The following is a 57,671-nucleotide window of genomic DNA, read 5'->3' as shown; positions in this document are numbered from 1 at the left end:
AACTTCATTGGTAGCGATTGGTACATCCATTATTGATATGGGATTGTCTTCCTTGAATGCAGTTTCCCTCTAAAAATTACTCAAATACAAGTAATCTCTATCCCTGATTCAAAATTAATAGCGCACTAATCATAATCGCAATATGCATGCCAAATTGAATTACAATAAAAATTTAGCTAATTTTCAACGTTTTTAAATGCATCTATTCTTTTTTTTCAAAATCTCTATAAAATTTTTATAAAAACATTTCATTATCAATTCAATTTTGAATTAATAATGAATAAATTTTAAAAAAAAAGAAGCATAGGACAACATTTTGTAGCAATTCATAAACGAATTAACCAATTCACTTATGAATTGCTTGCGTTTTATTTTGCATACAAAGCGATGCCTTTTGTGATAAAAACGTTCTTTTAACAGTAGGGTTTAATTGGATATTTTTCCACTGGAACAGCCTCCGTACCCATTACCATCTCGCCCATTTGATTTTTAATCGTAATCCACTTCAACCCGTTTTTATGATCTCGACCTGGATAATCTTCACGTCTAAACCAACCTCTTGTCTCCTTACGCATCAAAGCTGCTTTAAAGAACATTTCCGCAGATAAAACCATCGCTTCTGCTTCATGACATGATAATAACGCATGATAATCATCTGCTTTTAACTGGTCTACTTTTGCTTTGATTGCTTCTATTTTTCTTAAGCATATACCTAGCCTTTGATCTGTCATGTAAATGCTATTTTCAACAGGTGCAATAATGCGCTGTACCTCTTGAATCAGCTCTTTAGCAGTGATGCCTGAACTTCTTTCAAGCGGTGCAAAAGTGCGTTCCCTCTGTGCTTTCACCTGATTTTCATCCAATTCTTGATAAACGCACGTTGGAAGCGCTTCAACCGTTTTCTCAGCAGCCACAATACCTGCAAAGACTGCATTTAAGATTCCAGAGCCCCTGTTTCTTCCCGGAGGCGCTGGGACCGCACCGGCTATACACGAACCGGCATAGCTCATATCACCAATTGCATACAAATGGTTTACGGTTGTTTCCATGTTGCGACCCACTTTTACAGGTGATTGCTCTCCCAAAAATCCAGGTGCAACTTCATTGTTCACATCAACTTCATGACACTTTCTGTAAATCGTTTGCCAGAATTTAAGACCATAGGGTCTTTCCCAAATATTGCTCGTCGTGAATAAAACTTCATCATCTTTAGTCATTGGGCAGGTTTCAGGCTTCATTGAAATTGGTCCTTTGCCTGCAGACATTTGGTTGTACCATTCTGCAAGCGCATCTGAATTGATATCTGCTTCTGGAAACAATCTGAAATTTTTAGTGATATTTTCATCCTGTACATTGTACAAACAGTTTTCATTAAAGACGAGTTCATGATGACTTGCCACCTTGAAGAGTTGAGCGAAGTTTCCAAACTCAGCATTTCGCATTTCAACACCTGCCCTATAAGCTGCTGCAATACCATCACCTCTACCATTTGCCCACATGTTAACGATCCTATAGTTTTGGCTACCCGTTGCCAGTATCACGGATTTGGCTTGAATGGTATAAAATGTGCCCTCTAAAATACTGTATGCGGTTGCACCAATAGCCTGATTGTTTTTAACCAAAAGATCCGAAAGGGTCACTTTATCTATGATTTTAACGCCTTTTTTTTCAGCAGTTCTTCTCACTTGAATCGTGATATCTAAATCCACACCGACCATACCCGTCATTGGGCCCGTTGGTACTATTTTTAAACTACCCTCTTCATTTCTTGGTATTTTAACGCCCCATTCTTCGAGTTTATGGATCATTGTATTGTTAAGGCTCACATACTTGAGCATTTGCTCTTGATCTCCTAAGAAACAGCCCACTGAATTGGCATGATAGGCAACAAATTCTATCGGTTTTATGCGATTGAGATCGAAATATTGCAGGACACCACCACCGCGGTTTGCTTTTCCACTATAACCACATGTCTGTTTTTCTATGATCAAAACTTCACACTCTGGATTTTTTTCCTTCGCTATAACAGCTGCTGTTAGGCCAGCAATTCCGCCACCAGCAATCAGTATATCCGTCTTAAGATTAATGTTATTACTCATCTAAATGCTCCCTTCTTTCTTTGTGAAAACTGATTATTTATATTGCTCAAAACTTTGATGGAAAAGTTCCCCTTTAAAATCTGGTATAATTTCTATACAATGCTTTGGACATACAATCTCGCAATAATTGCAATGTACGCAATCCTCGAGATATTTGAATTCTGGTTTCTTCTCATTTTCATTCCATCTGATGACATCAATAAAACACGACTTGTAGCATAGTTTACAGCCAATACAAGTATCCGCGTTGAATTTCACTTGATTATTCATATTCATGGTATAAAGCTCCTTTTCTAGAAATTGTCTTTTTCTTCACTATAGATTTTGGGTAACAATGCCGCTAAATTTGTAAACTCTTTGATATTATGAAGACAGAGCGCTTTGGGTCCAAAAATCGGAACGCTCACACAATCTGGAATTGCTTTAATATCTTTACCATCTTGCACTGTCCAACCCATCCAAAATCTTGACCTGAGTTCAATGCCACCTTCTACTGGTCTGACAAAGTGTGTCATAATCGTTGGCACTGACGCAAATGGCGGTAGACCTTCTCCATAACCTCTTGCGCAAACAATTGTGCCGCAAGCTTCGGTGCCAATTTTGCTCACGTCAAATCCCAAATCACCTGGATATTTAAAATTGATGAATAAACCTTCTGGACCCATGCCTATATCTTCAACGACATGATGTGTTGTATTCCAATAACGTTCTTTATAAGAAAGGCTTGAATCCATTGCTTGTGCTCTTTGCATCGTTTCTGCTTTATAGTGATCTTCTGGATCCCAAATTGTATATCTTAAATGATCTAAGCCATGCCATGCAAACCACCAGTCAAACATATCCGTCGTCACACCTGGCATAAATGTCAGATTAGCCACAAATCCTGTGCCATCTTCAAAAACAGTGTAGCCAATTTCATCTTCAAGATATCCTGGCTCAAACAATTTATTTCGATCTTTAAACGGTGTTGCTTTTCTAGGATCTAACGGGCCTCTCAAAACACTTTCATATTTTTCTTTTGGTGCTGGTACCATTTCTTGATCATAATACTTGAAATAACTTTTTGTTTTGTCCAGTTCTGTAACAGGAACTCTCTTTGACATCGAATTATCCATACTTACGCCTCCAGTTAATTGTTAAATTATTGACTATCTATAATTAACGCAATCTTTATGCCAATAAAAATACACCCCCTATATTCAATAGAACGTGCTCCCTAAGGCTTCAATTTCAATGATGTCCTATATCTTAGCGTACAGTTCGAAAAAAATGAGGCCATAAGAACGATTCAAATTTGAATCATTCTTATGGCCTCATTTGATTTATTGCGTCTACTTCATCTGATAAAATTCATAATTTCATACACTTTAAAACCTTTGAGTACCTACTCTTTATGAAGTTTTGTTTCCAAATCATTGCCCTTTTTTTTGCCGGACCCGTTCTCGTCTAACCGATTAGAGCAGGCTGAACATTCCTGCCTCTAAGCTGGACGAAAACTAATGATATATAATCAAAACAACGATTCGATATTGAATCACTCAAGATGCAATCTTGCATCACCAGTCCGTTATTCCCAGTGCTTTTGCTTTTCTTGAAATTGTGGATTGAGTCACCCCTAATGCTTCTGCTGCTTTATAAGTACTCTTATAGGTCTGTAATGCACTTTCAATCATCTTTTTTTGAAATTGCGCTGTTGCAACATTTAAATCCGTAGCCGTATTCATAGGCATCTCAATAGATTTCTGTTCCCCACCAAGTAGAGCTAAGACTTGCTGAGATTCAACGATGCCATCCCCATTCACAATCACCATTCGCTCTAATATATTCTTAAGTTCTCTTACATTCCCAGGCCAAAAATAAGTTTCTAATACCGCCATAGCTTCTTGACTAAGCACTGGCGATCGATTGTATTTTTTACCAAACTGTTCTAACATATATTGTGTTAACACCGCAATATCCATTTTGCGTTCTCTTAAAGGGGGAACGATGATCGGCATTATATTTAAGCGATAATACAAATCTTCCCTAAAAAGGCCTTCTTTAATCCCCTGAATTAAATCTTTACTTGTTGAGGCAATGATTCTCACATCAAGTGCAATACGTCTTACACCACCAACTCTAATAATCACTTGATCTTGAAGCACTCTCAATAATTTCGCCTGCATTGAAAAAGACATATCTCCTATTTCATCAAGTAATAACGTCCCCTGGTTCGCCATTTCAAAATACCCTATTTTAATCTTTTTGGATGCACCACTAAAAGCTCCTGGCTCATACCCAAATAACTCTGTCTCTAATAAATTCTCGGGAATTGCTGAACAATTTATTTTGATGTAAGGTTTATCTTTGCGCTGACTTAACCTATAAATCTCATGTGCCACAATCTCTTTACCAACACCTGTTTCACCCTGAATTAAAACACTCACATCCGTATTTGAAATGTTCGCAATGACCTTTTTTATGGCCTTTATAGCCTCGGAGTTACCCATAAAACCCTTTTGATCAATTTGAGCCTCTCTATGGTATATAATCTCACTCAAATACTGATTTGTCTTATCTTCAATTCTTGTGAGTTCATCCTTAAGAGTGCTATTCTGAGTCATATCTTGCAATAAAACGATGACATTCTGGATAGTCCCCTGTTCATCTAAAATAGGATGTCCTAAAAAAAGCACTACTTTTTTTAACCCTTCATTGACGAGAAAAGACGCATAGGACACTTCTGTTTTTTTTTTCATTACCATTGCCCAAAGCGACTCCGGTTTATCGCCAACAGATGCCTTATTTTGCTCCAAATGCGACTTGACATCAATATCTAATCGCTTATAAGTGCCTTTAGCATACTGTTCATCAAGGTAATCTTGAATGTTTTTGCCAACGACTTCGTTCTTTTTAATGCCTGTAATCTCTGTAAATGCTCTGTTTACAAATAAAACAAGACCATTCTTATCCGTGAGATATATGCCCTCAGACATGACACTTGTAAGTTCATTAAACCAGTATGCTTCTTGTTTTAAATTTATTTCACTCACGATAACAACTCCTTCTACGAACTTGTTACAACTCTCCATCAGAGTCCTTCGGTAAGATTATAATACTTGGCTTTTCTAAAAAGCGTTGGCTGACTTGTTCCCAACGCTTTTGCAGCTTTATAGGTACTTCCATAAGTTTTTAAAGCGTTTTCAATCATCTTTTTTTCCACTTTTTCAACGGCTTCCTTTAGGGGCATTGAATCCAATAAGCCCTCTTCTAAATGTGACTTTTTGCCCAATACACTAATGATGCCTTCATAAGTAATTCTGTTTGCAGTATCTGATACAATCAATCTTTCAATCACATTGGCAAGCTCTCTGACATTGCCTGGCCAGCTATATTGCTCAAATGCAGCAATTCCTGTTTGATCGATCACTTTTTTCTGCTTATACTTCTCATTTAAGGCCTCCAAAAGATGCATTGCAAGAAGTGGGATATCTTCTTTTCTCTCACGAAGTGGTGCAATATGAATGGGAACAACATTCAATCGGTAATAAAGATCCCCTCTAAAGCGCTTCTCTGCAATCAGTTCCATTAAATTCTGATTTGTAGAGGCAATCACTCTTGCGTCTAGCTTTATACTTGTCGTCCCACCTATGCGTCTCAACTCTTTTTCCTGTAAAACACGCAGTAACTTGGATTGAAGATTTAAGGGCATTTCACCAATCTCATCCAAGAGAATTGTGCCACCATTTGCAAGTTCAAACATTCCGGGTTTATTTTTATTGAGTGCACCGGTAAAAGCACCTTTTTCATAACCAAAAAGCTCCGATTCTAAAAGTGAATCCGGAATTGCAGCACAGTTTACCTTAATATAAGGGGCGCCATTCTTACCGTTATTTTGATGAATTTCTCTCGCTATAACTTCTTTTCCAGAACCAGTTTCTCCTGTTATCAAAACCGTTGCCTCTGTCTTTGCAACATGACGAATCAGCTCTCTAATTTTCTGAATTGAATTACTTTCACCGATCAAACTGGATTTATAATTTTGTTCTTTCCGCAAATAATCCAATTCAGTTCGATAGATTTCACTCTCGCGTTCTACGGCTTCAAGTCTTTCTTTTACCTCAATGATCTCCGTTAAATCTCTAATGACCGTTAAAACACTGGTCACATTCCCATTTTCATCAAAATAGGGATATCCTGTGATAAGCGCTTTTTTATTGTTAGAACCGATCGTCGTAAACGTTGATATTTTCTTTTTCTGCTCTATTGCCATAAGGGCAGCTATTTTTTCCGTCTGTATCCTTTCTTTGAGAATCTCAATGCTCTTGCCAATAATAAAAGATTCTGGAACGCCTGTTATTTCAGAATAGCTCTTGTTAATGGCCATTACAATCCCTTTGCTATCCGCTAAACAAATTCCATCTGAAATGGCATCTCCAAGTGAAAACGCATCAATTTCACGGTCTTTATAGCGCAGTAAATCTTCAATTTTATTTTTAAATCCAACCATTTGTCTCTGATAAACTTCAATAATGTCAACAGCAAGTGCTTCAAGTACAATGCTTTCAGTCCCTGCAAGTGAGGGAATTGCTTCAATTAAAACATCTTCAATCAATAATTCTTTTTTCAATGTTTGCCCTCCTTTTTCATTATGAATCAAAATGCATACTCAGTCCGCTTCGCTACCTTCATAACCCACTAAGGGATCAAATAGAATCCTTAATCGAAATTGCATAGACCTCGGATTTTTTAATTTGCTTTTCTTTAGCAACCTTCTTAATCGCTTCTTTTTTATCTATGCCTTGTTCCATATAGTGATTTAGTAATGCTTCAACAGATAAAAGCGCTATCATGCTCTCACCCTTGGGTGCTTCTTCAATACTGCCCTCAATCAATAAAACAATTTCACCTTTCACTTCTTGTTCTTCTAGAAGATCCATCAGGGTTAGCAAAGGCCCTCTTTTATATTCCTCATATCTCTTCGTCAATTCTCTTGCAATAACTGCATTTCGATTGCCAAATACATCATAGATCGCTCTAAGAGTGGCTTTGATGCGATGTGGTGACTCATAAAAGATTAAAGTGCCTTTCTCATATTGGATGCCCTCAAGATACGTCTTTCGCGTCTTCTTGTCTCGGTCCAAAAAGCCTTCGAAGATAAACCTTGAAGTATCAAGCCCCGAACCTACAAGCGCAGTTGTAAATGCAGTGACACCTGGTATAATCTCAAATTCATATCCCTGTTCAATACACAATTTTATCACATCATGGCCTGGATCTGAAATGCCTGGCATACCAGCATCAGTCACAAGTGCCACCATATCTCCCGCATCCAATTTGCCTAAAATTTCAGGACCCTTTAACTGCTTGTTATGTTCGTGATAACTGTAAAGTGGCTTTTTGATTTCAAAATGATTGAGCAATCTCAAACTATGACGTGTATCTTCTGCAAAAACCACATCACACGTTTGCAAAATTCTTAGAGCTCTATAGGTAATATCCTCTAAATTGCCGATTGGAGTCCCACATATATATAGTTTACCTCTCATAATCCATCTCCTCAGTTTAACGCATTAAATCTATTTAAAAATCTATTCAAAAACAGTGATGTTTTCCATGCCATAAATATCGTAAATTTCCTTTGTATAATCCCCTTGATCTGTCCTCACAATTAAAGGATCATGAAATTTGAGATCTGGCCTTCCCCCTTTTGTACACCTTATTAAAAATATGTTGGGTTTTTTATGTGCATACGGTTGAATCATTCGAATTTCTTTAGGCTCCAATTTGTTTTGTTTGCAAAGATAGATAAGATCAGCTAACCGATTGGGTCTGTGTATCATGTACAGATTACCACTCGGTTTTAAAAGAACGCTAGCATTGACGATGACATCCTCCAGTGTACAAAGCACTTCATGTCTTGATATTGCTTTCTTGTCAGAAGGATTTTTGATACCGCCATCTGTGCTCATATAGGGTGGATTACTTACAACGGTGTCGATAGTCCCCTTATCCAAATAGGAAAGCGCCGCTTTTAAGTTCGCTCGAATGATTTCAATTTTATCTTCCAAATGGTTTAATTTTACACTTCTACTGGCCATATCAGCAACCTCTTCCTGCACTTCAAATGCATAGAGATGTTCAAATTGTGTTTTGCCTGCCAGCAGTATGGGAATAATTCCAGTCCCTGTTCCGAATTCAACAATTCGATGTGTCCGCTTCACCTTTACAAAGTGACTTAACAACACCGCATCTATCCCAAAGCAAAATCCTTTTGGATCCTGAATAATTTTAAGGCCCTCCAATTGTAAATCATCCACCCGTTCATGTGGCATAACCAGTTTTGGATCTAGATTATTCATATTTTTATCGCTCCTAATCTCATTTTCAAATCGAATATTCTGTTCGCATATTCCGTCCTCATACTCGGTCCACATACCAAGTCCGCTGTGCTACCTTCTCAACCCGCTAAAGGACTTGCAATCAGTGAAAGTTCAGACTGACAGAAGAAAACCCTCCACTATAGAGAAGTGGGGGGGTTCTTCTTCCCTCGGGTTAAATGTACAAAAGAGCTTTGAGGAAATTGCCACAAAGCTCTCTTAAAATTCTAGTCTTCTAATTTTTTTAGTGCAACAAAATCCACAGGTTCAGCAGTCGGTATGGGTGCAACATGTGAATGTGCATGACTTCTGCTCACTTCAATCACTTTAATATCCGATTTGCCATAAGCGACTATATCTTCACTCAATTCTTCATGAGGACTTGTTTTCACAATATGTCTGACTTTTACTTGCTCAAGCAAGATATTGGTATCTACAACATAGGCATTACCCTCTGGTGTTTTCACTTTGTCGCCTCTATTGGGCATACCAACTCGAATTTGCACATAAGTGTCATATTCATATTTTAAACAACACATCAATCGACCACAAAGCCCTGAAATCTTAACCGGATTAAGTGATAAATTTTGATCTTTTGCCATCTTTATCGAAACAGGTGCAAAATCGCCTAGCCAGCTCCCACAGCAGATCTCTCTACCACAAGGCCCAAGTCCCTTCACCATTTTGGACTCATCGCGCACACCAATTTGTCTCAGTTCAATACGTGTTCTGAATATAGCGGCTAGATCTTTTACCAGTTCTCTAAAATCAATTCGACCATCTGCTGTAAAATAGAAAATGACTTTATTGTTATCAAAAGTATACTCAACATCAATTAATTTCATATCCAATTGATGCAAATGGATTTTTTCAAGACAAACCTCTAATGCTTCTTTGGCTTTTTTCTTATTATTTATATGAATTTCATCATCTTCAGATGTTGAGGTTCTGAGAACAGGTTTTAAAGGGCTTATGATCTGATCTTCAGTAATATCTCTTCTTCCAATGACACATTCTCCATATTCTACGCCTCTGGCAGTTTCAACAATCACGTGATCGTCTTTATTGACGTCTACATCACCTGGATCGAAATAATAAATTTTGCCAGCTTTTTTAAATCTCACGCCTACGACAGTGATCATTTAGGCCTCCTATTTTATACATTTAAACAACAATTGATCAATTGTAAGTTCAAAGTTCATATTATTCTTCAGTTTTGATTCTACATCATCTATAACAAAGATCAGCTCAACCAATTTCTCCGTGGTAAAACTCCTGGTCAATTTTTCAAGATGATCTCTATAGTCCAGTATAGTGAAATTTTCAGAATTTATCAATTGAAGATTTTCAGTTTCTCGGAAGATCATGACATCTCTTAATATTTTGGCAACTCTATTGATGACAATCTGAAACCTTAATTTATCTCCTTTTGCATAAAGTGCAAATTCAAAAACACGATTTACATCTTTAAACTCTATACTTTTAACAAACTCAATTGCCTTTTCTAAAATTTCTTGTTCAATCGCTTCCCCTTTTGATTCGAGATCAGGATAAAATTGAACCACTTGGCATCTTGAAACAACCGTTTCGAGAACAGCCTCCAGATTATTTGTCATGAAAATAAAAAAAGCATACTCGGGAGGTTCCTCAAGTGTCTTTAGAATTCTATTTTGTGCCCTTGGTGTCATTAAATCCAAATCTTTAAAAATGACAATTTTAAACTGACTTTCAAAAGGCTTAATGAAGATATATTCCTGAAAAGCTTCGACTTGTGCATTTTTTATCGAACTGCCGTCTGGCATGATAATCATAAGATCTGGATGATTACTCGAATTTATTTTTAAACATGACGAACAGGAATCACAACCACTGTGTTCCTGTTTGCATAAAACCAATTTTGCAATTTCTGTTGAAAAATGAATATCATCCATGCCTGAAAAAATGTAGCTATGTGACAACTTTCCACTTGAAATGGCTTTTTCTAAAAAAAGTCTCTGTGTTTGATATGACATGCCTTAACCCTTTACATTTTAATATATTTTTCCACGTCCACTACGAAGACTGTGGCACCTCCAACAGTAATCTCCAGTGGCATTCCCATAACAGAGTTATCTCCTAAAAGAGATGTTGTCGTTGTGATTTCTTTTCTCGTCTGACTCGTTTCTTCAATAATAGCAAGTGCCGCTTCAACACGCTCTTTTGGTGTTCCTATAATCAAGGTTGTATTACCAGATTTTAAGAATCCGCCTGTGGATGCCAGCTTTGTCACACCAAAATCCGCTTGCGTCAATTGTTTGACAAGTGCATGTGCATCCTCGTCATGAACGATTGCGATAATTAATTTCATAAATATGCCTCCTCTCAAAAACAACTTCTATTCCTTATTATACCACAATTCTGAGATTTAATTCACTTTACCCACTTTACTTAACGGCATAAATCTAAAAATAACTTTACCAATCATATCATCTCCCGAAATCAGTCCCAGCTCTCTACTATCCAAACTCACATTTCGATTATCACCCATACAGAAGTACATGCCCTCCGGAACTTTTTCATAATAAGCTGCTTTATTGGTCACTGTATTGATATAAGGTTCATCCAAAATAGTGCCATTAACTGTAACAATCCCATCTTTAACTTCAATACTATCGCCAGGTACTGCAATAACTCTTTTTATGAGATTTTTGCGCTCGCCTTCACGATGTAGTAATTTTTGAATAAAATTAAGACTCTCAATATCTCGTGCTGTTAAAGTCAACTCCGATTTAAAAGAGATGATATCCCCCGTCTTAAGCTCTGAATGTTTAACCATAAAAAGCATATCTTTTTCAACTAAAGTGGGAAACATAGATGTATTGTAAACTGTTGTCGTAGCAAAAAAGAAATTATAAATCATAAAAATGACCAGTGTAACCAGTATTGCTTGTCCCCATTCTAGTAGTTCTTTTTTTATCTTATTCATAATATCAATCTTGAGGGTTACTCAAGGCTCCTTTCGAGAATCTTAATTTTTGTCAGTTCTGTTCCTAAAAGTGCTTTTAATAAATCAATTGCCTCATGAGTAATGCGCTCACCTGGAACACAAATTGGAATTCCGGGTGGATAAGGTGTTATAAAATCAGCACTAATCTCGCCAATTGCAGCTTCTGGTGTGACCTCACTAAAAGCTCTGCGTTTTACTTCATGAGGTAGATAAACTTGATTTTCAGATTGAACTAGACTTTTATATTGTTTTGCAAAATTGAACTTTGCACGTTGCTTTTCTTGCCCTTTAAAATTAAAGTGGCCATTTGAAACCTCATCCATTCTCAATTGATCTAATGCCTTTAATGCCTCTGCCAGCACTTCAAAATCAGATGGATCATTGCAAATACTCGTCATAAACAAGAGCATTGTCTGCGTTTCATATTCCACTTGAATATGATATATTGCTCTCATTTTTTTTGAAATCGTCTCTCCATCCCAAATGCCTTCCTCATAGAAATCTGGATGAATTTGAAGCATTAATTTACTGGGATCCTTTGTGCGTTTTGTATGATAAAAAGAGATTGTCTTTAATGATTTTGTCTCTTCGTATAACCTTTCTATTTGTAAGGCAAGCACCTCACACCATCGTTTCCCCTCTTCTTGTATTAAATCAAGCATAGCATCCACGGATGCCATCAACACATAGGATGGGCTACTGGTTTGAAACGTCTTTAAGCAATCATCCACTTGATGCACAATGCGATTGCCCTCAATGGTTTTTGTCATGTGTCTTCCATAGTGCAAACAAGCTGTTTGTGTCAAGGCAGGCAAGGTTTTGTGGAAACTTTGAACGACAATGTCTGCGCCTAAGTCAAGTGCTGAAAGCGGCCCATCTGAATTCAGTTTTAGATGGGCGCCATGTGCTTCATCTACCAATACCCAAATATGGCGTTCATGACAGAACTCTATGATACACTTGATATCCATACAGATCCCTTCATAAGTGGGATACGTTAATATAACCGCTTTTATTGCCCTATTATCATTTAAAATAGCTTTAATATCGTCCATGTCATAACCGATAACAATTCCCATATAATCATCGTATTCTGGCAAGTAATAATGGGGTTTTAACTTGGCGATGGAAACCGCATTATAAACAGATTTGTGCGCATTTCGGTTCAAAAGCACTTGATCACCTTCATCTAAACTGCCGATAATCATACTCAATATGCCCACAGTACTGCCATTGATCAAAAGTCTAGAAGTGCCCGATTCATACATTGAAGCTATTAGCTTCTGCGTTTCGAGTATACAACTCTTTGGCGCGTGAAGATGATCCGCTTTGGGAATTTCAGTGATATCTAACTTAATTATATTTTCAAGTTTCTCTATGAACTTTGGATGTCTTTTATGACCAGGCATATAAAACGAATGCAATTGCTCTTCTTCGATAGAACGCAAGGATTCCAATAATCTCATCGTTTAGCCTTTCCAGAAGTCACATCCGTCTTTCTTGACTTCTTCTGTTTATAATCAGACATATTTTGAATATTTTTAAGCTTGTCCTTATAATATTTTCGGTCTCTAAAGAGATCCCCTAGCGCAAAAAAAGCCACTCCAGTGAAAAAAAGAATGATTGCGCCAATTAAAACCCAGTCTAAAACAGACATTTTTAACCTCAGTGTTTGTGTTTTTGCAATAAATTGCTATAATAATTCTAACACATTAGAATGCTTGTTTCATCAAACAAATGTAAATTTTTAAAAATTACACTGAAAGGCAGGTGAATAATCACCTGAAGGTGATCTTATTATGAACTTATCTCAAAAAATCAAAACCATTACCCCCTCTTATACCATTGGCATAAGTACTAAAGTAAAAGCACTAAAATCTGAAGGTAAATCCATCATTGATTTAAGTATTGGTGAACCCGATTTTTTTACACCCGAAAAAGCAAAACTTGAAGGTATCGATGCAATAGCGCGTAATGAATCCAAATATGATATGGTGCCTGGATTAATGGCACTCAGAAAAGCCATCGTCCAAAAATTAAAAACTGAAAATAACGTTTCATACGACGTGGCTGATATTGTCGTTTCATCAGGTGCAAAACATGCGATCACAAACACACTTCTTGCGACTTTAGATCCTGGCGATGAAGTCATTGTGCCAAAGCCTTATTGGACGAGCTATCCAGAAATGATTAAACTCTGTGGCGGCGTGCCCGTACTTGTGGATACACAAATCGAAAATCAGTTTAAACTCACCATTGATGAACTTAAAAGCGCAATCACACCCAAAACCAAAATGTTGCTCATTAACAATCCTTCCAACCCAACAGGCGCCGTATACACCATGGCGGAACTTGAACCGCTAGTCAATCTTTGCATTGAAAAAGAGCTTTTTATTTTAGCGGATGAAATTTATGAACGCATTTGCTACACCGATACGTTTACCTCAATTCCCACCCTTTCTCCTGAAGCAAAAGCCATCACAATCTTGGTCAATGGCCTTTCAAAATCAGTTGCAATGACTGGATGGCGAATCGGCTATACAGCGTCTTCACCTGAAATTGCCAAAGCAATTTCTACGATACAAGGCCATTTGGTTTCTCACCCAAGCATTGTCTCACAATGGGCCGGCGCTGTGGCGCTTACAGATTGTCTTGACGATATGTCCGCCATGGTCTCTGAATATAAATTGAGAAGAGACTTGCTCGTTGAACGCCTTCAAAAAATTAAAAATGTCACTTTTATTCAACCAGACGGTGCTTTTTATCTCTTTATTGATCTTTCTTACTTTAAAGATAAATTTGAAGCGGAGCGTAGCGTTTCTTTAAAAATAGGGGATGATCTTTTGCTTCAATACAATCTTGCTGTTGTACCAGGAATCGCATTTGGTAACGATCATTGTATTCGTCTCTCCTATGCAACTGAACTCAGCCTAGTTCAAGAAGGTTTAAATAGAATTGAAACCTATCTAAACCAATTATAGTCAGAAAGGACTTCCCATGTTGTACTTTACTGCGAGGCAATCTCCTGTAACCTCTACTAAAAAGAAGGCGCCCATTAAGTTTTTTATTGCACTTTTTATCTATTTAATAGGCCTATTGTTCATCCAAAATACTGTGATTAAACTTTTAATGGTCATATTGATGCCTTTTGAACTCTATTTTATTCAAAATCAAGCTTTAAAATTATATCCTAAGCTTATTTCGTATAAAACAGATTGTCTTGAAACGGCAAAATCCATTTATAAAAGCAATCTCATAATCACTGACTTGAATCATTTGATGGACTCTAAAAATTCAAAAATAACGCATTTTGAAACCTTAGATTTAGAAATTGCGCTTTCAGAAAACAAGGCTGAAAATGATAAGAGTATTCAGAGCCGTAAAAATATAACGAAATTGCTACAAACAGCGCTTTTATGTGATCATGAAGACGAACGCCTTATACCTGTTAAAGCCCAATTGCAATCTTATTTTCCAATTGATATGACTGTTTTATCCGCTCAATGGCCTAAAATGAGAGCATGGGAAACCGAATCTCTTTGGATAACTCAACATCAAGAAATCAAAACCAATATGACGCAACTCATGTGTATGGGCGATATAGATCGATTGCTTTCCAGATGTACTCATGTTTTAACGCAAAACGGCATAGACATTCTGAAAAAAGAACACGTTGCCAAAATTATAGCTTCCGAGCATAAACATGGCCATGCACTTGAACGCGTTTGGGGATATGCCTTTAAGATAGATTCTGCGGACAATCGCTCTAATGATATTCCCTCAGATTTTATTTATATAGGTGCTATAAGTGTTTTCGCACCTCTTGTAGAAACGCCTATAGCGGTCACACCAAACATTCAAAATGAACCTTTAACAAAAGCGCCCTCAGAAAAGGCGCCCTCAGAAATTTTTTTCAAAGTGATTACGTTTTCTCAAGAGTCACCAGTTTATGTGAATGCTGTTGCAAAATCTCTAAATTTATTAGATGAGACCTGTAGGATACTAGATCAGAACAAGCTTATGACCTTTTCCAATAAAACACTATTCCCCATTCTACATCGTTACGCCTTTTTGACACGTTTTAATGAAGATCAAATTCATAGAATTTTGTCTTTATATCGAAAAGGAAACGCTGTTATTTTAAAAACAGCCTGTACGGAACACGCTTTAAAGTCATTAGACCACGCTCTTTTTGATTACTTTGTGGATCAAATCTATGAAAAAAAAGCATTTTCAAATGCCTTTGAAGAAAGTAAAACGCTAGTTGCACGGTTCGATAAATTAAAAGCCTTTGTTTTGTCTGTACATTTAGTTGAACTGATTGCACTTACAACACTTTTGACCACATCTCCACTTGGGGTACTGATATTGAATCTGATGAGCACAAGTTTACTCGGTCTAGCGCTCTTTGTGGAAAATATGGATTCTTCTAAGTCTTTTCAAAGGGTACTAAAGGCGAGTCTCATCCGAAAAATAATACCGGTAAGCCTCTGTGTCGGGCTTTATTGTCTTATGATTTCACATAGCCATTACCATTCCACGCCGTTAATTTTTATGGGACTCCTCTTTGTGGGGCTGGCTTTTATCTTTCAATATCCCTCTGCGCTTTCTTTGAGGAAAATTGCTTTTACGCATACCGCACTAAATGCAACATCCGGTATTTTAATTCTCATTTTTATGATCGGTGCTTCTTGGAAAATGAGATCTAACTTTGAGCTCGTGCTTTTGACCCAACTGGTTATGTACGCCATGACACCAATGATTTTACATGACCTGATCAAATTAAGCCGCTTATACTTATCTCAGTTATCAAAGCGCTTAAAAGCATAATGTGTTAGAGTGTTAAAAAGCACGCTGATTCTAAGCTTTATCCTCTTAGAATTAACGTGCTTTTTTTAATTTTGTGTTTTTATTGGTTAAATTTGCTCAAACAAATCATGTTTCTTTAAGATATTAAATATTTTATTATCGATTCGATGCATTTCTAAATGTAATTTCTTCATAGGCACTTTAAGCGTCTTCGATATGTGTTTAGGCACTTGAATTTGACAATCAACACCATAGCGCATTCTAAAAATTTGTTCTGCCTTTTCATCAAAAATAGCTTCCTCTAAAATCAATTGTAATTTTTCATTCACCAATGTCATCATTTTAACATCAACAGATAAAGGTTCACTTACTGCCATCTTGCGCTCTCTTTCTTAAATATTGATACATGTCTTTTGATTTTTCAACAAAGTGATTGTCTTTTGAATTCAATAGGCTTATTGCCCCTTCAAAAGTTTCATCATTCAAAAGAGCTAATGTGTGAAGTACATTTTTAAGCTGACTCGCTGTTCCAAAGTTGCCATCGAAGATCTCAACTTTATGATCATAATATTCATCGATAAAATCTTTTAAAAAGATAAAATGCGTACATCCCAAAACAATGCCTTCGACATGCGCCTCTATTTGATCTAAATAACTTGAAATAGATTGTTTCACATACTCGACATCATCCATATGATTTTCAACAATATCCACTAAATTAGGAGCAGGCAACTTAATAATACGATGTGCTTCTTCGAACGAATAAAGCAGCTTGTTAAACTTTTCTTCCTTAAGCGTCATCTCTGTGGCCAAAACCACAATAACACCTTCTGTCCCTACAATTGCTGGCTTAATTGCCGGTTCCATTCCGATGATTGGTATACTATATTGACTTCTTAAAATATCCACTGCAGCACTTGTCGCCGTATTACAAGCAATGACAATCGCTTTTACATCTTCTGCTTCAATTAGATGGTCACAAATGCGCCTTGAAAGCTCAACAACCTCATCTTTCGTTTTTACCCCGTAAGGGGCATTCCCAGAGTCACCAAAATAGACAATGGATTCATTTGGCATTACTTTGTGAATTTCATAAAGTACAGAAATGCCACCAAGCCCAGAATCAAATACACCAATTTTACTTTTATTATTCACTCTATACACCACCATGTTTTAAATCACTCCAATTATATCATATCTTCTATAAAATATCATCTTGAGGTCTCAATTTTAGATTTTTTTGAATTTTCTGAATTTATTAAAGTTTTAATGATTTCAAATGTTATAATGGCAATACGGCATTAGACCAAAAAATCACTACCAATTTTAATGTTCTGATTGATCACGTCAGAAAGTTTATTTCTGAAATGGACGCAAATGGTGAAAAAATAGATCAAAAGGTCACTGAAATAAGCAATATACTTGCATTAAATGCTTCAGTTGAAGCTGCTAGAGCCGGTGATGCCGGTGCTGGATTTGCAGTTGTCGCACAGGAAGTGAAAAAACTTGCTGATGAATCTGCCATACATGCAACTGAAATTGAAAATCTAATCAATACAATTCGAGCAGAAGTTAAGCAAATTTCAAATAGTGTTAGTGTCAGTACCGACAGTATGGAAAAAACACAGAAAACATCTCAAACTGCCAAAAATGAATTTTTGAAAACGGTTGATCAGACTAAGAAGTCCGTAGAATACATTGACTCAATCTTTACTCATCTACAAAAATTAACCGATATGACTTCTAGTATTCAAAAATTAACTTCTGATTTCTCAAAGGGTTTTAGCTTTAATTCTGAAATAAAAAATTATGTAAACAATAGTATAACGCTGCTTGAATCTATTTCTAAATCAATCGAAATACAGTCTTTGTCACGCACAAAATGTGATGATGCCCTTTACACAAATTTTGCACATCGTCCTTACTTTATAGAAGCTATCAAAGGCGAAGCATACACTTCTACGCCTTATATCTCTTCAGATACCTATAATTATTGCATTGCAATTGCAGTGCCCATATTTGTATCTGGAAAAATCAAAGGGGTTTTAATGGCTGATCTTCATCTAGGTTAATGAATTTAATTTGAAAAAAAATGAATCCTCCATTACAATAGAATTATATTGCTCAATCTAATCTGCTGTACAAGGAGTAAAAAATGTCATTACCCAGAATTGACTGCCGAAAATGTAAGCACTACTACGTTACATGGGACCCCAATAACCCTCATGGTTGTCACCAGTTTGGATTCAAGTCTAAACAGATGCCTTCACTCATCGTTTACAAAAGTTCTGGCAATCCATGTATTGGATTTGAACTTAAAATCAATTTAAAATGAGTTATCGCAAATTACCATTGCAATAACTCATTTTTTTTATATTAGCATCTTACTTCATTATTTATGGGTCCCTTCGAGTTTTAAATCTCCAAAACTAATCCAGCCTTTCTTCCTCATCCATTCGCTTATTATTAGAGCAATAATGCCCGGTAATACAAAATGCATTATGCCTATTAAGATGAACAGACTCAATGCTGAATGCGTTTCACCCATCGCCGCAAAAGTTCCAAATTGACCCACAAGGCCACTCGTTCCCATACCTGCTCCAATACTGTTACTTTCGAGATGAAGCACGGCAGTGCTAACAGGGCCAAGAATTGCACTTGCAACAATTGACGGTATCCAAATCTTTGGATTTCGTATGATATTGGGCACTTGCAACATTGATGTACCAAGTCCTTGTGCGATAAACCCTCCAATACCGTTTTCACGATAACTGATACATGCAAATCCAATCATTTGACAGCAACAGCCCACCAGTGATGCGCCTGCAGCGATGCCTGATAATCCTAAAGAAATTGCTAAGGCTGCGCTGCTTATAGGCAGTGTCAATACAATCCCCATGATAACGGCTATAATGATCCCCATAGGTATAGGTTGAAGTTCTGTAGCTGTGTTTATAACCGCACCTATTGCCTTCATCAGAGAAGCGATAACAGGGCTTAATGTCAATCCAACAAGACCTCCAACAATAATCGTCAGTGCTGGCACCAAGACGATGTCCACTTTTGTCTTTCCAGAGATCAATTTGGAAAACTCGGCTGCAACAAGTCCTGAAACAAATGCCCCCATAGGCTCACCTATACCAATGATCATCTGACCAGCTTCATCCATTTTTATACTACCAGCGCCTATAGTTCCAGCCACAACTGAAGCAAAAATTCCAAGTGGAGATGCCCCTACGCTATACGCAACGGCCGCTCCTATGGCAGGTCCCATCATCACTTGTGCTACTTTTCCAAATGTGGCAAGCTGTTGGATTCCCGTTAAGTCGCCAATCTGTTTTAAAATCAATCCTATGATCAATGACGCGAATAGCCCTAAAGCCATGCCGTTTAATGTCTTAATCAAATAATTTTTAATGCGCACCATTTAACTTATTCTCCCTTGATTAATACTATTTTTCGTTGTAAAGTCAACAAACATTAACACCTGTCTTGTCAGTAGTATTCAAAAAAAATTACAGTTCTTTAATAAATCCTTTTTCATATAACTCTGCTTTAATTAACTTAAATATTTTTTCACTTGGCACTTCAATGGTGTGAATATGTGCACCATCAGTCAATAATGAAAGTGGTTTCGCATTTGTTTCATCAACACGTTTAATGAATTTATTAACCTCGTCCATGTTGGATATTAACAGGGTTCCCACGATTTCACCATACACGGGATGCTCAACAATAACATCGATTACCTTACCACCATATTCAACAATAATCTTAAGTTCTTCTTCCATTCGATCAAATCCCCTGTGTTCAGAAACAAATGTTTTAATCATGCGATTTTGTCCATGAACCTTTGGAATGATATAACCACTAGATGTGGCTAGAATGCTATAGCCTTCTGCACGAAGTATCGCGACATCTTGAACAATCACTTGTCTAGAAACTTCAAAATAGGTTGCGAGTTCTGTCCCCGTAAAGGGTTCAGTGCTCAAATTCAATTTTTCAATGATCATTTTACGCCTATTATCCGACATCGATGTCCCCCTTGTTTATCTATTAAAACCAAGCCCTCTCAATATGAAATGGCTTGGTCTTTACATTTAGCACTACTTTATTTAGCCGCTACTTTACTTATCTGCTACTTACTTATCTGCTACTTACTTATCTGCTACTTACTTATCTGCTACTTTATTAAATGCTTGATGTTAATATTGGATGCACTTATATGTTTCGTTAAAGCTTTTCTCGTATTTTCTTGATCGTGATTTTTCAAAGCACTTAATATTGCCCTATGTTCTTCCAAAGCAAATTCAATTCTACCTTCAGTTTTTAATGAATTATTTCTAGATTGTCTAATAAATAACTGAAAATCCTTTAGTACACCTTCCAAGTATCTGCTTTTTGTTGCCTTATAAAGCGTTTCATGGAATCTGGTATTGAGTTCAAATATTTTTTCAACATCGCCTTTAGAAGTGTAGAACTCCATTAAGTCGAAAATTTCCTGTAATTCTTTGATTTCGGAATCATCAATACGTTCGGCAGCCCATTGTCCAACTAATCCCTCAATGCACAATCTAATCATTAAAATATCATCAATATCTTCTGGAGTGATCCCCTTCACGACAACACCTCTATTGGGTATGTTATCTACCAGCCCATCCAGCTCTAATTGTTTAAGTGCTTCTCTAACTGGCGTTCTACTTACCCCCAGTTCATCCGCTAACTTTATTTCAACCAACTTATCACCAGGGATATATCTACCATTTAAGATATCTTCTCTAATTCTTTCAAAGATCAATGACGTTAACGATTTGTTTTCTTTTTTCTGATCAAAAAGATCCATTTCATCCTCCAAGCTAATCTATTCTATTTCATTCTATACAGATTTTTGGATAGTGTCAAATTATTTAAAATACTCAATTTATAATGAAATATGAATCAAAAAATCCTTCAAAATTCACCCATTAGAGGTCCTTCATCTGATTGCGTTTTACAAATATTTCAATCATCCCTAAACACATCATCATCAACACTCCTATACCCAATTCAACCGGAAATACACTGTATTTGTCGATCAAATAGCCAAATACAGGCTGCAAGATTATCACACCCACATTGCCAATTAAACTATTGAAAGAAATAATCGTCGCTCGATAATCAGATGGAATATTTTTATTGATATACTTACTAAATACAGGATTACCGAGTCCTCGTGTGATTTGCTGAAGGAATATGAAGGTAAAACTAATTAAAACAGGAAATAACCCTAACAATAAATATGAAATTGCTACCAATCCCCCAACACAGAGCATTGAATACGGTTTCGTTTTTTCAATAAAAAAATCAATACGCTTTGCAGAGAATCCAGCCACTAAATTAAATGCAAAAAAGATAACGCCAAAATATTTTACATCAATTCCAGTAGCTTGCATGTGTGGTTGATAAAAAGGATATGCCATTCTCATAAATATAAATGTCACTGTACTAAATAAGACTACATTTAATACCTTCCTATATTGTCAAGCCTAAAATCATTGATTTTTAAGGCTTTGGTTTAAATAGTTACCTCGCTAACCAGAGCTAAAAGTGTAGAACAGTCATGATATCATGTACTGAATAGCTAAAATGGGTACAGCTTAATAAGCATCCGCTTGTAATACTCTATAAAGGCCGTGATTCCTCTGTTTAGCTATGATGGTGAACCTTCCGTGTCTAATGGGATCATGTCCCAACTTCCTTCGTCCCACCTGTTCATACACTGAGTGCCGGCTAAGCTTTCTAACAGGGTCTTGCCCTAAGGAAATAACTACTGCCAGCTACAGCTCTTGTTTTTTAGATTTTGATTTTACTGACCAATTTGATCTTCAAGGATCTGATATTCAGTGGACGCTATACCTTGATTCTCTCAGTTAGTCATATTGCTGATAAAGCACTTATAGCGACTTCATCTCAATCGGGTTGCTTTCCAGAACCCTGCTCGAATCCAGATTTTCTGAATCCCAGCAAGGGTCTGGATTGACAATACTATTTTCTTGTTTCTGTTATGCAGCAACTGCTTTCAGTTTAGTCGGTCTCTTTATATCCGCTTTCAACTTCTTAGGGTCATACACCGTGCCGTTTGTAAGCATTGTGTATATCACACGAAGTACCTTGCAAGCAATGGCTATCAGCGACTGCATCTTTTTAAGTGGATTCTCAAGCCTCGTCGTATAGTACGCATGAAGTTCTTTGAACTCATCCGAATGGACCACTACACACTTAGCAGCCTGGAATAACCAATATCTCAGCCGTTTGCGTCCTCTATGACTAATCTTGGTTCTCCCTTTGTGCTTACCTGAGCTACACGCCACAAGTCCTAAGCCACTCAGCTTTTGTATTTCCTTTACATCATCAAACCGCGATATATCGCCCATCTCTGCCAATATTCCAGAAAGTGTATTACTTCCTATCCCTGATATTTCAAGGATGTTCTCAGCGTGTGGAATTTCCATGCATTTTTGATTCAGTTGTTCCTCTACCTCTGAAAGTTGTTCGTCTAGTTCTATAATTCTTTCGACAAACCACTTTACAGCCATTCTACTGGCATCAGTGCCATCCTTCATGCCAACACTTTTGAGGGCATATTTCATAATCTCCTCAGCTCTGCTATAGCCGCGTCCTCTAAGCTTAGCATCATGCCAAATCTGTCTTATGCCATCAGTGCCAAGTGAAACAAGGTCCTCTGGAAATGGTGCTGTTTTTAGAAGTTCTAGGCTGAATGTGCCGTCAAACTTTCCCAGTGCGTCCTTATACTCTGGAAAATATATCTTCATTTCGCGATGAAGCCTATTGAGAAATCGGATTCTATCCTCGTTCAACTGTTCCCTGAACATTGACAGACGACGAAGGTCCGCATACAGTTTTTCTGGAAGATATGGCATTCCAAAGTTGCCATCCTTTACAAGATTTGCAATAAGTTTCGGATCCTTTATGTCATCCTTAAGCTGGCTATTATCCTCTAGTTCTTTTGTTTGCTTCACCGCATATGGATTAACCTGAACAACGCTGATTCCATTGGATATCATCCATGTCGCTAGGCAGAACCAATAGTGTCCTGTTGGCTCCAGACCTAATACAATCTGTTTTTTGTCATTCGCCGCAGCTATCTCAACTGCCCAGTCTTTAGCACTTTCAAAACCCTCTTGTGTGTTGCTAAATGGAAATGCGGATTTACTGAGTTCTCTGCCTCGGGTATCAATCGCTCTTATATAGTGTGTTTCGCTGCCGATATCGCATCCTAAAACAAGCATATCATCACTGATAAAAGTCAATTTTTCGTTTTTATCAAACTTGCCTTTTGTTTCCAATTCATGCCATGTAGATGCTTTAAGATTATTTTTTATGGCTTCCATTTTTTTTAAAATTTCTTGTTGTTCAAAAATATTTGCTGCTATAACTTGATTTTTTTTCTTTTTGCCTTTAAAATTCATCTTAGATACCTCTCGTATTTTTTTGATTTTTTACTAACGGTCTGGTCAGTAATAATCTTAATTTACTTGAGGTATTTTTCTTTGTCAATCGCTTGACCTATTTAAATTATACAGGAAGCTTTCTAATGGTTTTTAAATGGTAGTATATCTATTCTGGAATTCATCGTCAAGTGTAAAAAGGTAAAAACAGGCGTGAATGTTACAAAAAATCAAAAAAAATGAGTATTCAAAAAACGATTAGAACTATTGTGCGTTACAAGCGCACATAGAATGTATGCAAACATTACAAAGAGGACATATATTTTGTTTTAAATGGGGTATCATATAGTATAATAGATTTTAAGCGCAGTGAAAGTCAGACAGATGAGGTTTACTTTTATGAAACAAAGATGGATTTATCTCAATCTAATTCAATTGATCTTACTCCTAGGTTACAGTATTGTAGCCTTATTGGGGGAGCAACTATTCTCTAATGTTTTATCACCTCTTTTACTCTTTACGACTGTTATCATATTAAATGGAACAAGAAACAAAAGTGATGCGAAGTTATATTGGCAAATTATAATGTATCTGGTTTTATCGTGGGCAATTGTGGATACAATATGGCTACTGGATGCCTATCTGTTCAACGGAAATCCTGAAGAAAATGTGCTGTACTCAGCCTTATATCTAATCCCAAATTTGCTGCTAGCAACAGCTTGCGGTGTTTACTTTTATCAGAATTTTAAAAAATGGCATTTTATTCAAATCATTTCAGATATGATTCTGGTGATAGCGGTCCTGTTCTTTACAATAAATGCGAGTCTTCTAGAGGTCGTAAGTGCGGCTCAATTGTCAAATGCTGAATTCAGTATTACGATGTTGTATATTTTAACAGATATATTTATCTTTGGCGTTATGATTGGAATGGCTCAGACAAAGAAAAAAGGGAATTTCAATATAGGTATATTGTTTTTGATCGGTGGTATTTTTTTATATCCCGTATCGGATTTACTGTATACTTATATGATTTACTATGATTTTTATATTCCAAATAATATTTCAGATGTACTCTTTATGATTTCATTTTCATTTTTGGGCTATGCCAGTACGGTTTTGTATAATATAAGGGTTAGAACAAATGAGAAAGACAAGCTATTTCCTTTTGTCGCTGGTCCTGTACGCAGCCATCGCATTAAATGGGTGATTCTTATTCCAATTTTGTTTTTGCTTGTGGGATATGTGGACATCATAGTTGTTTTAAAAGCAGTTCTTATGTTGGGATTGCATCGATTTGTAAGTCAGTATTTTAGCAAAGTTAGAGAAATTGAAACGTTGTTAGAAAGGGAAAAGCAATACAATGATTATTTAGAAGAACACGTTAGGGCAAGAACTTCAGAACTTCAAAAGAGTAATGAAACCTTAAATTATTTAGCCAATATGGATACTCTAAGTGACTTGCCTAATAGGAGATCTTTCCTAAAACAGGTCGAAGAATTGGTGACAAACAAGGCGCCATTTTCGCTATTTTTTGTAGATATTGATCGGTTTAAATTGATTAACGATATCCATGGACATGAAATGGGCGATCAGGTTATTTGCGCATTATCAAATAATTTAAAAGCGTGGAAACCCGATAATTTGAAGATTTATAGAATTGGGGGGGATGAATACGGCATTATTCTCCAACGCGCTGACTTAGAGGTGGACATAAAGAACATTGCTTCGCAAATCCTTAGTATCATTAAAACACCTATTGAAATCGAGCAATTTATTTTTTCGCTGGAAGCCAGTATGGGGATCTCAAAATTTCCTGAGGATACGGACAATCGTGTACAACTGCTAAAATATGTGGATATAGCGATGCTTCAAGCTAAAAAAATGACTTCAGGGGAAAAAATTGTTCATTACAAGTCCTATTTATCTGAAAGTGTTGAAAGAGCCAATCAGGTGGAGCTGTTACTGAAATCTGCAAATTATGATAATGAATTTGAACTGTATTTTCAACCTCAGCTTGAGACTGGCTCAGAAAGACTTGTCGGTGCAGAGGCCTTATTGAGATGGGTAAATCCAATTTTAGGGGCCGTATCACCAGCAGAATTTATACCCATTGCGGAGCAATCTAATACGATTTTGGCCATAGGCAAGTGGGTTCTTAAAAAGAGTATGCAGCAGCTTGCGCTCTGGAATAACAATTACGATTCAGAATTTAAGTTGAGTGTCAACATTTCACCAGTGCAATTTGACAGTATCGACTTTTTTGCTCATATCATCATGCTGATCAATGCCACCTCAGTAGATGCGAGTAATCTCGATTTTGAAATTACAGAGAATAGTGCCATGAATTCTAATGTTGTGATGGAGGAAATTTTCACGGCCCTTTCAGGTCTGGGCATTCACATTTCAATTGATGATTTTGGAACAGGGTACTCATCGCTAAGTTATATTAAACGCTTTGATATTGATCGTCTTAAAATTGCGAAAGAATTGGTTGATAATATTGCGACGGATCATGTAGACCGCTTGATTATTAAAGCAATCACCATGATGGCGAAGGGCATGGGCCTTATAACCATTGCAGAGGGTGTTGAAACTTTTGAGCAATTGAGTTATCTCAAATTGATTGGATGTGATGAAATTCAAGGTTATTACTATAACAAACCGTTACCGAAAGAGGCATTTGAAGCTGCGTATTTTATTGATACAAAAAATTAACATAGATTTTATTATTTTCAACATAAAATAAGTTGAAATTTTATTTTATAGGCGTATACTGGTGAATGTCCTATTGATACTAATCGGACTATTAAATGAAAGAAGGTTTTATTGTGGCTGAAACAGCAACTTCGCTCATGGTACCTGCATTAATATTGTTTGTAGGTGTTATCGCATCCAAAATAAGTGGCATCATCAAAATGCCAGATATCGTAATTTATTTATTTGCAGGTATCCTCATAGGTCCTGCAGTCTTTAATCTTGTGAATGTGGACACGCACTCCGGTGCCAACCAGTTTATTCTCACGTTTGGAGCGGCTTTCATTCTGTATGATGGTGGTAGAGAAATTAAGCTTAAAGTGTTGAATGAAGTAAAGTGGACCGTTGCATTATTGGCATCAGTGGGTGTCTTTATAAGTGCAATTGTTATTGGTTTTATTGCCATGAAGGTATTCAAGATCGACTTTATTTATGCGCTTTTGATTGGATCTGTAATAGCATCTACAGATCCAGCAGCACTTGTACCCGTTTTTTCAAAGATCAGGATTGTAGAGCGGGTCAAACAGACCGTAATCAGTGAGTCTGCTTTTAATGATGCCGTAGGTGCCATTTTAGTATTTACAATTATTACGATTATTCAGTCGGGAAAGTTTTCACTTGAAGAAAATGCAATATCGCTTATAAAAATGATCGTATTTGGTGTTATCAGTGGTACTTTAGTGGGCTTTATCTTTTCACTCAGTGTTTCGGATGGCAAATTTGGCTTGTTCACAGAGTTTGCGCCAATAATATCGATCTTGGCAGTTATGAGCTCTTATAGTTTGGCAGAAGCGTTGCAAGGCAGTGGGTATATGTCTACTTTTGTGACAGGTCTCATTTGTGGCAACAAAAAAATGTTGAAATTATGGGTGCCTACGGTGGATTTTGAAGTTCAAAAAAATGTGCGTGATACGGTGACTGCAATCATGAAAATTGCTATTTTTATATTGCTAGGGATGCATGTGGATTTCAAATCATTAAGTCTGTATTGGAAAGAGTCTTTATTGATTGTATTTGCACTTGTTTTTGTGGTGAGACCCTTATCGGTCCTCATTTGTACGCTCCCTGATCGCAAGGCAAAATGGCAGAAAAATGAGATCCTATTTATGATGTGGGTTAGAGAGACTGGCGTTATTCCTGCGGCACTTTCAGGTCTTATTGTAAGTTTAAAACTGCCGCATGCCAACGTGGTTTCATCTGTGGTATTTATGACCATTATTTTTACTTTGCTTTTTCAAGCGACTACAGCGAGCTTTGTCGCACGCAAGCTGAACTTAATAGTGCCAGAGAATTCAGAAGAAAGACCGATTCCTTTTTCAGAGCTTAAGTAAAGTGTCTTTAAATGAACATATGGAATAAAGAAATTATGGGGAGGATCCAGTTTGTTATAAATGGAACTCTTTTTTTTTTAGACTTACCTTTGAGAGTCTGGTAATTTGTGATAAAATTTTATAGGATGCTGTTATGAGTGTATGCTATTCAATAATATTAAGGAGGAGATCATGTCGAAAGTCATTATCGCAGAAAAACCATCGGTTGCAAAAAATATTGCTGATGCCATAAATGCAAAGACGAGAAAAGACGGTTACTATGAAGGCCCTGAGTACTTAGTAACATGGGCATTTGGTCATCTTCTAGAGCTATTTGATTCCAAAGATTACGATGAAAAAATGGCAGGGTGGCGCATGGAGAATTTTCCATTTGTACCTGAGGCCTTTCAATATAAAGTCAAATCGGATCCCGTCGATCGGCATAAACCTGATCAAGGCGCCCAAAAACAGCTTATGACGATAAAGACACTTATTGAACGTGCAGATGTCGATGGCGTTATTTCTGCCTGTGACTATGATCGTGAGGGGCAAATTATCGGCGATATTATTTTAGATTATTTAAAAGTTGGAAAGCCCATTGAGCGCTTGCTTCTAAATGAGTGGACGCCGGATGAAGTGGCGTCTGGACTTCAAAAGATGGTGTCTAATGAAACCATGGCTCCGCTTAAAGATGCTGGCATCAGCAGACAATGGGCAGATTGGATTATCGGGATCAACCTCACTTCTGTTGCGACTTTGAAATACCAACGTGGATCAGGAAAAGCGCTCAATATTGGTCGGGTCTTGTTGCCCACGCTTAAAATTATCTATGATCGAGATATTGAAATTGAAAATTTTGTAAGAGAAGAATACCACAAGTTAACTGGCACTTTTAAGACGCCTAAAGGTGAAAGTTATGAAGGCATTTACACGGTCGATGGAAATGACAAATTTGAGGATGTCAAATTGCTTGAATCTGTCAAAGAGGCGCTTACAAAAAAACAAGGAATCGTCCTAGATCGAATGGTTGAAGTCAAGAGAGAATACCCACCAACGCTTTTTAACCTATCGGGACTACAAGGCTATGTCACCAGTAAGCAAAAGGGATGGACATCTGATAAAGTCTTAAAAGTAGCTCAGGCACTTTATGAAAAAAAACTCATCACATATCCAAGAACTGCTAGTATGGCGCTTGAGGAATCCTTGGTTGAGAAGACTCAAAAAGTATTGAACGTTCACAAAAAAGGATTGCCTTATGAAAAAGAAATAGAATTTCACACACATAAGCGTGTTTTCGATAATTCAAAAGTGGAAAGTCATAGTGCGATTATGCCGACCTATGTGGTGGCCAAAGGGCTTGCTGGCGATGAAAAAGTGGTTTATGATGCCGTGCGCAATCGTTTTTTAATGCAGTTTATGCCGGTGGCAGAACATGAGGAGATGACCCTCATAACCGTCGGTGTTGATACGGAACTTTCGGGTCAATTTATTTCTAAAGGCAGAAGACAGCTCGTTGAAGGTTGGCGTCAAATTGAAAAGATAAAATCAAAAGAAAAAGAATTGCCACAAGTAGAAGTCAATGATATCGTGGACATTTCTAAACTTAAAATGGAGACTAAAGGCACTTCACCTCCCAAAAAACACACCGAAAAAACGCTTCTTAGAATCATGGAGACTTGTGGGAAAAAGTTCAAAAATCAAAAAAATCAAGTCAAGGAGAAAGACGATTCAGAACAGGTGTCTGATGAAGATCAGGATTCTGATGATGATGACTCAGATGATGTGGATGAAGGCATAGATGTGAATCAGAGTGATGACCAAGAGATGATTCAGTCAATCTTAAGCGGATTTAGTATAGGAACGCCAGCTACGAGAGCTGAAACCATTACGAAACTAAAACGTGTTGGCTATATTGATGTTAAAGGAAAATCGCTTTACTGTACGGAAATGGGTCGAATGCTTGTGGAACTATTTCCCGTAAAACCGTTATTCGACCTTGAATACACAGGGCGGCTTGAAAAAACCTTATCGGATATTGGCAAAGGTGAAGTTTTAAGAACAGATTTTCTTGAAGACATCGTAGCCTTTACTTCTGCCGCAGTGGCTGACATCAAGGGTGACGATTTTCATGTGATTCAAGACTTAGAAGTGTCACACGCGGGGTCGCTTGGGAAGTGTCCTAGTTGTGGATCTGATGTGATTGAAGGCAAAAAAGGTTTTGGTTGCACGAACTGGAAGGCGGGTTGTAAGTATGTGGTCTGGAAAGAGGATAAATTTTTACAGGCACTAGGTGTATCACCCAATAAAAACACCATTATGAAGCTTTTAGAGACTGGAGAAGTCTTTAGCAATAATTTTGTCAATAAAAAAGGCACTAAATTTTCAGCATTCTTAAGATATGAAAAAAATGAGGATAATGACTATTTTAGTTGGAAAATGAGATTTTAGCATGAGCTTATAAAAAGCCCTATTCCTTTAAGTAAGTTAAGGGTATAGGGCTTTCTGTTTTTTGACACATTAAAAATCTTTAGAAAATTGAAGTTTCATGCAATTTTGCTTTTTTATTACGCTCTTCAACTTGTCTTATGGACCATTCGTTTTGGAATAAGAGAATAGGTTGACCCTCTTCGTTTTCAACAAGCATGGTATCCATAGTCATTGAGAATTTTTTAGCATCAAATTGATCCATTTCAATCCATCTAATGTAACGGTATGGCAGTGATTGCATGAGGATCTCGACATCGTATTCATTTTTAAGTCTATATTCAAGCACTTCAAATTGAAGTGCACCGACGACGCCGACGATCAATTCTTCAACACCGATATTGGGTCTTCTGTAAACTTGGATAGAACCTTCTTCAGCAAGTTGTGAAATGCCCTTGATAAATTGTTTGCGCTTAAGTGAATTCTTAATGGAAACCTTTGCAAAATGTTCTGGCGCAAATTGTGGGATGTCAGCATACTTGAGTTCTGTTGAGTTCTCCGAAAGGGTATCACCAATGTTAAATATGCCAGGATCATGAATGCCAATGATATCTCCAGGATAAGCCGTTTCAACGATAACGCGATCTTGGGCAAGAAATTGTTGGGGTTGCGCAAGTTTAACTTTTTTCCCTTTTTGGACATGGTTTACAGACATGCCTTTTTCAAATTTGCCAGAGCAGATTCGAAGAAATGCAATTCTATCACGATGCGCTGGGTTCATATTCGCTTGGATTTTAAATATAAAGCCTGAGAAATCTTCCGATTCAGGTTTTATATGCCCAAGATTACTCGCTCTAGCTTGTGGTGATGTAGAGATTTCTAAGAAGTCTTCGAGAAAGGGTTCCACACCAAAATTGGTGAGGGCACTTCCAAAAAAGACAGGGGTTAAGTTGCCACTTAGAATTTGCTCTAAATTGAAATCGTCACCAGCAATGTCTAGGAGTTCTATATCATCTAAAAGTTGTTTATGCAACGTTTCACCAAGAAGGGTTTTGAATTCTGCATTGGTGACATCACCTTTTATTGTTTTGACCATGGCCTGTCCATGGTTCCCTTCAGAGAAGAGCTCAATTAATTGTTTTTGTCTATTATAAACGCCTTTAAAGTTTTTACCAGAGCCTATAGGCCAGTTGATAGGACACGATCTAATGCCCAGAACCTTTTCAAGCTCTTCCATGAGTTCAAAGGGATCTTTACCCTGTCGATCCATTTTGTTGATAAATGTAAAGATTGGAATACCTCTCATTTTACAAACTTGAAAGAGTTTTTTTGTTTGAGCTTCAACCCCTTTTGCACCGTCAATGACCATGACAGCACTATCGGCAGCCATGAGCGTACGGTAAGTATCCTCACTAAAATCTTGATGGCCAGGTGTATCTAATATATTGATGCAGTAATTATTATATTCAAATTGGAGTACACTTGAGGTTACGGAGATGCCTCTTTGTTTCTCAATCTCCATCCAGTCTGATACAGCATGCTTTTGTGCACGTCTGGATTTAACAGAGCCTGCTTCTCGAATAGCGCCGCCGTAGAGTAAGAATTTTTCAGTTAAAGTAGTTTTTCCAGCATCCGGATGGGAAATGATTGCAAAAGTGCGTCTACGCTGAACCTCGTGAATAAAACTATTGTTTGTATTTGACATTGTTTTCTTCCTTCTATTTATAAAAATCAATATGGTTAACCTCATAAAGGTTATCTTTTTTGCAATGTCATGTCAAGTGCTATTACAAAAAGAAAAACAATTTTTTCATAAAAATGTTTAACTTAAAAAGTGAAGGGTATGAATAAACTAGGAAGGAAACTCTTCTTAGATAGAGCTGGGATTAAAGTTTTTTTCAATACTTGCAAATTGGAACATAGATTTGTAAGCGCATGATCGTTTTGAAGTTGTTTTTAAGAAATTAGTTTTCGAAAAAAGTTAATGTCAAACAAGAACTGTATGTTAAGTCACTAATGTATTAATGAGAAATTAGTAACAAAATTGTAGGTTTAATGCGTTTGATAGATATTTAAATTTTCAGAGTTAAGTTTTTAAAAGTTGTTTTAAGGTTTTAAATCACCAGCTGCTATCGGAGGGTACACCAAAAGGTGTACCCTTTTAACTTGCATTAAATGCCCTATCTCTGCGTCAATTCAAAAGACACGACCTCTCACGTATGTCTATATACGCTACGAGTCCGTGTCTTTCTCTTTCCTTGATCTAGAACATTTTCTGCAAGTTAAAACGGGGTGTGCATTAAATGTCCCATCTCTGCGTCAATTCGAAAAGTAAAAAAGATGTCCAACACCCTTTAAGGATAAAGGGCACTAGGCATCTTTTTTTTATTTGTCTGGTATTTGGTAGCCGTGACATTCTAAAACGGGCAATACGAAAATATAACCAATTCCATTTTTATTAATTGTATCCATTTTGAGTTCTTCTTTAATGCGATCGATGACTTTTCTAAGTTTTTCCTCGCTGTGTATGATACTAATGATAGTCTTATTGTAAGGCTTATCACCTTCAACTAGTTTTCTAAGACCTGCAAAAATTGGCACATCAACATTGTGTTCTAATAACACCCTGCCCATACCTTCACTATCTAAAGTGGTTGCCCCACAGCCTAAAGCAAATAAAATTTTGTGAATATCCTTTAATCTGTCGACATCATTTAATATGAGGAATAGTGCATAATTCATAGGATTCATCCTCCTTAAATAAAATTTTAACATATTTTGTATCTGATAACTATCCTTTACCGAATGAAAATTATAAATAATTAGACATGTGTCTCATCGGCTTTGGTAACGGCATATTTTGTGGCAATCGGGCCAATAATTTCGGTGATGATGGTAGTTGCAAGTAATATGGTCACGACAATGGAACCGATGTCTGTGTCTGGAAATTCTCTGCTAACGGTAATAGCAAGACCAACAGCAACCCCGACTTGAGACAACAAGCCAAGCCCGATGTATTTTTTTACATTGGCAGGTGCTTTTGAAATCGTTGCACCCAGCGATGCGCCAGCCAGTTTTCCAAGGATTCTAAAAACGAGGTATGCCACACCGAGTAAACCAATCTGTGGGATATAGGCGAAATTTAATCTCGCGCCAGCAAGGACGAAGAAAGCGGCTACAACAGGTGGTGAAAAGTGCTCTAAGATCGTAAATGCCTTAATTTTTTGTGGCGAAATATTGGCCACAGTTGCACCCATCGCCATTGCAGTCAATAGTGGTGAGAGCCCAAAATGAGTGGCGATGCCCACAAGAAGAAGTAAGGTGCCAATTACAAATGGTAAAAGCTCAGAATCTCTCTTAGAATATTGGATCAAAGCAGTCATCAATAAGCCTAGTATTGCACCTACAAGAACTGAAAAAACAATCTCTTGAATGGGCAATATGAGTATTTTTTGCAGCGTAATGACTTCATGATTTACAAATACTTTTGCGACGGATGCCGCCATGGCATAAATGACGAGACAGATTGCATCATCCACTGCAACAACACCAAGTAAGGTACTTGTAAGTGGGCCTTTAGCATTGAGTTCTCTTAAAACCATTACTGTAGCAGCAGGCGCTGTCGCAGCGGACACGGATCCGAGAATTAACGAAATGGCGAAGTCTTTAGTGAGAAAATAAGAAACACCCGTTACTAAAATAAACGCGCCAAAGGCTTCGAAGAAAGCAATGATAAAAATGGATTTTCCAAGTTGCCTAATAACGGAAAGTTCGAGTTCACTTCCGATATTAAAAGCAATTACACAAAGCGCAAAATCACTCAGAAAAGCCAGTTGATTAATGGTGTCGCCGTTTAGAATTCTAAGACCGGAGGCGCCAAGGATTAATCCTCCGATAATATAGCCAGCAACAGCGGGTACTTTAATCTTGTTCATGAGTTTTCCACAAATGACGCCTACAATTAATGCTAATCCAAGATTAATGAAAGGGTTCATATACAACACTCCTTTATTTAAAGTCACAGCATTTATTGTATGCCTTTGGTTCAAAAAATCAACTGTTTTTCGTAAAAAAAAGTGAAAATCATCGAAATGCTTACAAGACCTTAATAAAATACCCCTCTTTAAGTCAATCCTTACATATTATAATGCATGAGCGCAATAAATTTGGTAGAATAGGTCTAGAATCTTAAATAGAGATTTGAATACCAAAAAAAGGTTAATAAAAAGAGGATGGCTTATGGCAAAGAAAATTAAAGCCTTGGCAATAGAAGAGCGTTTGTTTGTTTACATGCTTGTATTCGGGATCGTTCTAGGCTGCTTGAATCTCGTCAATAATGTTTTGATTGATTTTCCCTTTAAAGCCAATTATAAATGGCTTGTGCTGATTGTATCATCCATAATTGGTGTTTATATGACACTTGAGGAGAGGCATGTAAGAAAGCATGTGATCTCTTTAGTTAAGGGTGTTATCTTTTCAGAAATTATTTTTGTGTTCTTACCTGATGGCTGGTTTTATGCGGGTGGTGCGACTGCTTCAACCATGGGATACGCTTTTCTGATCTGTATTTCTATTTGTTTTGTTTGTAAAGGATTTCAGAGAGTCTTTTTTATTGCGGCTGAGATTATAACGATAATACTGCTTCTATGTATAAACGCATTCTATCCTGAAATATTTTTGAACACGCCGACTAAGGTCCTTTTTTTAGATAATTTGCTTCAAATTCCGATGACGATTATTGCTTCTTCAATATTGCTAATTGTCTTTTCAAACGCCTATAGAAAAGAGAAACAAACGCTTGATGCATACAGTGAAATACTCATACAAAAAAATCAGGCCTTGTTTGAGATGACCATAAAAGATGATTTGACGGGTTTATATAATAGAAGGTATATTTTTGATCAATTGCAATCCCTTTGGCAGTCTCTAGAGTCTCAGGAAGCGATTAGACTGGCGCTTGTAGATGTGGATAATTTTAAGCAAGTAAATGACACGAAAGGACATGTGATCGGGGATAAAATACTTAAGCAGATTGCAAGTATAATGGCGAATGGTATGACGGATAACGGCTTTGCAGGACGCTACGGTGGCGATGAGTTTGTGCTTGTCTTTATCGGATCTGAAATAGAAAGTGTTATGGCAACATTAAGTGATATGAATACACAAATTAAATCAATTGAAGTTGGTGGTGGCATGAAAATTTCGTTAAGTGGTGGCGTCAGTAGGCTTACCAAGTCAAATCATGTAGATGATGCACTTTCAAGAGCAGATGATATTCTTTATCAGTCCAAAAAAACATCGAAAGATCAGATCATCTCAGATGAAATCCAAAACAGACTCTAAAAAAATGATTAAAATTTAATATAACTTGCTTTATAGAGTATCAAAAAATTGGTATGATATTTTTAGATATAAATTTAGGGCGTCTACAGATTATAATTTGGGGGATATCATTATGAGTCGACTATCAAAAAATCAGCAAAAGTATTTATCTGATTTGAGTCTGTTATTTGTTGCAGCAGTATGGGGTGGCGGCTTTGTGGCTGTTAAAGATGCACTCAATACGGTTACGCCAATGTTTTTAATGGCCATCCGCTTTGTATTAGCGGCACTGTTCCTTTATCTATTTCTCTTTAAATGGATTGGAAAATTGTCTAGAGCAGATATTAAGAAAGGCTCCGTAGTGGGGATTATTCTGTTTTTAGCATTTTCGGCGCAAACCATAGGTTTACAGTACACGACGGCATCCAAACAGGGGTTTTTAACGGCGACTTATGTGGTGATGGTACCTTTTCTCTCTTGGGTTTTTTACAAAAAGATACCCGGAATAAAAGCGTTAGTTGGAAGTTTAATGACAATATTAGGGATTGGTCTTATCAGTTATCAAGGCTTTTCCTTTAACCTTGGAGATGGTTTAACGCTTCTATGTGCTTTGTTATTCGCAGCACATATCCTCTCGATTGAACACTTTGCCAAGGATATGTCCGTTATAAAACTTGCATTTGTTCAAATTGCAGTGGCAGCTGTTTTATTTGTAATTGCGGCTTTTGTCACAGAACCCATACCGATTTCACTCTCTCCAAGAGCTTGGTTTGCAATTCTCTACTCTGCGATTTTTTCAACGTTTTTATGTTTTACAGTTCAGACAGTGGCCCAAAAGTATACGACTTCATCTCATGCTTCTATTATACTATCGCTTGAGTCTGTATTTGCAGCAATTTTTGGCGTGTTACTCCTTAAGGAACACATGTCTAAAATGATGTTATTGGGGTGCGGGTTGATTTTTATTGCAATTCTCATTGTGGAGCTCAACATCTCCTTTAAATCAAAACCTAAAGTATTGACAGAAGATTAAATTGCTATTCAAAAAACAATAAGAAAAGCACTTGAATAGAATATTCAAGTGCTTTAGGATGTGAAGATATGAAAAAGAAATATGTAGATTTACACATTCATACGACTGCTTCCGATGGCACTTTAACGCCTGAGGAACTTATAATTGAAATCAAGGCAAATGATATTGAATTATTTTCCGTGACAGATCATGATTGTATGGATAACGTGATTGAAATGATGACCATTGCCAAAAGAGAAGGTATTGCATTTATACCGGGGATTGAACTTTCAGCGACTTTTATGGATAGAGAACTGCATTTACTCACCTATGGTATAGATCCTCTAGATACGCGCTTCCTAGAGCGTGTCGCTAAAAATAGAAGCATTAGAGAAATCCATAACAGAGCTGTGATAGAGTACGTCAGTCAAAAACATGAAGCAATTTCACTCAAGGGCTACGAAAATTTCGTAAGAGACCCAAGTCTTGGCGGATGGCAGGCAGAAAATTATTTGTTTACGATGAGCGTTACCAAGTCTTTGACAGATTTTTTTGCGATTATTGAGGAGATGGGATTAAAACTCATATTTGACCCCATTGAAGAAGTATTACCAGAATTAGTGGCTATGGGGTATACTGTGGTGTTGGCGCATCCTCCAGCTTATTTTAAAGGCGATTTTATTTCAAAAGAAATTTTAAATGAACTTAAAGCCCTTGGACTCAGTGGTATAGAGTGCTATAGTCCTTATTACAGAGAGACTTTGGACTATGAATACTATAAAGATTATTGTTTAAAAAATAATTTATTAATCACTTGTGGCTCTGATTATCATGGGCAATTTATCCCCTCTCGAAAATTAGCAACACCTAAAGTGACCTCTCGAGAGATTTCATTTGAGGCACTTTTGAAACTCGCAAGATACTGAGAGACAAGGCTGTTTTTATTTTTTATGATGCATTTTTTGAATTTTATGAGCATATTCGGCTATTGAAATGTATTTATCTGCAAGTGTCACAATCCAACTGATGCTGTTTTTAGGCGGTGAAATGGTGAGCGGAAACATATGCTTTAAAATAGCATCTTCCTCTTTTGGATTGAGACTAAAGTGCATTTTAGCATTACGATGCGCTTCTTTAGCATGTGTAAACCCGTGTTTTTCAAAGAAACGATTTTTTTTAGGTGCACGCCAATCGTATAAAAAAAAGTCGTGTAAAAGACCTGCTCTTGCAGCAGAATGATAATCTAATTTGAGTTTTTTGGCGAGCTTATAGCTTAAATAGGCTACTTGAAGGGAATGATGAAATACGCTATCACTATGATGACGTATTTTTTTTGTCTTTTGAAACTCGCTATTTTTGATGATCTCGTGGATGATGCCGTGAAACTCCCTGTCTCTATTCAACTTTAACCTCCGAAGATTGTGCATAATAAAAGCGCTCTTAGTAATATTATTATACCCGAGAAAGTGATTTTTAGTAGTATTATTCACGTTTATTACGCTTTAAAATCATGGTATACTTTGGATAGAGATGTTTTCGTTAAAATGATTGCATAGACAGCAGTTGATGAGGGTAAATATTAAGGTAAATACAGGTCAAAAATCAGTATTTCGAGGAGCAAAAGTATGTTTATAGCAAGACAACCTATATTCAACAATAAACTTGATGTTTATGGATATGAACTTTTATTTAGAAAATCGGATAAATCTTTGAAATTTGATGGGCTATCCTCATTGGCTGCAACTGCTGGTGTGGTTGGTGGGTTATACGAATTAGGGTTTAGTCAAATTATCGACAACAAGCGTGCCTTTGTGAATTTCGATGCAGATTTTTTAATGCGAGACATTTCTGAGTTAATAGAACCTAATAAGTTGATTATAGAGGTTCTTGAAGATGTGCTTGTGGACGAGTTGCTTATTGAACGCATCAAAATGTTAAAGGCAATGGGTTATAAAATTGCACTGGATGATTTTGTTGAGAACTATGATGTTTATCCATTAGTGCCTTATGCAGATATCATTAAATTCGATCTTATGCTGACACCGCTTGAGACAATTGGCCCTGCTGTTTATAAAGCCCTTATGAGCAAGAAAATTCTTCTTGCTGAAAAAGTGGAGACAGAAGCTATTTTTTTAAAGGCAAAAGAGATGGGATTTCATCTTTTTCAAGGCTTCTTTTTCAGTAAACCCATGATTATCGGTAAGACCAGTACAAATAAATCTGCAACTAAGATTCAATACGCAAGGCTTTTAAGCGAACTCAAAAAAGAAGAACCTTCATATCAAATTCTCGCAGAGATTATTGAAAAAGATGTGAGCTTGGCTTACAAACTCATGAAGGTAATCAGTTCTAGATCAGGTGATGATTTGATTTACTCGATTAAGAGAGCGTTGACTTATATGGGACTCAAAGAAATTGAACGTTGGATCAGTATTCTGATGATACAGGACTTAGGGGGTGAAAAACCAGAAGAATTGATGACTTTATCCCTTGTCAGAACGAGATTTGCCGAAAAGATTGCCAAACATACGAATTTAAGGCAGTACAAGCACGAAGCTTCAATGATGGGATTATTCAGTACACTAGATGCGATGTTAGACGAACCGATGGCAGAAGCTTTAAAGGATATTTCATTGCCACAGAGTATAAAGGATGTGTTGATTCGAAAAGAAGGTGTTTTATTGCCGATCTGTAGTTTGATTAATGCTTATGAAATGGGGGATTGGGCTGCAGCCTATAAAATATGTCATACTTTTGAATTGGATGAAGCCATTTTACTAGAAGATTATATTGAAGCTGTAAAGTGGGCTGGTGAAACCTTGAAAAAGATGTCATAAAGGTTAATGGAGGTGTCATGAAACTTGATAAAGTCATTCAAAATGCTCAGATGATTTGTGATGCAATAGCGAGTGTTATTGATATAGATGTAACGATTGTAGATGAAACTCTGATGCGCATAGCGGGTACAGGGAGATATCAAGAGAGCATCGGAGAAAATGTAAGTGATCACTCCGCTTTTAGCTATGCGATTAAGACGGGTTCGGAGTTTATCATAGAAAATCCTGGAGATCATCTCGCTTGTAAAATGTGTGATTGTAAAAACAAGTGTAATGAACATGCGGAGGTCTGTTGTCCAATAAAGTGGGAAAATGAGACTATTGGGGTCATTGGGTTGATTGCGTTTGAGAAAACTCAAAGAGATCATATTATTGAGAATCAGAAGAATCTATTACAGTTTTTAAATCGAATGGCAGAGCTGATTGCATCTAAGGTCAATGAGCAAGAGGCTGTTGAAGCGATGGCTCTTTTGGCAAAGGAGCTTGAAATTGTGGTAGATGCCATAGATACAGGGTTTGTGGCGGTTCGAAATGATGGGAAAGTGATCAGAGCTAACCAAAAAATTTTAAAAATGTCAGATAGAAAAACCATTGAAAGTTTAACAGCGTTATTAGAGCCCAAAGAGGTTGAAATCGTTTTAACTTCAAAGCAGGCTTTGTCCAATAGACCCTATAATTTTAATGTCAAAGAGCGCGGTCTTTACGATGTGAGTTTAATACAAATAGGCACAGAGATCAAAGGCTATGTCATCACTTTTAGAGCGATGGAAGATGTCATCAACACTGTGAATGAAGTGCTTTTAGATGTGGTGACCACAAAGTTTGAACATATCATAGGAAAGTCTGATGCGTTGACACAAGCTAAGTCAATGGCGAGTCGGGTGGCGAAGAGTACTTCAACGGTTTTGATTTTAGGTGAGAGCGGTACTGGCAAGGAACTCTTTGCAAGGGCGATTCACCAAGCCAGTCAGAGACAAAATAAGCCCTTTGTCGCCATTAACTGTGCCGCAATTCCAGAACAATTGTTGGAAAGTGAGTTGTTCGGTTATGAAGAAGGGGCTTTTACTGGGGCTAAAAAGGGCGGCAAGCCTGGAAAATTTCAATTAGCAAATAAAGGGACCCTTTTTTTAGATGAAATAGGAGATATGCCATTACATTTGCAGGCGAAGCTCCTCAGAGTGCTTCAAGAGAATCAAGTGGAACGATTAGGGGGGAAGACACCAATACCAATAGATGTGCGTATCGTTGCAGCGACGAATCAAGATTTAGAACTTAAAGTGAATGAGGGTGCATTTAGAACGGATTTGTATTATAGACTCAATGTCATTCCCATTACGGTGCCCCCGCTTAGAAGCCGTAAAGAAGATATCCCAGAGCTCGTGTGGACCATGGTTAGACGCGCGAGTAAAAAACTGGATAAGGCGATCGGCAGTATTGAAGAAACTTGTTTTGATCTTTTAAATCACTATGATTGGCCAGGCAATGTCAGAGAACTTGAAAACACAATCGAATATGCTGTCAATATGTGTGATGATCATACTTTAAGGATACAGTGTCTGCCTAAAAAATTGCAGAAATCATATTTTGAAGATCGTTTTGATACCAAACAAAACGATCTAGAATCAGAGGTTGAATTTTCGAATTTTGGGCAGACACCACTTAAACAAGTCCCTAAGAATGAATTTGAATTTATAACTCTGGCTGAACTTGAGAAAAAAGCGATTCTATCAGCACTTGAGTACTATAAACCCTATAAAAAATCCGCAGAGAAAGTGGCAAAAGCACTTGGTATCAGCAGAGCGACACTTTATCGAAAAATTTCAGAGTACAAATTAAATGAGGCATATGATGATAAAAAGTAAAATACTATTAATGATATTGTTACTGATTGCCATTTTAGGGATCGGCGGCAAGTTAATTGGGACCATTTTTAATGATAACAAAGACACGACTGTTCAGGATGTTGATGAAACCAGTCGTGATATGATGGCGGTTTCTCTGGCAATGGATAATCTTGTTGTGAGTGAAGAGACCACAGTAGCAGCACCTTTAGTACCAGAACCTTCAGAAGAGGCAGTCGCTATAGAGTCGCCAGTCGAGATACCTTTTGAAGTTCAATTTGAGATTAATAAGATTGATGATGTGCTTTACCATGAAATGCTCGGAAAATCCTTTAAAGAAAATGATGTGATTCAAAGAGATGCCTTAAGCGTGTTAACCCTAACCTATTACGGATTTGATGATATGGATCATATTGGACAAATGGTGGTGAATCAAGAGGTTGCTGAGGAAGTTGTGGCGATTTTTAAAACACTGTATGATGCCAAGTATCCCATTGAAAAGATAAACCTAGTGGATCAATACAACGCTGATGATGACTTATCCATGGCAGATAATAATACCTCTAGTTTCAATTTTAGGGTAGTAAGTGGTAGTGATCATCTGTCAAGACACAGCTATGGTATGGCAATAGACATTAATCCTGTTCAAAATCCATATGTGACGCGTGAAGGTGTTTTTCCACCAGAAGGAAAGGCATTTGTGGATCGAAATCAAAGTGAGAAAGGCATGATTTTAGAAGCTGATTTATGCTATCGTCTCTTTACTGAAAAAGGTTGGACTTGGGGAGGTCGCTTTAATACAGTAAAAGATTATCAACATTTCCAGAAGGACTTTGGTGAAATGCAATAAATAAAAAAAAGGCTTGCCGAAATAAATGCAAGTGGTCATAAGGACAACTTGTGAACTGAGGGGTAAAGGTAAACTGAATACGGATAAAAACCGCCTTGAAATATCGTTTCAAGGCGGTTTTTGTTAAGTTCGATTTTTGTTTACTATAATTTAGAGAATCAAAATAGTTTCATCACCACAAATATTACGAATTTTTAGGCGTAACGGTTTTTTCTCACTTCTGATACTGCCATCCCAGTTCTCCTTAGTCTTCACTCCGTTTTTTACAACATATCCGATTTTATCAATCTTGATTTCGCCGTCAGAATGCCACTCACTATCAGATGAAGTGCTGTCTACAGACAAAAACTCAATTAATTCCAAACCCTCGTCACTAATAACAATTGGATTGTATGGTTTCTTTTCACTGGAATTTATAAATGATTTTTGATTAAAGGCATTAATTTTTTGATTGACTCTATCGCTGATGAATTTATTTATGCTGATTTTATATTCTGGTATCAGACTTTCCTGTACCTTCTCGCAGCAAAGGTCTACATAATCTTCAACTGCAACATCATCAAGAACTTCTTTTAAATCTCTCAACTCAATTTCTACAGTTGTGCTGTCATCATCATTGATGAACTTCTCAATAGCCGTTTTGTCGGTTATGTCAATATAATAAACAATAACTTTTTTTACATTGCTATCAAGATCAGGGACTGCATCGTGAAGAATTCTGTTCATTAAAACCTCGTCAAGTAGCTTAGTTGTGCTATCCATTAAATTAGGAACGTAAACAGGAATTGTACCAAGCTTACTATCTGAAATGGCACCCTCCCAAAAACTATCAAGGCTGTCCTCGTTTTTAAGTCCTGGGATTAGTTTTTTTATTTGTTGCATAGTCTGAACAGGGTTACGGTATAGTGATACACCATCTTTGATTTCTAATTGTTCAAATTCAGCTTTATCAGCAACAAGCCGATCACGAGTGGTTTGAATCGAATTTATACCAATATCACAGTGAATAAATCGTCTGCCAAGTTTGTTAGCAACTGCAGCAGTAACACCACTACCTCCAAAAAAGTCTGCAACCAGCATATTTGAGCTGGAAGAAGCGTTGATAATTCGTTCAAGTAGTGCTTCAGGTTTTTGCGTGGCATAATCTTCTCTTTCGCTAGCTACAGGGTTAACTGGTGGTATATCACTCCAAACAGAATCAACTATGTCCCCTTCAATTTCATCTAGATAGATAATCCTAGAACCACCTGCTGTTGGATTTACATCGTCACGGTATTTCCGCCCATTTTCATCAGTTTTAAATCTCTTAATATATTCAGCGCTATGTGGCTTAAACTGTGTGTTCCAAATATAATTTTCTGACTTAGTGTATGAATATATGACATCATGCTTCTGTGGAAACTTTTTAGTTGTTTTTCTTTTGAAAGCGAAATAACTCCAAACAATTTCATTTAAAAAGTAATCTTCACCAAAAATCTCATCAAGCAAAATTTTCACATAATGGCCTATATGCCAATCTAAATGCACATATATACTTGCAGTTTCACTCATAACGCTCTTAATTGCCATTAAATTTTCATACATCCAGTTAAGGTATTTCTCTTTATCCCAAACATCGCCGTACATAGTCTCTTCAAAAGCACGAAACTCTTCATTTGTTTCAAGCTCCAGTTCAGCTTTTTCTATTGCTTCGGCAACCTTTGGATTTCTACGTATATAAACCTTTTTGGCATAATCTGCACCACTTGCAAATGGTGGATCAATATATACCAAGTCAACTTGGATGTTCTGCTCTTTTAAATATGCGCAAGCAGAAACACACTCACCACGAATAACCATATTCCCGTCTTTGTTAGTTCCTACAGTTTCTTGCTTTTCCATATCATACAGCGGCATACCACGGCGTAATTTACCATTTACCTCATTTGTACCCTTATATTTAATCGTGCGTTTAAAGTTATCTAGGAGTGCTTGTCCCTCAATGGGTTCAGGAAAAAAAGGTACATATTTAATTGCCATTACTTTGTTCCTCCTCAAAAAATGATTTTATTGCTTGCGCTGTTTTTGAAATTCTGTCTTTTTCAGACAAGCTATCTTCTAAATACAAATAAGCAAAACGGTCATATCCAAATTTATCGTTGTTTTTTGAAGTAAAGGTAGTTTCCATAAACGATCGTTTATCTATAAATTTAGGATCATTGGCATATATTTTACCCTTAGTTTCGGTAATCAATGCTTTATGGATTCTGCCTTCATTTCTTTTTATTATTAAAAAGTCAGGGGTGTACATTCCAATATAATTCCATGTTTTTCCACTATTTTTGTAACACTTAATTTTAAATTCAGTCAATGCTCTATCGCCGTTGTAATAAACTTCTAGTCCATTACTTTTCGTTAAATCAAGCTTTAATATCTCTTCTAAAAATAATTGCTCAAAGTCACTATCGGTTTTATATGGCAGATAGTGAAAAGAATGATTTTTCATAGGATGAGAAATTGTTTTAGCTTTCCATTTAGCTGCCGTTTCAAAGTCTCCCATTTCTTCTGTCATTTTAATATAATCCAATATTTTGAAGTCGATTTTTAATTTGCCTCTGTCATCGAGCATTATTCTATCAACCATTTCCTTGTTCGGATAAAAATCTTTTTCATGAGTAGTTTGGATCTCCGATTTAAAGTTTTCTATCTTTAACAAACTTGCTTCTTCTGGTATCAGTTCTTCAACAGTTTCAAAATACCGCTTTTCATAAAATGCTTTACGTATATTTGAGTTAATTTCAAAAACATTGTATTTTGAGCTATAGTAAGTGATGTTACCCTTTTGGTATGTGATTTTCTCAAAGACAGATTTTAGTAGCTTGGCATGATCAAACAGTATGTTCATGGGAACAAACCCAAAACTTTGTTTGGATATTTCATAAATCCAAGCATTAAAGCTGATTATTTCTTTTCCTTTTTCTTCAAAAGTCGTATTAATATCAACTACCGATAGACCTTTTTCCATTTCTGCTTCTTTTACTACCGTAGTTCTTTCTGTATTTGAGGTTGCCTGTATAATACCTTCTTCAGTATTTAAACTTTCATCAACTACAAGGGTCTGGTAGTTGACTTTTAATTGATAAAATTCTACTTTAGGCAGTTTCAATTGAGAGGTGCGATCATATCGTTTTATAGTGGTCAACCCATTTCCATTGCCTTTTTCAAATTCTTTAATAGAGATATGGTGTTGCTGTTCAAGTTGCAAATTAAGTTTATCAGCGTTACTTTCATTCATATAAATCAATGCAGTTTCGAGCACACCCCTTTGTACTTGACGCAAACAACGGCAGGCGGTTTGTAAAACCATATTCGTAGGACAATCTCCCTCTTGAGACAAAATGATGCCAGTTAAACTCCTACAGTCCCAACCTTCTTTACCTATCTGTACTAATAAAACTACTCTAATTTTTGAAAACGATTTATCAAGACTGACAAATTGCAATTCGCTATCAACAGACATAGCATAATGTTTGTTTCCGCCGTGAAATTTCAGTACTGCCTCGGAAGAATTAAGTCCATATTCTTCTGTAATACGTTGTACCAATGGATAGATTTGTTCCTCTAATGTTTCGATACTTCCACAATAAATACCTAATTTGGCACAAGTCCCGTCGATATAGACAGTATCCTTATATCTATCCAAAAACTCTCTGACCCCGTTTTCCACAATATCGGTTCTGTCATTACTTGTGGATATTTTAACAGTAGGTTTCTTTAGAAAATTTCCTATACCGCTAATGAGAGGATAATAATCAACTATGTTAGAAATTTCTGAGCTTGAAATGGTTAGTTTGTCTATGATTTCGATTTTTTCTGATTTTTGTAGGTATGGGGTGCCTGAAAAACCGATTACACTATTAACGGTATGATTCTCCATCCACTTACTAACAACTGCACGAAGTTTTTTATCATCTGTAGCAGCATGATGAACTTCATCAATAAATATCGAAAGCTGTGGTAATTTTCCAATTAGATTTCTTAGTTCATTAGCTTGTCGGTCTTTCTCATCATCACTATCTTCAAACAAGTTAATTTGGCCGTTCTTTTCTTGGATTCTGTCAAGAATCACTTTCTCTGCATTAGTAACTGCTACAAAACCAAAAAGTTCATTCAACGGCTGATGAATTGCAATTTTTTGTACATTAGGATTCTTTGTCTTATTAGATTTATTCGCAGTCTTATTTTGATCAAGCACTTCAAAAACTAATATTTTCTTTAAATCAGAAGCAGCGGGCTCTGGAATAACCCACGAAGGATTGAAATTTTGAATTGTGCGAAGGCTTGGAATTACAGATGTTTTAAGACCAGACGGTGCAAAGATTATGAAATTATGCGCAAAAGCATCATTATCAGGTTCGTTTTGTGCAAAATACAAATCAAGATATATAAAAGCAGCCATCAAATATGTTTTGCCTGCGCCCATTGGTAAGCTAAAAAGATAGTCCGTATAAGAGATATCGTAAAAAGTTTTTTTAAAAACTTCTGAGTAATCAATGCTTTGCGGAGCACTTTTTATTTTATCGATAACCTTAGGTGATAGAATTGTGCCTTTATCATCAGTTAAAGATGCATATTCAAATAAAGCCGCTGCTGCTGTGTTGTTTTGCAAATATTCTTTCACGCTAGTTTTTAATTCAATGTCATTCAAATTTAAATTATTGAATTTGCCTTTGGCAAATAAGCTTTGTAGAGGCTCATTTCCACAATCTATTTTAAGAAACAGGTAGGTCTTGATTGCCTCAATCTGAGCATCACGCATCTGACCGGCTTGAACGATATAATCTATGAGGTTATACACTGTGCACGTGGGAGAGTTAAACCATGCATCCCTTTTCTGCTTAATCATTTTGTAAAACATATCATATCTCCTTTGCACCGCCAGATTTTATCCAAGCATCAACTTCCGACTTTTTAAATTTCCAAAGCTTCCCAACCCTATTGCAAGGAATGGTTCCAGATTTAATCCATTTATGGACGGTATCTTTTGTAACGCCTAGATGTTTTGCAATTTCATTTGTTGAAACCCAAGGCTCATTAATATTGTTATCCATATTTAAACCTCCTCATCTAAATGTCATTATAGCAAACTTGAATATAAAAATATAGCGTTTAAAGTGATTTTGTATGATTTGATATGTATTTGTCGTAGCTTTCTAATCCTTCTAGTGATAATGTGTATGATTAAAAGGAGGTCTTGAAAATGAACAAAAAAATTAAAACAAGAATAATTATGACAAACTTGATTGCCGCATCACTGATGATAACTACGGTAAATAAACTACCCTTCGAAGTTATTAATCCAAACACTTCGATTAAATCAATGATTACTATCGCCGATAGTAATTCCATGCCTTTATCAAAAAGTAACACAACAATAGCATTAGATCAGTCAATTAAAAAAGAACGAATTGCTGAGGAATCGAAAAAAACTGTCGTATCAAAAACAAATGAAAAATCAAAACCAAACAATGTCCCAAGCATTACTATACCTAAGACTACAAAATCCTATGTAACAGCATCACCTCAGAACAAAACACCTAATATGGGTGACACACGCATAGTCAATGGTCAAAAACAAGTTTATTTTTTAGGCTTCGGTTGGATTGAAGACGACAATAAACCAAATGAAGAAATTACTGCCAATGATATGTTCGAGAACGGTAATAAAGTTGGAAATATGGAAGGCTCTAAAGTTATGGACAGTGACGGTGACATCGACAAGATGGTCGGTAAAATGGGCGATTAATTTTTAGCTGAAAATAGTATTTTCTAGGTGTGCAGATGCCCTTCTCAACGTGGAAGTATATGAGGGCATCTTTTTTTTGCATTTTTTTCCGCTCAGCAGTGCTTCTCATCGTTGAAATAAGTGAGGGCATAAATTTTCTGGTTCTCAATACTATGATTTGTCATGGAAAAAGATGAAGATTTTTTTGTAGGACATCTACTTCATCGTGGAAGTAAGTGAGAGGAAAAATTCATTCCGTACAACATACCTTCCCATCGTTGAAGTATACGAGAAGAAAAATTTTGTAGGGTAGCGTAATTTTTACCTTAGTAGTGAGGGGCAAATTTATTTTTCGTCCAACCACCCGTTTCATCGTGGAAATAAGTAGAGATATTTTTTTCTAGACTGGTTGTCAAAAATTCATTTTCACTGCCTATACAGTAAGAGCTTCTCTCAAATTCAGAAAAAACAAATCAAAATTTAAGGAGGAATTACCAAAATGAAAAAACGATTCAATACCATCGATGGTCAAACATTAATGACCATGCCACTTCAGCCATTAGAATTTGTCATTGAAAATCTTTTATCTAATGGCCTTCACATTCTTGCAGGCTCACCAAAGGTGGGGAAAAGTTGGCTTGCTCTTTGGCTTGCTGTTACAGTCTCTAAAGGTGAAGACATTTGGGGCAATAAAGTAAAACAAGGTGATACTTTGTATCTTTGCTTTGAGGACAGTCAAATCCGAATTCAAAATCGACTGTTTGAAATTACAGATGAAGCATCTGCGGCAGTTAACTTCTGTACAGAGCAAGCAACACTTGGCGGTGAACTAGAAGAGCGGATCAGAACTTTTGTAGAAGAGCATCCAAACTGTGTTTTGATTATCATTGATACCCTTCAAATGATTCGTGGATCTGCTACTGATAATAGCTATGCCAGTGACTACAGTGATTTATCTGTTCTAAAAAATATTGCAGATGAACTTGGAATTGCCATACTGCTCATCCATCACCTTAGAAAAGAAAATGATAATGATCCCTTCAATCGAATCTCTGGCACAACAGGTATTCAAGGTGCAGCAGATTCTAACTTTATTCTCTCTGAAGATGTTCGTGGCAGTGGTCAGGCGAAGCTATATTGTGTGGGCAGAGATATTGAGTACCGGGAAGTTAGTTTGAAACGAAATGAAGAAAATATTTGGGAAGTGGTATCTGACAGTTTTCAAAATAAAGAATTACTTCTTCATGATATTGTCCTTCTCATTTCTGATTTTATGACTGATAAAGATTGCTATACTGGAACGCCAACAGAATTATCGACCCTGCTATCTGTTCAAAGTGGCGATCAAATTTCATCAAGGCTTTTGTCAAAACATATCAGACTAAACCTTGAAGAGCTTCGCAAACGCTTTATCTATGCGGATTTCAAAAAGAGTAATGGCAAACGCACTATTTCACTTTCTGTCTTTAGGGACGATAGTGTCGATAATCAGGGGACTTCGGTAGGTGCTCCCACTAATGACCCTGTCGACCCTGTCAAAGTGATTGCTGACTAATCAAATTCTGATAGCAAAATCAAAATGGCGATTATTTGCCCCTGTGTGGAGATTCATAGAGTCGTTGGCATCACAATGCCTGATGCCGAATATAATCAAAATTTGGGGCAATTGTGAGCCACAAAACTGCAGAAAAGAAAAAATGGACTCATCGCGGAATTTGAAGTTTCTGATAGGGCTCCACTAAAAATCCATACTAAAAATTAGCAGGATAAAGCATGGTGCTGTAAACGCCCCTAGCGATCACATCGGACGGCAATGCCGACCGAGGAAAACCCCACCGATTGGAGCTTCTAAGAGAAAAACCAGTAATATCAAAATAGTGCTGTAAATAAGCATTTTGGACGTTTTCAGTGCTGTAACTAGACAAAAGCCCCTAAACACGCCATTTACTAAGTGCTGTGCAAGGTGACGCTAATAAAAAGGAGAGATTTATATGAGTACACAAAAATATGAAAACAAAGAGCGTGTGAACGCATGGCTACCGCCATCTATGATTAAAAACATGGAACTACTTTGTGAACCAAACAACATGAAAAACAAATCTGAGTTTATTTATAAAGCGGTTGATTTCTATATTGGCTATTTAGCCAGTCAAAATAGCACCACTTATCTTTCTAAAATTCTACTGGATGCCATTGATGGAACGCTTAAAATGACTGAGAATCGGCAATCTGCTAACCTCTTTCGTCTGTCTATTGAAATGAGTATGATGATGAATATTCTTGCTGCAGGGCTTGAAATTAGTGATGACGATTTACGAAAACTTCGAGGCAGATGCGTTTCAGAAGTCAAAAAAAACCGTGGGAAAATCAATATGGAAGATGCCGTCAAATACCAAATGGGGCTTGATTTTGAGGAGGACGCTCATGAATAAAAAAACAGAAGCACAGCACTATTTAGCTACTAAAATCCTTGGAGCCTATGAAACAGCTGAAGTTGTTTGGAAAAACGACACCTATGGAACTTACCATAGAACCTTTGATGATACTACTATTTCGAGTAATATAAGTCACCATATCGTTGAGCGCCAAATGGATATTGAGGGTCGAACATTTAGAGTCTGTTCTGTTTTTCCTACAGTAAAGCGATCCACACCAACAGAAAAATTGCTAACCCTTATTGATAATTCACTTGAAGAATCTTTGAAAAAGGCTTAATTTCAATAGCCTTGTGGCAACGCTTACGGTATCATGTGTGGTACCGTACTCAGTTTGCCATAACAGAAAAGGAGGATTTATAAATGGCAGACAAAGAAAAATACACCATACTTTATGGAAGGCTAAGTCAAGAGGACGATCGTGAGGGGGAATCCAATAGCATTCAAAATCAACGATTAATATTAACCGCATATGCAGAAGATAAAGCCTTTGAGAATTTAAAATTTCTATATGACGATGGTTATTCAGGAACAAACTTTAACAGACCTGCTTGGAATGAAATTATGGCACTCATTGAAAATGGACAAGTTGAAACTCTTATTGTAAAGGATATGAGTAGACTTGGGCGTGATTATCTTCAAACAGGGCAGCTCATGGAGATTGTGTTTCCAAACTATAAAGTGAGATTTATCGCTATTAACGATGCTGTTGATACCCTATATGGCGACAATGATTTTGCACCCTTTCGAAATTTATTCAATGATTTTTATGCGAAAGATTGCAGTAAGAAAATCAGAGCTGTTAAAAAAGCACAGGCAGAACGTGGTGAAAGAGTTGCAACAAAGCCACCTTACGGTTATGTAAAAAGTACTGATAACCCCAAACTGATTGTTCAAGATTTCGAAAGTGCTGAAGTTGTTCGCTACATTTTTAAGCTGTGTTCTGAGGGCAGAGGTCCAAAACAAATTTCAAGGAAACTGAAAGAGGATCAAATTCACACACCTGCTAATTATTACTACAAGCAAAATGGCGTTGCCCTTACTAACCTTGATACCACAAGACCTTATAATTGGAGTGACACCACCATTGCCAATATTTTAGAAGATATCACCTACATTGGTCATACAGTTAATATGAAGCACACGACAGTTTCTTACAAAAACAAAAGGCAGATTGTAAGACCAGAATCAGAATGGCTAGTCTTTAAGAACACCCATGAGCCACTAATCACCCAAGAACTATGGGATATCGTTCAAAGTATTCGCAAGCATAAAAAGCGTCCACCAAAGAAAATGGATACGCCAAATATGTTCTCAGGACTGGTATTTTGTGAAGATTGTGAAGGTACTTTAGTGCTACATCGGGCGCATACGATGGAATCCACTAAAAACAATTTCATGTGTTCCACTTATAAAAAGCGTGGTAAAGAGGAATGCACTTCCCACTATATTAGGGAAAGCCAGCTAACTGCAATCATCTTGGATGATTTGAAACGAGTCACTCATTTTGCAAGACAACAAGAAAAGCTGTTTGCAGAGCATATCAATCAGCGAAATTCTTTTGAAACAAGAAAAGAACTCACAAAATTGCAGCGTGAACTCGATAGTATGAAACGCAGGGACTTGGAGCTTACAATGTTGTTCAAAAGACTTTATGAGGATAATGTGCTTGGAAGAATCCCAGATGAACACTTCCGAATGTTGTCTACAGAATATACAGACGAGCAAAAAATCCTGAGAACAAACATACCAAAAGCAGAAGAAAAGATGGAAAAGCTGAAAAACTCCCTTACCAATGTCGAATTGTTTATTGAGAAAGCAAAACGATATACAGACATCACAGAATTAACCGCAGAATTGTTACACCTCTTTATAACCAAGATTATTGTGGGTGAAAAGGCTGAAAGATATTCAAGAACTGCTGAACAATGTGTCTGGATCTACTATCGTGACATTGGAATACTGGATGATGTTACTAAGGAAAATGATATATCAGAACCTGATTATGAATTTATCGCTGAGAATAACGGTGAGCTAAGACTTGTAATTTAGGCAAAACAAAAGCGGACAGCCTTAGCTGTCCGCTTAATGCCACCATTATTAGGTAGATTCAGAAAGTATCCCTATGAACACTGCCCTAAAAATCAGCGAGCCTTTTCTTTATAATGTGTACTGAGATTAACGTATTATTTTCATTAGATTGATCACAATTACAATGAAAATTAATAGTATAGGAGTTACGTAAAGTGGATAGGATATGGATTTTCCCTTTGATTTATCAAGATATAACTTTAAAAGTAAACCAAGTATAATGGATGTAGCTGTAATTATATTAGTAAGGCCATAAAGCGTAATATCTATAGGGTTTGTTATCCAAAATTGTTGATATAGAATTGAGGCTAAACCAACAAAGAAAAATAGATTCTTTAATAGGTTGATAAATTTATCTTTTTCCATGATTAATCAATAAACCCGCTTTCTAAATAAACTGTATCATAATAATTGCCATCAAAAGCATCAAGTATAGTGCCTTGGCACCAATATGATCTAAGAAGCTTTATACTGTACTCATACGTAGATTGATCAATCCATTTCCAGTAGATCGCTTCTTTTAATATAGTATCGCTAGTAAAATCTTCATATTTGATAGTTAGCGCTGAAGAGTAAACCCATAGAACACCGCTGATCGTAGCTAATGTAAGGTTCCCTTTTCTAGCACTGGCAAGTGCTGTACCTGCTGCCCAAAAATTTAATCTATTTGAAAATTTTTGAAAATCTTTAACTTGATATGTGTTTGTGTAGCGATACTCATATCCATCGCTTGCTAGTAAAGATGATTTTAAATTTGAAGATATTGTATTGTTTTTGAATGTATTCATATTTGATTTTCGATGTTTAGCATTAAGTTCAGTCAAAATTAATTGTTTGATATCACCCGACAGAGAGTTATCTTTAGCAACTTTTTCAACCGCATTGTTGTAAGCAATATCATCAGCAGTTAAAGTTTCATTATCCGCGAATGTGATAAGTGCAGTACTTGCTACTAGTGCTAAACAAATAATCATTGAGAGATATTTTTTTAGCATAGTTTTCTCCTTTGTGTCATCTAATTTAAGCATTTAAAGTAAAATAATCACAATTTAGGCCTCGGTAAAAATGTAACATACAGTAAAAGGCTGTGCAAGAAAATAAATGTTAATTTTTCGTAACATTCGTATGAATATCAAGTGATTGTTAAAAAGTTGAAAAAAATTGATTTTAAATAACAATGATAAAATAAACTATAGAGAATACCTATCGTTTATTTTTTTAAAAATATAATCTTTTGCCACACTTTGACCGATATAAAGCATAAGGAATGGATTCTAAAGTCATAGATGCACAAGGAGGTGTGTTTAATGAGAATTTCAAATTATTCGTTAAATCAAAGTGCTTTTTCACAATCAATTCATTTAGAAAAGAAAGAGACAAAGTTGGAATTATCTAGTCCTAAGGCCGTTATGCTCAGACAGCTTAAGCAAGAGGATGCGTTAGAACTTAATCATTCTAATAAAACGCAGAATGTTGACGAGATGTTTTACTTATCGGACAAAGATCGAATAAAGATCAATTTGCTAGAGATGTTTATTACAGCTTTGACGGGTAAAGAATTTAAGTTTTCAAGTATTGCTAAATTGGATCAGAGTTCAGGTATGAGCGGTTCAGTATCTTCAGGACAACAACCCAATTTTGGATTTAAATTTTCGAGTTCACATGAAATCTATGAATCTGAACAGATGTCGTTTGAATCAAATGGTGTCATTAAGACGGCAGATGGTAGAGAGATCAACTTCCAAATGAATCTGAGCTATTCAAGAGAATACTATGAAAAAAGCGAAACACTCATTCAGATTGGTGGTGCAATGCAAGATCCGCTTGTGCTCAATCTTGACGGAAAGGGCATTGCTTTTGGTGATGATTCAATCCGCTTAGACATCAATTTAGATGGCAAAGAGGATACGTTTAGAAGGCTTGCAAGTGGGAGTGGTTTTTTAGCGCTTGACCGAAATGGAAACGGGATCATCGATGATGGGACAGAACTCTTTGGGCCACAAACGGGCTCTGGATTTGGTGAACTTTCAGCCTATGATCAGGATCGAAATGGATGGGTTGATGAAGATGATGAAATCTTTAATAGTCTAAAGATTTGGCAAGTGGATGCACGGGGTAATTCAAAGCTACTGGGGTTAAAAGAATCGGGTGTTGGAGCGATATACTTAGGGGCTGTAAATAGTCCATATCATATCAAAGAGGGCCTTGAGACAATCGCAAATATTAAGCGTTCAAGTGTATATTTAAAAGAAGATGGCAAAAGTTTGGCCATACACGAAATTGATTTAAAATTATAGTGATTTGAAACGATCTATGGTATTAGAATTCATTTATTTGGAAGTATCTCCAATCAGATACTTCTTTCTTTTGGAGGGCGCAGATGTCAGATGCATTTATTATAAAAGGTCCAAATGCAGCATTAAGAAAAACAAAAAGGTCTGATATAGCGCAGTATAGAAAATGGAATAATCCCAAGTTGAAGGCATGGTCAATGGATGCACCGTGGTCTGAGTATGATTTAATTGCACTTATAAATTGGCGCAAGAAATGGCTTGATGAAGGGGCAAAGCTGCCTTATAAATTTTTAGAAATTGAAGCAAGTGATGGACAGCATGTGGGTTGGGTTGTGGTATATCATGACTATGCTGATCCGCATATGACCGAGGTTGGAATTGATATACCTGAAGATGCATATTGGGGACAGGGAATCGGCGCAGAGGCTTTAGCGCTTTGGATTCAGTACCTCTTTGAGACGATGCCTATACAAAGAATCGGTTTTTCAACTTGGAGTGGCAATATAGCGATGGTCAAGATTGGACAAAAACTTGGATTTCTTGAAGAAGGTAGAATAAGAAGAGGCTGTATGGTTCAAAATCAATACCATGATCGGATCAATATGGGTTTACTTAAAGAAGACTGGTGTTTCCCGTTTTGATAATTGGTTAGGGTGTCAAAAGTCAGTTTCGCATTAACCCTCTACCATATGCTGTATCGCGTACTTCTCGTAAACGACATCATATGGTAGAGGGTTGCTCAACTTTTGGATTTTACACCCTAACCATAATTGAGTATGGCAAATAAAGTGAAAAGCGAATTGGAAGTCGACAAGCATTTAAAAATAAGTGTTTGCCGTTTTTTAGATTTAGATGTCAATGATAATGTAATTGGTATCCAGACGGACGATATCGAAAATCATAAAAATATTTTATTAGTGGCAGGCGGTCCGAGTAAGGCAAAGGCAATATATGCGGCTTTAAAAGGCGGTTATATCAATACCCTTGTCTCTGATCATGAAACTTTGGAGACTATTTTAGAATTGAATCAAAAAAATAAAAAAAAGTGAAATCAGGTAATTTAAAATTGCTTGAGCAAATTATTAACAGTGAAAAATTGGGCCAGTCAGAAAATAGATGCAAATGAATGCGTCTATTTTTTTTTTGCCAAGTAATTTCGCAAAGCATATTACAAAGGTCCCAAAATTTTGACGATTTATGTAGATTTTTTAGGGCATATATTATAATGAAGTGATGGACTGAAGTTTTCACAAAATAATTTGTTAAAAAATAAACAAAATTTGAATATCAGAATTATGGGGAGGCATCAAAATGATTGATCAAATTGTAATTGAGGGTATATTAGGTGCGTATAAATACGATGCGGTAAACTTATTACAGATATTACTCAATGTTCAATCTGTAGAAGCTGAAAATTACATCTCAGAGGAAGTAGCAACCTATATAGCACATCGAGTTCATGTCCCTCTGAGCAGAGTTTATGAAGTGGTTACTTATTATTCAGTACTTTCACATAAACCACAGGGAAAGTACATCATTCAGATTTGCAATACAACGGTTTGTAAACTCAATGGATTTAATGAAGTCCTTGAATGGTTTAAAGAGACACTTAAAGTAGACGTTGGAGAAACTACGTCAGATGGGTTGTTTACATTGAAGCTGACTTCTTGTATAGGTGCTTGTGATGTTTCGCCTGCTGTTAAGATAGGTCACAAGGTTTATGGGCATATAGATGAGGCGAAAGTTCAGCGTATTATTGATGCGTTAAGGGGGTATGCGCAATGAATTTTATCACAAAAAATTTTGGAAAATACGATGGTAAATCACTAGATGCCTATTTAAAGCTTGGTGGTTTTCAGGCACTTGAGCAGGTAATTGGGAGGGGACCACGAGTTACAATAGAAGCAATAAAAGCCTCTGGGCTGCAAGGGAGAGGTGGCGCTGAATATCCCACAGGTCGTAAAATTGAACAGGCGCGCCTTGAGACTGGAGAACGAAAATTTTTAATCTGCAATGCTGATGAAGGGGAGCCGGGTACTTTTAAGGACCGAGAACTTTTGAAAAACGACATCTATCAATTGATTGAAGGCATGATCATCGTTGCTTATTGCTCCAATGCGAAAGAAGGGGTTATCTATTGCAGGGCAGAATACGATTGGATGCATGAGTCTATTTGTGCTGCCGTTTTAAAATGCAAGGAAGCTGGTTTTTTGGGTGAAAATATTTTGGATGGTCGTTTTGATTTTGACATTTGTCTTTTTTCTGGTGCGGGCTCTTATGTGTGTGGAGAAGGATTTGCCATGTGTGAGAGCATGGAGGGGAAAAGTGGAAAACCGCGCTCTAAACCGCCTTATGTGAAACAAGAAGGCTATTTAAACTATCCAACGCTTGTCGTTAATGTGGAGACACTCTCTGCAGTGACCGCGATCTTGAAAAACGGTGTAGATCAGTTCGTAGCACTGGGTACACCGGATTGTCCTGGGACAAAGTTGGTCAGCATATCTGGAAAAGTCAATAAACCGGGCGTTTTTGAAGTGCCCTTTGGTATATCTTTCAATGAAATGATAGCACTTGCAGGGGGGATTAGAGGGGATAAAAAGATTGGTTTTATCCAAGTGGGTGGTGCCTCTGGAGGCATATTGCCACCAGAGTTGTTATCGACGCCATTTACCTATAGCGCATTAAAGTCAAAGCAAGTCAGTGTGGGTTCGGGAGCCATTGTTGTGGCGGATGAAGAGGATTCTGTCATGGATTATCTTGAAAATGTAAGTCAGTTCTTTATTCATGAAAGTTGTGGAAAGTGTGTGCCTTGCAGAGAAGGCAATCGCCAGCTTGGGATCATACTCAGTAAGTTAAAAGCTCAAACTGCCACAGCAGAGGATCTCAAAATGTATCAAAACATTCTAGAGGTGATGTCAGAAGCTTCTTTATGTGGCAGTGGCAGGACGGAACCAGTACCCTTTAAAACGGCTTATCAGTATTTTGAAGCGACATTTTTGAAACAGATCCAATAATGGACAAGGGGAGGCAACCATG

Annotated in this window: 52 protein-coding genes (1 of these 52 running past the window's edge); 24 read left to right on the top strand and 28 right to left on the bottom strand. The window is 36.8% G+C overall.

The annotated features are described in order from the left end of the window. Positions 1-413: 413 nt before the first annotated feature. From F3D3_RS07110 to F3D3_RS07050, 13 genes are all read right to left on the bottom strand, one after another. Positions 414-2,099, bottom strand: coding sequence for an FAD-binding protein (locus F3D3_RS07110; RefSeq protein ID WP_069872484.1), 1,686 nt, complete (start codon positions 2,097-2,099; stop codon positions 414-416). Between the two features lie 33 nt (positions 2,100-2,132). Then, complete coding sequence (locus F3D3_RS07105; protein WP_207645353.1) at positions 2,133-2,375, bottom strand: 4Fe-4S dicluster domain-containing protein; 243 nt, start codon at positions 2,373-2,375, stop codon at positions 2,133-2,135. Positions 2,376-2,392: 17 nt separating this feature from the next. Beyond that, positions 2,393-3,214: a DAPG hydrolase family protein gene (locus F3D3_RS07100; RefSeq protein WP_242877102.1), complete on the bottom strand. Its 822-nt coding sequence runs from the start codon at positions 3,212-3,214 to the stop codon at positions 2,393-2,395. 441 nt (positions 3,215-3,655) lie between these two features. Next, entirely contained in the window at positions 3,656-5,131 is a 1,476-nt protein-coding gene (locus F3D3_RS07095; protein ID WP_175438321.1) for a sigma-54-dependent Fis family transcriptional regulator, read from the bottom strand. A 38-nt stretch (positions 5,132-5,169) separates the two neighbouring features. Further along, positions 5,170-6,708, bottom strand: coding sequence for a sigma-54-dependent Fis family transcriptional regulator (locus F3D3_RS07090; protein WP_084388876.1), 1,539 nt, complete (start codon positions 6,706-6,708; stop codon positions 5,170-5,172). Between the two features lie 76 nt (positions 6,709-6,784). Further along, on the bottom strand, positions 6,785-7,627 hold the full coding sequence (gene rsmI / locus F3D3_RS07085; RefSeq protein ID WP_069872480.1) for a 16S rRNA (cytidine(1402)-2'-O)-methyltransferase: 843 nt from the start codon (positions 7,625-7,627) through the stop codon (positions 6,785-6,787). A 42-nt stretch (positions 7,628-7,669) separates the two neighbouring features. Continuing rightward, the gene (locus F3D3_RS07080; protein ID WP_069872478.1) at positions 7,670-8,440 is read right to left on the bottom strand and encodes a tRNA1(Val) (adenine(37)-N6)-methyltransferase; all 771 of its coding nucleotides are present in this window, start codon (positions 8,438-8,440) and stop codon (positions 7,670-7,672) included. Positions 8,441-8,685: 245 nt separating this feature from the next. After that, the gene (locus F3D3_RS07075; protein WP_069872476.1) at positions 8,686-9,600 is read right to left on the bottom strand and encodes a stage 0 sporulation family protein; all 915 of its coding nucleotides are present in this window, start codon (positions 9,598-9,600) and stop codon (positions 8,686-8,688) included. 9 nt (positions 9,601-9,609) lie between these two features. Next, positions 9,610-10,470: an ATP-binding protein gene (locus tag F3D3_RS07070; protein ID WP_069872474.1), complete on the bottom strand. Its 861-nt coding sequence runs from the start codon at positions 10,468-10,470 to the stop codon at positions 9,610-9,612. An 11-nt stretch (positions 10,471-10,481) separates the two neighbouring features. Next, positions 10,482-10,805 carry a cyclic-di-AMP receptor gene (locus F3D3_RS07065; protein ID WP_069872472.1) on the bottom strand — a complete coding sequence of 108 codons (324 nt, stop codon included), beginning with the start codon at positions 10,803-10,805 and terminating at the stop codon, positions 10,482-10,484. A gap of 57 nt (positions 10,806-10,862) precedes the next feature. After that, positions 10,863-11,423 (bottom strand): signal peptidase I, encoded by a 561-nt coding sequence (lepB, locus tag F3D3_RS07060; protein WP_069872470.1) that lies wholly within the window; start codon positions 11,421-11,423, stop codon positions 10,863-10,865. Between the two features lie 17 nt (positions 11,424-11,440). Then, positions 11,441-12,910, bottom strand: a complete 1,470-nt coding sequence (locus F3D3_RS07055) for an aminotransferase class I/II-fold pyridoxal phosphate-dependent enzyme (RefSeq protein WP_069872468.1) — start codon at positions 12,908-12,910, stop codon at positions 11,441-11,443. Next, positions 12,907-13,101 (bottom strand): hypothetical protein, encoded by a 195-nt coding sequence (locus tag F3D3_RS07050; RefSeq protein WP_069872466.1) that lies wholly within the window; start codon positions 13,099-13,101, stop codon positions 12,907-12,909. The genes F3D3_RS07055 and F3D3_RS07050 overlap by 4 nt, the downstream gene beginning before the upstream one ends. Positions 13,102-13,243: 142 nt before the next feature. Here F3D3_RS07050 and F3D3_RS07045 point away from each other — a divergent pair, with 142 nt between their 5' ends. Both F3D3_RS07045 and F3D3_RS07040 read left to right on the top strand, forming a co-directional pair. Then, on the top strand, positions 13,244-14,425 hold the full coding sequence (locus tag F3D3_RS07045; RefSeq protein ID WP_069872464.1) for a pyridoxal phosphate-dependent aminotransferase: 1,182 nt from the start codon (positions 13,244-13,246) through the stop codon (positions 14,423-14,425). A 16-nt stretch (positions 14,426-14,441) separates the two neighbouring features. Beyond that, the gene (locus F3D3_RS07040; RefSeq protein WP_069872462.1) at positions 14,442-16,274 is read left to right on the top strand and encodes a hypothetical protein; all 1,833 of its coding nucleotides are present in this window, start codon (positions 14,442-14,444) and stop codon (positions 16,272-16,274) included. An 86-nt stretch (positions 16,275-16,360) separates the two neighbouring features. On the opposite strand, the gene F3D3_RS07035 is transcribed toward F3D3_RS07040, so the two are convergent. Together F3D3_RS07035 and murI are read right to left on the bottom strand one after the other, a co-directional pair. After that, positions 16,361-16,630, bottom strand: coding sequence for a hypothetical protein (locus F3D3_RS07035; protein WP_069872460.1), 270 nt, complete (start codon positions 16,628-16,630; stop codon positions 16,361-16,363). Next, positions 16,617-17,408 carry a glutamate racemase gene (gene murI / locus F3D3_RS07030; RefSeq protein WP_084388886.1) on the bottom strand — a complete coding sequence of 264 codons (792 nt, stop codon included), beginning with the start codon at positions 17,406-17,408 and terminating at the stop codon, positions 16,617-16,619. The genes F3D3_RS07035 and murI overlap by 14 nt, the downstream gene beginning before the upstream one ends. Positions 17,409-17,620: 212 nt before the next feature. Here murI and F3D3_RS07025 point away from each other — a divergent pair, with 212 nt between their 5' ends. Further along, the gene (locus F3D3_RS07025) at positions 17,621-18,325 is read left to right on the top strand and encodes a methyl-accepting chemotaxis protein (protein ID WP_069872457.1); all 705 of its coding nucleotides are present in this window, start codon (positions 17,621-17,623) and stop codon (positions 18,323-18,325) included. Between the two features lie 83 nt (positions 18,326-18,408). Then, positions 18,409-18,588: a uracil-DNA glycosylase gene (locus F3D3_RS23305; protein ID WP_084388875.1), complete on the top strand. Its 180-nt coding sequence runs from the start codon at positions 18,409-18,411 to the stop codon at positions 18,586-18,588. Positions 18,589-18,645: 57 nt separating this feature from the next. On the opposite strand, the gene F3D3_RS07020 is transcribed toward F3D3_RS23305, so the two are convergent. The 5 genes from F3D3_RS07020 to F3D3_RS07000 all read right to left on the bottom strand — a co-directional run bounded on the left by F3D3_RS07020 (position 18,646) and on the right by F3D3_RS07000 (position 23,722). Then, complete coding sequence (locus F3D3_RS07020) at positions 18,646-19,680, bottom strand: PTS transporter subunit IIC (RefSeq protein WP_175438320.1); 1,035 nt, start codon at positions 19,678-19,680, stop codon at positions 18,646-18,648. An 88-nt stretch (positions 19,681-19,768) separates the two neighbouring features. Next, complete coding sequence (locus F3D3_RS07015; RefSeq protein WP_069872455.1) at positions 19,769-20,287, bottom strand: transcription repressor NadR; 519 nt, start codon at positions 20,285-20,287, stop codon at positions 19,769-19,771. Between the two features lie 149 nt (positions 20,288-20,436). Continuing rightward, the gene (locus tag F3D3_RS07010; protein ID WP_069872453.1) at positions 20,437-21,096 is read right to left on the bottom strand and encodes a GntR family transcriptional regulator; all 660 of its coding nucleotides are present in this window, start codon (positions 21,094-21,096) and stop codon (positions 20,437-20,439) included. Between the two features lie 121 nt (positions 21,097-21,217). After that, positions 21,218-21,733, bottom strand: coding sequence for an MFS transporter (locus F3D3_RS07005; RefSeq protein ID WP_069872452.1), 516 nt, complete (start codon positions 21,731-21,733; stop codon positions 21,218-21,220). 561 nt (positions 21,734-22,294) lie between these two features. Next, positions 22,295-23,722 carry an IS110 family transposase gene (locus F3D3_RS07000; RefSeq protein ID WP_084388820.1) on the bottom strand — a complete coding sequence of 476 codons (1,428 nt, stop codon included), beginning with the start codon at positions 23,720-23,722 and terminating at the stop codon, positions 22,295-22,297. A gap of 378 nt (positions 23,723-24,100) precedes the next feature. Here F3D3_RS07000 and F3D3_RS06995 point away from each other — a divergent pair, with 378 nt between their 5' ends. The 3 genes from F3D3_RS06995 (at position 24,101) to F3D3_RS06985 (ending at position 30,213) form a co-directional block, all read left to right on the top strand. Beyond that, positions 24,101-26,416 carry a bifunctional diguanylate cyclase/phosphodiesterase gene (locus F3D3_RS06995; RefSeq protein ID WP_069872450.1) on the top strand — a complete coding sequence of 772 codons (2,316 nt, stop codon included), beginning with the start codon at positions 24,101-24,103 and terminating at the stop codon, positions 26,414-26,416. Between the two features lie 95 nt (positions 26,417-26,511). Next, positions 26,512-27,786 carry a sodium:proton antiporter gene (locus tag F3D3_RS06990; protein ID WP_069872448.1) on the top strand — a complete coding sequence of 425 codons (1,275 nt, stop codon included), beginning with the start codon at positions 26,512-26,514 and terminating at the stop codon, positions 27,784-27,786. 171 nt (positions 27,787-27,957) lie between these two features. Then, on the top strand, positions 27,958-30,213 hold the full coding sequence (locus tag F3D3_RS06985; RefSeq protein WP_069872446.1) for a type IA DNA topoisomerase: 2,256 nt from the start codon (positions 27,958-27,960) through the stop codon (positions 30,211-30,213). Between the two features lie 79 nt (positions 30,214-30,292). On the opposite strand, the gene F3D3_RS06980 is transcribed toward F3D3_RS06985, so the two are convergent. The 3 genes from F3D3_RS06980 to F3D3_RS06970 form a co-directional block, all read right to left on the bottom strand. Continuing rightward, positions 30,293-31,894: a peptide chain release factor 3 gene (locus tag F3D3_RS06980; RefSeq protein ID WP_069872444.1), complete on the bottom strand. Its 1,602-nt coding sequence runs from the start codon at positions 31,892-31,894 to the stop codon at positions 30,293-30,295. Between the two features lie 680 nt (positions 31,895-32,574). Continuing rightward, positions 32,575-32,931: a P-II family nitrogen regulator gene (locus tag F3D3_RS06975; protein WP_069872442.1), complete on the bottom strand. Its 357-nt coding sequence runs from the start codon at positions 32,929-32,931 to the stop codon at positions 32,575-32,577. A gap of 80 nt (positions 32,932-33,011) precedes the next feature. Then, positions 33,012-34,184: a cation:proton antiporter gene (locus tag F3D3_RS06970; RefSeq protein ID WP_069872440.1), complete on the bottom strand. Its 1,173-nt coding sequence runs from the start codon at positions 34,182-34,184 to the stop codon at positions 33,012-33,014. Positions 34,185-34,428: 244 nt separating this feature from the next. Between F3D3_RS06970 and F3D3_RS06965 the strand changes: the two genes are divergently transcribed. The 3 genes from F3D3_RS06965 to F3D3_RS06955 all read left to right on the top strand — a co-directional run bounded on the left by F3D3_RS06965 (position 34,429) and on the right by F3D3_RS06955 (position 37,449). Continuing rightward, entirely contained in the window at positions 34,429-35,532 is a 1,104-nt protein-coding gene (locus F3D3_RS06965; protein WP_069872438.1) for a GGDEF domain-containing protein, read from the top strand. Positions 35,533-35,644: 112 nt separating this feature from the next. Continuing rightward, on the top strand, positions 35,645-36,544 hold the full coding sequence (locus F3D3_RS06960; protein WP_069872436.1) for a DMT family transporter: 900 nt from the start codon (positions 35,645-35,647) through the stop codon (positions 36,542-36,544). 68 nt (positions 36,545-36,612) lie between these two features. Further along, complete coding sequence (locus tag F3D3_RS06955; RefSeq protein ID WP_069872434.1) at positions 36,613-37,449, top strand: PHP domain-containing protein; 837 nt, start codon at positions 36,613-36,615, stop codon at positions 37,447-37,449. Positions 37,450-37,464: 15 nt separating this feature from the next. Here the strand turns inward: F3D3_RS06955 and F3D3_RS06950 are convergent, their stop codons facing one another. Then, positions 37,465-37,926 carry an HD domain-containing protein gene (locus tag F3D3_RS06950; RefSeq protein WP_175438319.1) on the bottom strand — a complete coding sequence of 154 codons (462 nt, stop codon included), beginning with the start codon at positions 37,924-37,926 and terminating at the stop codon, positions 37,465-37,467. Positions 37,927-38,148: 222 nt separating this feature from the next. Here F3D3_RS06950 and F3D3_RS06945 point away from each other — a divergent pair, with 222 nt between their 5' ends. From F3D3_RS06945 to F3D3_RS23300, 3 genes are read left to right on the top strand one after another with little or no spacing between them, the layout of a single operon-like run. Next, complete coding sequence (locus tag F3D3_RS06945) at positions 38,149-39,360, top strand: EAL and HDOD domain-containing protein (protein WP_069872431.1); 1,212 nt, start codon at positions 38,149-38,151, stop codon at positions 39,358-39,360. 17 nt (positions 39,361-39,377) lie between these two features. Then, positions 39,378-41,222, top strand: a complete 1,845-nt coding sequence (locus F3D3_RS06940) for a sigma 54-interacting transcriptional regulator (RefSeq protein WP_069872429.1) — start codon at positions 39,378-39,380, stop codon at positions 41,220-41,222. After that, positions 41,209-42,051, top strand: coding sequence for a M15 family metallopeptidase (locus F3D3_RS23300; RefSeq protein WP_175438318.1), 843 nt, complete (start codon positions 41,209-41,211; stop codon positions 42,049-42,051). The genes F3D3_RS06940 and F3D3_RS23300 overlap by 14 nt, the downstream gene beginning before the upstream one ends. Positions 42,052-42,201: 150 nt before the next feature. On the opposite strand, the gene F3D3_RS06930 is transcribed toward F3D3_RS23300, so the two are convergent. Genes F3D3_RS06930 through F3D3_RS06920 form a run of 3 tightly spaced genes read right to left on the bottom strand, consistent with a single transcriptional unit; the run spans position 42,202 to position 47,141 of the window. Beyond that, on the bottom strand, positions 42,202-44,070 hold the full coding sequence (locus F3D3_RS06930; protein ID WP_069872427.1) for a DNA methyltransferase: 1,869 nt from the start codon (positions 44,068-44,070) through the stop codon (positions 42,202-42,204). Further along, positions 44,060-46,948 carry a DEAD/DEAH box helicase family protein gene (locus F3D3_RS06925; protein ID WP_069872425.1) on the bottom strand — a complete coding sequence of 963 codons (2,889 nt, stop codon included), beginning with the start codon at positions 46,946-46,948 and terminating at the stop codon, positions 44,060-44,062. Before F3D3_RS06925 ends, F3D3_RS06930 begins: the two co-directional genes overlap by 11 nt. Position 46,949: 1 nt before the next feature. Then, positions 46,950-47,141 (bottom strand): helix-turn-helix domain-containing protein, encoded by a 192-nt coding sequence (locus tag F3D3_RS06920; protein WP_069872423.1) that lies wholly within the window; start codon positions 47,139-47,141, stop codon positions 46,950-46,952. A gap of 149 nt (positions 47,142-47,290) precedes the next feature. On the opposite strand from F3D3_RS06920, the gene F3D3_RS06915 reads away from it, so the two are divergent. The 5 genes from F3D3_RS06915 to F3D3_RS06895 all read left to right on the top strand — a co-directional run bounded on the left by F3D3_RS06915 (position 47,291) and on the right by F3D3_RS06895 (position 52,302). After that, positions 47,291-47,836, top strand: coding sequence for a DUF6550 family protein (locus F3D3_RS06915; RefSeq protein ID WP_069872421.1), 546 nt, complete (start codon positions 47,291-47,293; stop codon positions 47,834-47,836). Positions 47,837-48,314: 478 nt separating this feature from the next. Continuing rightward, positions 48,315-49,370 carry an AAA family ATPase gene (locus tag F3D3_RS06910; protein WP_069872419.1) on the top strand — a complete coding sequence of 352 codons (1,056 nt, stop codon included), beginning with the start codon at positions 48,315-48,317 and terminating at the stop codon, positions 49,368-49,370. 436 nt (positions 49,371-49,806) lie between these two features. Next, positions 49,807-50,247: a hypothetical protein gene (locus F3D3_RS06905; RefSeq protein WP_069872416.1), complete on the top strand. Its 441-nt coding sequence runs from the start codon at positions 49,807-49,809 to the stop codon at positions 50,245-50,247. Further along, positions 50,240-50,530 (top strand): hypothetical protein, encoded by a 291-nt coding sequence (locus F3D3_RS06900; RefSeq protein ID WP_242877100.1) that lies wholly within the window; start codon positions 50,240-50,242, stop codon positions 50,528-50,530. Before F3D3_RS06905 ends, F3D3_RS06900 begins: the two co-directional genes overlap by 8 nt. A gap of 83 nt (positions 50,531-50,613) precedes the next feature. Continuing rightward, entirely contained in the window at positions 50,614-52,302 is a 1,689-nt protein-coding gene (locus tag F3D3_RS06895) for a recombinase family protein (RefSeq protein WP_069872412.1), read from the top strand. 407 nt (positions 52,303-52,709) lie between these two features. On the opposite strand, the gene F3D3_RS06885 is transcribed toward F3D3_RS06895, so the two are convergent. Next, positions 52,710-53,336 (bottom strand): hypothetical protein, encoded by a 627-nt coding sequence (locus F3D3_RS06885; protein ID WP_069872409.1) that lies wholly within the window; start codon positions 53,334-53,336, stop codon positions 52,710-52,712. 312 nt (positions 53,337-53,648) lie between these two features. Here F3D3_RS06885 and F3D3_RS06880 point away from each other — a divergent pair, with 312 nt between their 5' ends. From F3D3_RS06880 to F3D3_RS06855, 6 genes are all read left to right on the top strand, one after another. Then, positions 53,649-54,638, top strand: coding sequence for a hypothetical protein (locus F3D3_RS06880; RefSeq protein WP_069872408.1), 990 nt, complete (start codon positions 53,649-53,651; stop codon positions 54,636-54,638). Positions 54,639-54,721: 83 nt separating this feature from the next. Next, positions 54,722-55,276, top strand: coding sequence for a GNAT family N-acetyltransferase (locus F3D3_RS06875; protein ID WP_069872406.1), 555 nt, complete (start codon positions 54,722-54,724; stop codon positions 55,274-55,276). Positions 55,277-55,411: 135 nt separating this feature from the next. Further along, the gene (locus tag F3D3_RS06870; protein ID WP_069872404.1) at positions 55,412-55,684 is read left to right on the top strand and encodes a sugar-binding domain-containing protein; all 273 of its coding nucleotides are present in this window, start codon (positions 55,412-55,414) and stop codon (positions 55,682-55,684) included. Between the two features lie 262 nt (positions 55,685-55,946). Next, positions 55,947-56,420 carry an NAD(P)H-dependent oxidoreductase subunit E gene (locus tag F3D3_RS06865; protein ID WP_069872402.1) on the top strand — a complete coding sequence of 158 codons (474 nt, stop codon included), beginning with the start codon at positions 55,947-55,949 and terminating at the stop codon, positions 56,418-56,420. Next, positions 56,417-57,649, top strand: a complete 1,233-nt coding sequence (locus tag F3D3_RS06860) for an NADH-quinone oxidoreductase subunit F (RefSeq protein WP_069872401.1) — start codon at positions 56,417-56,419, stop codon at positions 57,647-57,649. The genes F3D3_RS06865 and F3D3_RS06860 overlap by 4 nt, the downstream gene beginning before the upstream one ends. 19 nt (positions 57,650-57,668) lie before the next feature. Then, a protein-coding gene (locus tag F3D3_RS06855; RefSeq protein ID WP_069872400.1) for an NADH-dependent [FeFe] hydrogenase, group A6 crosses the window boundary here: on the top strand, positions 57,669-57,671 show its 5' end (the start). 1,716 nt of this gene lie beyond the right edge of the window; 3 of the gene's 1,719 nt are visible here — the first part of the coding sequence; the start codon lies at positions 57,669-57,671; its stop codon lies beyond the right edge, outside the window.

Source organism: Fusibacter sp. 3D3 (assembly GCF_001748365.1).
Classification (GTDB): domain Bacteria; phylum Bacillota; class Clostridia; order Peptostreptococcales; family Acidaminobacteraceae; genus Fusibacter_A.
Note: the sequence above shows the minus strand (reverse complement) of the source record. Positions and strands in the feature narration are given on the sequence as shown.

Bases quoted from the DNA above. Each gene is read 5' to 3' on its own strand.
- F3D3_RS07110 (WP_069872484.1), bottom strand. From the start codon at position 2,099: ATGAGTAATAACATTAATCTTAAGACGGATATACTGATTGCTGGTGGC.
- F3D3_RS06960 (WP_069872436.1), top strand. From the start codon at position 35,645: ATGAGTCGACTATCAAAAAATCAGCAAAAGTATTTATCTGATTTGAGT.
- F3D3_RS07025 (WP_069872457.1), top strand. From the start codon at position 17,621: ATGGACGCAAATGGTGAAAAAATAGATCAAAAGGTCACTGAAATAAGC.
- F3D3_RS07055 (WP_069872468.1), bottom strand. From the start codon at position 12,910: ATGAGATTATTGGAATCCTTGCGTTCTATCGAAGAAGAGCAATTGCAT.
- F3D3_RS07100 (WP_242877102.1), bottom strand. From the start codon at position 3,214: ATGGATAATTCGATGTCAAAGAGAGTTCCTGTTACAGAACTGGACAAA.
- F3D3_RS06945 (WP_069872431.1), top strand. From the start codon at position 38,149: ATGTTTATAGCAAGACAACCTATATTCAACAATAAACTTGATGTTTAT.
- F3D3_RS07065 (WP_069872472.1), bottom strand. From the start codon at position 10,805: ATGAAATTAATTATCGCAATCGTTCATGACGAGGATGCACATGCACTT.
- F3D3_RS07105 (WP_207645353.1), bottom strand. From the start codon at position 2,375: ATGAATATGAATAATCAAGTGAAATTCAACGCGGATACTTGTATTGGC.
- F3D3_RS07035 (WP_069872460.1), bottom strand. From the start codon at position 16,630: ATGGCAGTAAGTGAACCTTTATCTGTTGATGTTAAAATGATGACATTG.
- F3D3_RS06970 (WP_069872440.1), bottom strand. From the start codon at position 34,184: ATGAACCCTTTCATTAATCTTGGATTAGCATTAATTGTAGGCGTCATT.
- F3D3_RS06980 (WP_069872444.1), bottom strand. From the start codon at position 31,894: ATGTCAAATACAAACAATAGTTTTATTCACGAGGTTCAGCGTAGACGC.
- F3D3_RS06965 (WP_069872438.1), top strand. From the start codon at position 34,429: ATGGCAAAGAAAATTAAAGCCTTGGCAATAGAAGAGCGTTTGTTTGTT.
- F3D3_RS06865 (WP_069872402.1), top strand. From the start codon at position 55,947: ATGATTGATCAAATTGTAATTGAGGGTATATTAGGTGCGTATAAATAC.
- F3D3_RS06975 (WP_069872442.1), bottom strand. From the start codon at position 32,931: ATGAATTATGCACTATTCCTCATATTAAATGATGTCGACAGATTAAAG.
- F3D3_RS07040 (WP_069872462.1), top strand. From the start codon at position 14,442: ATGTTGTACTTTACTGCGAGGCAATCTCCTGTAACCTCTACTAAAAAG.
- F3D3_RS06930 (WP_069872427.1), bottom strand. From the start codon at position 44,070: ATGGCAATTAAATATGTACCTTTTTTTCCTGAACCCATTGAGGGACAA.
- F3D3_RS07020 (WP_175438320.1), bottom strand. From the start codon at position 19,680: ATGGTGCGCATTAAAAATTATTTGATTAAGACATTAAACGGCATGGCT.
- F3D3_RS06875 (WP_069872406.1), top strand. From the start codon at position 54,722: ATGTCAGATGCATTTATTATAAAAGGTCCAAATGCAGCATTAAGAAAA.
- F3D3_RS07050 (WP_069872466.1), bottom strand. From the start codon at position 13,101: ATGTCTGTTTTAGACTGGGTTTTAATTGGCGCAATCATTCTTTTTTTC.
- F3D3_RS23305 (WP_084388875.1), top strand. From the start codon at position 18,409: ATGTCATTACCCAGAATTGACTGCCGAAAATGTAAGCACTACTACGTT.
- F3D3_RS06905 (WP_069872416.1), top strand. From the start codon at position 49,807: ATGAGTACACAAAAATATGAAAACAAAGAGCGTGTGAACGCATGGCTA.
- F3D3_RS06915 (WP_069872421.1), top strand. From the start codon at position 47,291: ATGAACAAAAAAATTAAAACAAGAATAATTATGACAAACTTGATTGCC.
- F3D3_RS06990 (WP_069872448.1), top strand. From the start codon at position 26,512: ATGAAAGAAGGTTTTATTGTGGCTGAAACAGCAACTTCGCTCATGGTA.
- F3D3_RS06920 (WP_069872423.1), bottom strand. From the start codon at position 47,141: ATGGATAACAATATTAATGAGCCTTGGGTTTCAACAAATGAAATTGCA.
- F3D3_RS07010 (WP_069872453.1), bottom strand. From the start codon at position 21,096: ATGGATCTTTTTGATCAGAAAAAAGAAAACAAATCGTTAACGTCATTG.
- F3D3_RS06900 (WP_242877100.1), top strand. From the start codon at position 50,240: ATGAATAAAAAAACAGAAGCACAGCACTATTTAGCTACTAAAATCCTT.
- F3D3_RS06910 (WP_069872419.1), top strand. From the start codon at position 48,315: ATGAAAAAACGATTCAATACCATCGATGGTCAAACATTAATGACCATG.
- F3D3_RS07000 (WP_084388820.1), bottom strand. From the start codon at position 23,722: ATGAATTTTAAAGGCAAAAAGAAAAAAAATCAAGTTATAGCAGCAAAT.
- F3D3_RS06940 (WP_069872429.1), top strand. From the start codon at position 39,378: ATGAAACTTGATAAAGTCATTCAAAATGCTCAGATGATTTGTGATGCA.
- F3D3_RS06880 (WP_069872408.1), top strand. From the start codon at position 53,649: ATGAGAATTTCAAATTATTCGTTAAATCAAAGTGCTTTTTCACAATCA.
- F3D3_RS06895 (WP_069872412.1), top strand. From the start codon at position 50,614: ATGGCAGACAAAGAAAAATACACCATACTTTATGGAAGGCTAAGTCAA.
- F3D3_RS06870 (WP_069872404.1), top strand. From the start codon at position 55,412: ATGGCAAATAAAGTGAAAAGCGAATTGGAAGTCGACAAGCATTTAAAA.
- F3D3_RS06995 (WP_069872450.1), top strand. From the start codon at position 24,101: ATGAAACAAAGATGGATTTATCTCAATCTAATTCAATTGATCTTACTC.
- F3D3_RS07045 (WP_069872464.1), top strand. From the start codon at position 13,244: ATGAACTTATCTCAAAAAATCAAAACCATTACCCCCTCTTATACCATT.
- F3D3_RS07015 (WP_069872455.1), bottom strand. From the start codon at position 20,287: ATGTCGGATAATAGGCGTAAAATGATCATTGAAAAATTGAATTTGAGC.
- F3D3_RS23300 (WP_175438318.1), top strand. From the start codon at position 41,209: ATGATAAAAAGTAAAATACTATTAATGATATTGTTACTGATTGCCATT.
- F3D3_RS06955 (WP_069872434.1), top strand. From the start codon at position 36,613: ATGAAAAAGAAATATGTAGATTTACACATTCATACGACTGCTTCCGAT.
- F3D3_RS06985 (WP_069872446.1), top strand. From the start codon at position 27,958: ATGTCGAAAGTCATTATCGCAGAAAAACCATCGGTTGCAAAAAATATT.
- F3D3_RS06885 (WP_069872409.1), bottom strand. From the start codon at position 53,336: ATGCTAAAAAAATATCTCTCAATGATTATTTGTTTAGCACTAGTAGCA.
- F3D3_RS06925 (WP_069872425.1), bottom strand. From the start codon at position 46,948: ATGTTTTACAAAATGATTAAGCAGAAAAGGGATGCATGGTTTAACTCT.
- lepB (WP_069872470.1), bottom strand. From the start codon at position 11,423: ATGAATAAGATAAAAAAAGAACTACTAGAATGGGGACAAGCAATACTG.
- rsmI (WP_069872480.1), bottom strand. From the start codon at position 7,627: ATGAGAGGTAAACTATATATATGTGGGACTCCAATCGGCAATTTAGAG.
- F3D3_RS06860 (WP_069872401.1), top strand. From the start codon at position 56,417: ATGAATTTTATCACAAAAAATTTTGGAAAATACGATGGTAAATCACTA.
- F3D3_RS07070 (WP_069872474.1), bottom strand. From the start codon at position 10,470: ATGTCATATCAAACACAGAGACTTTTTTTAGAAAAAGCCATTTCAAGT.
- F3D3_RS07080 (WP_069872478.1), bottom strand. From the start codon at position 8,440: ATGAATAATCTAGATCCAAAACTGGTTATGCCACATGAACGGGTGGAT.
- F3D3_RS07075 (WP_069872476.1), bottom strand. From the start codon at position 9,600: ATGATCACTGTCGTAGGCGTGAGATTTAAAAAAGCTGGCAAAATTTAT.